Origin of the sequence: Bradyrhizobium sp. SZCCHNGR1005, from assembly GCF_032489995.1 — a bacterium.
In the GTDB taxonomy this organism is placed as follows: domain Bacteria; phylum Pseudomonadota; class Alphaproteobacteria; order Rhizobiales; family Xanthobacteraceae; genus Bradyrhizobium.
Map to the genome: position 1 here is coordinate 1 of NZ_JAUEZC010000010.1, position 57,671 is coordinate 57,671.

Consider the following 57,671-nt stretch of genomic DNA (forward strand, 5'->3'; position numbering starts at 1 on the left):
TCTGCCATCCCCTGTTCGAATCACGGCGGATTCCAACACTCAAGCATAAACTTAACGCCTATGGGGAATGCCGGGTGTTGGCCTCACCCATGGCCCGCCTGCGAAAAAAATGCAGGCGGCAGGTACCACAGGTGCAGCCGGATCAACCCGGCATTCCCTGCGCGATGGTCTGACGGCTTATACGTGGTCTCCCTGGTGCGCCGGGCTTTCTGGTCACCATGTCCGCGCGGAGCGAAGCTCCGTCGCGTCAGCGACAATGCGCCGAGAGCGCGTTGCGCTGGATACCAGCGTCGGGGTATCAGGACATCACGATTTCACCGTGCGCGTCGTGCTGTTCGTCCGCGTGCATGATCACGCTGCAGCCAGATGCGCCCACCGCTCCCCGCACTCAACGTTCGTGACGATCGCGATACGCCCCCTCAATGAGCGCGGGATGCCGAATAAGAACACGATTTCTGGAAAAAAGAGATCTAAAAATTTTGGCCGATCGGCTTGACTGCCACAATCAAATTGATCGGCTTGAATAAATGAGTTTTTCGGCGCGGGAAAAATGAAGCCTCGGCGACGTGTTTACAGGGCGGTTTTACGCGTCGTTCGCAGGAATCCCCAGCATCGATTTGGCCGACGGGCAATCGCAGAACAGGTGTTGTGCCGCGCTTGTTCCTCTCGCTTGTCGGGCGGCAGCAGAACGAGCCCCATGGGGCCGCGACGTATCGTCATAGTACGAACGGCAGCAGCATCTTTGTCCGCTGCATGTAAGCCGGGGGAATTATTCGGACATCAGCGCCTCCTCGCGGCGGGCGCTATAGATGCAATAGGGGGCCGACAGCAACAGTGGCAGCAGCCACACCAGACCGTATCCGATCGCCGAGCCGAGCAGGACCAGGAGAATGCCGGCGTAGATCGGATGCCGGACGATCGCGTAGGGGCCGCCGCTCACCAGTTCGGGATCTTCCTTCCGCGACATCGGCATGCCCCAGTTGCGCCCGATATAGATCCGCGCCGCAATCGCAAAGCCGATGCCAAGTCCGGCCAGCAATGTTCCGATCGCTTGCACCAGCATGCTGCGCGGATATTCGCGCAGTGCCGCCTGAAGGGCATGGCGAATGGTAGGGACCTGGACTGCGATGATGATCAGCGCTGCGGCCGCCAGCCGAACGGCCAAGTGTCGCCACCAGATCGTGCCGCCGACGCTGCGCTTGGCGCCCAAGGCCGCTATCGCCCAATAGACGATGAACACGAGCCAGAGCGCGAGGATGATCCAATGAAAGATCGGCATCAGCACGCGCCTCTCTGCAGGCAATGTTCACGGCCCTCGACGTCGGTACGGAAGGATTCGATGAAGCCGCCCTGGCGCTGACTGACGAACACGGTCTTGCCGTCCTCGCCGCCGAAGGCGAGATTGGTCGGCTCTTTTGCCGTCAAATGAATCTCGCGCAGCGGGTGGCCGTCCGGCGTCAGCACGGCGATGGCGCCCTTGAGGATGCGGGCCACGAACAGACGGCCGCTGAGATCGGTGCGCAGGCCATCGATCGTGTTCGGCTCGAACGTCTTGATCAGCTGCGGGTTGAGCAACGCGTTGCCGGCCAAGGTGTAGGACCAGATCTCGCCGCTGTTGGATTCCCCGACATAGAGCGTGCGTCCGTCCGGACTGAGATCGATGCCGTTGGTCGTGCCCATCGCACGCGGCGCGGTCATGACCATGCCTTGCATGGCGCCGTCTGCATCTCTCGCGATGCGCCAGATCTGGCCGCTACGGCCCTTCCAGTTCGGATCGCTCGCATAGATCGCGCCGTCATGGCCGAGCGTGATGTCGTTGGGTTGGCTCATCTGGTCGGAATGAAACACGACCCGAGGCTCGGTGCTGTCCTTCTCGATCGCAAAGATGTTGTGCTTCTTGTAGTCGGCGATGAACATCGTGCCGCTGCGATCAAACCGGATCGCATTGCCGATGCTGCCCTCGGGCAGCGCGGTGAAGCTCTGCGAGACCGTGGCTCCCGGCGCCAACTTTCCGATCGTGCCGGGCTTGCCGAGATTGACGACGAAGAGATTGCCGTCGCTGTCGACCGCCGGGCCTTCGATGCCGAAGGTGTATTCGCCCGACGGGGTGAGTTGCTTGCTCTCGAACAATTTCGGTGCGGCTGTCGCGGGAATGGCTGCTAGCACGAGGACCATGAGCAACGTAAAGCGCGGGATGCGCAGCGTGGGCAAAGGCGCGATGCGATGCTGCGTTCGCTTGAAGGCGGTGCGTGGATGGCTGTCGCGCATCGGGGCCTCATGGTTCTCCCGGCGATGCGCAGATCGTCCGGATACGCGCGGCTTGGCCGCGCCCTCACCATGAGGCTCTGTCATGTTACCGCAAAACAGGCCCTCGTCCTGAGGAGCTCGCCGGAGGCGAGAGTCTCGGAGGACGGTTGCGGGAGAGATCATTGGCCGAGTTTTTCCCATATGCGAAGGCCCTGTCCGCAAGGGGGAGGGGAGCGCGACGCGCTTGTGGATGGTGCGTGCCTGATGGGATCGCCGAGTCCGTCACAATGGCACCAGAAATTGCTGCTGGATGTAGTAGCCATCGTCGTCCGTGCAGGTGCCGTTCAGGTAAGTGTCGGCCGGCCGGAAGAACCGGCTGAACCCGGGCTTACCGTCAGCGCTTCTTTGTGTCACCACGACGACCTTCCCGAAGGGAATCTCGCCGCACTCCTTGCCGTCGCGCGCGAAGAATTTGCGGTGTGGCGGGCCGCCGGATTTCACCCGCATCCGGACGCCCGGCACCATCGTCGCGATCAGCTCATCGGCGACATCAAGCAGCTTGGTGTAGCCGGGTTCCGTCCTGGGGAGATTTTCGCCACCCGGCGGCATCAGCCGTTCCGCGCCGAGCCCGCGCAGTCGCTGGCGTAGGCGGCCGGCGTCGGGATCGCCAGGATAGATCCAGCCGTCGTGGGCCAGCATGAAGCGCAGCACGGTCTGATCCTTGTCCTGATCGGACTGGCCGGGCTTCAGGCCGAACTCGGAATGGCAGCCCGCACAATGTGTCTCGATCAGGCCCTTGCGGATGGATGTGAGCCGGGCACGGTTTGCCACGTCATCGGCAACGAAGCGCGCAAGCTGATCGATCAGCGCGGCGCTCCTGGTGTCGCAGGGCAGGGCGGGCGGCGGATCATCGCTGGTGCGGTCGATGCGGATCACGGTCTGGTTCTTGTCCTCGACCAGCCAGATCGCGCCGTCATCGGCGACCGTCATGCCGACCGGTGCGCCTTGCGGCCTGATGCCGTTGACACGGTGCCAGCCCGAGATGATCTCGTCGAAGGCGGCCGCAGGGACGAGACCGGAGACGGTCTGGAAGGCGCGTGTCGGCTCGGCGGCGCAGCTGACGTGATAGCGCACTGGGGCTGGGCTCAGTTTCGGAAAGCCGTGGTCATCGACCTCGTAGGCGAGCAGCCGGCTGCCGGTCGGCCGATAGCCGTGGAGGCCGACGAGCAGCCTGCCGTCGAGCTCGGGGAATTTGCCTCCTTTGTAGTACAGCATGCCGAGCGGCGCGCCATGTGGCGGCAGCAGCGAGAAAGGCCGTTTGTACACGGCGCTGGTGCTGCAGAAATTTTTGTAAGGTCCGGCCTGCAGCACGCGCTTGAACTCCGGGCTCGGCGTGGTCAGGTCGTAGCAATAGGGCCAGCCATAGTGCCGGCCGGGCTCTATCGCGTTGATCTCCTCGTTGGGGGCGAAGATGTCCTGCAGGTCGCGGGCGTTCTCCGCTTGCAGAAAGGCGTAGCCGTCGTCGGGAAAGCGCGGATGCAGCGCCAGCGCCATCGAGTTGCGCAAGCCCCGCGCGTAGACCTCGTGCGGCGGATTGGGATCGGTCGGCTTGAGTGCAGGGAAGATGCCGCCCGCGGGCGGTGTGAACATCCAGATCGCGGCGAGTGGCGCGTTACCTTCGGTCACCGCGCAAGGCTGCGTGATCGGTGCCGGCGTGAGGCAATTGTCGCTGTGCGAGCCGACATTGACGAACAGCCGTCCGGTCCTGTCGAACACGAACTGCTTCAACGGGTGCGCGCTCTCCTCGATCTGGGTGCCGTCAGGCAGGGTCAGCCGCCGGCCGGGGAGATCGTGGACGATGGTCTCGATCGTGGTCTTCGGCTGCGCAGCCAGCGGATCGAAGCGGAAGATGCTGGTGTCGGTCGAAGCATAGACCCTCCCGTCCGGCCCGGTCGCCAGGCCGAAGGGGTAGGCGATGCGCGTGATCAGCTCCTTGAGGCGCTGGCCTTCCGCTGCGGTCGGATCGAGCAGCAGCAGACGGCCGTCCTCATGGCCCCAGCCACCCATGTCCGCGACCACGAACAGCTTCTGTCCTGGAACCTGGAGGATGGCGCGCGGGAATTTCAAGCCGTCGTCGCGGCTCGCGACGAGGCCGGCGCAGAAGCCGGCCTTCATATCGAGCTGGAGCCGTGGGAAGGCCAGGGCGGCGCTGCCGCATTGCGCCGGGCCGAGCGCATAGCCGTTCTTGGCCGGCTGTGCAGAGGCGAGACCGCTCGCTGTCGCGAGCAAGGCGAGCGCGCCGCCGAACACCAGCTGCTGCCATGTCCGGCTCATCGGCCATCGCCCTCAATGGATGAGATGGTATTGCAGGATATAGGCGCCGGCGCCCGCGAGATAGCCGAGCAGCGCCAGGGCGCTGATCCGCCTGACGTACCAGAAGAAGTGAATGTTCTCGAGACCCATCGCCGCGACGCCTGCCGCCGAGCCGATGATCAGGATCGAGCCGCCGGTGCCGGCGCAATAGGCGACGAACTCCCAGATGAAGCTGTCGGGCGGATACTGGGCCAGGCTGTACATGCCCATCGAGGCCGCGACCAGCGGCACGTTGTCGATCACGGCGCTGGCCAGGCCCAGCACGATGACGATCAGATCAAGCCGCCCCACGGTCTTGTTGAGCCAGGCCGCGAGGGCCTCGAGGATGCCGGTGTGTTCGAGCGCCGCCACCGCCAGCAGGATGCCGACGAAGAACACGATCGAGGGCATGTCGATCCGGGTCAGCGCATGGGCGAGCGTCAGCCGGTGCTTGTGTTCGTGCGGCTTTTCGCGATGCACGATCTCGCCGACCATCCAGAGGATACCCAGCCCGAACAGAATGCCCATGAAGGGCGGCAGATGGGTGAGCGCCTTGAACAACGGGACCAGGACCAGAATGCCGAGACCGAGGAAGAACATCAGGTTACGCTCGAACAGGGCGATCGGACTGGTCGTCGGCCGCTCCGCGGCGGGCGGAGCGAGATGCTTGCCGCGCAGCGCGAAGCTCACCACCAGGAGCGGGACCAGCAGATTGAACAGCGACGCAATGAACACGCCCTTCATGATCGCCAAGGGCGTGATCTGGCCGCCGATCCACAGCATGGTGGTGGTGACGTCGCCGATCGGTGACCAGGCACCGCCGGCATTGGCCGCGATGACGATGATGGCCGCAAAGAACAGCCTGTCCTCGTCGCGCCCCGACAGCTTCTTCATCAGCGAGATCATCACGATCGCGGTCGCGAGATTGTCCAGCATCGCGCTCAGGAAAAACGTCACGATGCCGATCATCCAGACCAGCGTGACCTGTCTGGAGGTGCTGACCAGCGAGGTCACGACCTCGAAGCCGTTATGGGCGTCGATGACCTCGACGATGGTCATGGCGCCGATCAGGAAGAAGATGACCTGGGCCGTCGCGGCGACGGAGTCGTTGAGCTGACCCGTGACGTCATGCGTATCGCCGCCCAGGACCGCGTAGATCGTCCACATCAGGCCGGCGCCGACCAGCGCCGTGGCGGCCTTGTTGACGTTCAGCGGATGTTCCAGCGCCACCACGGCGTAGGCGAGCACAAAGACGAGGACGACGGCTGCGGTCATGGCCAGGCGGGTTCGAGGGACGCTCGCCGCAGGTATGACCGATCAGGGTGCGAGCAGCAAGCGGCGCAGGGCGTCCTGCGCGTGCCGCTCAGGCTGCCGCAAGCTCGGGCGCGCTGGAAAGGCAGTCCTGGCGCACCGCGCGCAGGCTGCGATGCAGCCAGGTCTTGATGGTGCCGACCGGGACGCCGAAGCGCTGCGACAGCCGGGTCCGGCTTTCGCCTTCGAGATAGGCCGCCGCCAGGAGCTGCCGCCGCTCTTCGGGAAGCCGCAGCAAGGCCTGGTGCGCGATCGGCTCGGCCCGCGCGTAGTCGAAGTCGTCGTCGTTCTCATCCGCAGGATCGGGCACCGACAACGCCTCGTCGAGCTCGGAGGTCGGAACGCCCCCGCTGCGCATCGCATCGATCGCGGTGTTTCGCATGATCGTGCACATCCAGGTGATCGGGGAGGCGCGGGCCGGATCGAAGCTCCTGGCGTGGCGCCAGATCTTCAAATAGCCGTCCTGCAGGACGTCATCGATATCGGCCAAGGCGGGCAGCAATGCGCGTACCGTCTTCCGCATCTTGGTCTTGGTGAGCGCGTGGAGCTCGGCGAAGGCCGCGTCGTCACTGGCCGCTACGGCCTTCAGCAACGCACCCAGATGTGCCACGCCTCCGGGCGGCGCCAACAGCTCCGATCGCATCGTCCGTCTCCCTCATTTCTCGATACGAAACGAGCGGGGCGGCACCGTGGATCACTACGGCGCGGACTGGTCAGAGCCGGACGAAGGGGCTGATCAACCGCCCGAGCAGGCCGTGAATGCGCAAATCGCCGGTCATGGCCACCAGGCACAGACACGGCCCTTCGTCGCCCACGATGGGACGATGATCGACCTCGTCATCGCCATAATCGAAATCACCCGGACCGTAGCGGCGGCCGGTGTGACTGAAGCTGCCCCGCAGCACGCAGGTGAGCTCGGTGCCGGAATGGGTATGGTCGAGCATCCGCGTACCCGGCTCGGCCCGCAGCAGGAAAGCGCGCGAGTTGCCCCCTCCGGAGAGCAGGATCGGCCGCATGCTGAGGCCCGGCGCGACGCGCCTGCGCTTGCCGATCGTGCAGCGCCGAACCAGTTCCGGCAGATCGGCCAGCTCGGGATCGAGGCTCGCGGGCTCGCTGATCCGCGGTGCGGCTTTCGGCGCTTTCGGCCTGTTCTCGATGCGGGCCATGACCGCATCGAATGCGCCGTTTGCCATCGCGACCGGCAGGGCGGCCTCGAGCGAAGCGCCGGCGAGCTGTTCGATGGCGCGCACGAAACGCCGGCATCGCGGACAGCCCGCGACATGGACGCCGACCACGAGCTGCTCGGCTTGGTCGAGCTTGCCGGCCGCGAAGTCGGCGAGCAGGTCTTCCGGCGGGTGATGGCTGATCGTCATGTCGGCTCGTCCAACAGTTCTCTCAGGCGATTCATCGCCAATCTGATCCTCGACTTGACGGTCCCCAGCGGCAGGCCGAGCACCGTTGCAATTTCCGAATGGGGCCGCTCCTCGACGAACGACAGGCGGATCACCGTGGATTGCTCGGTGGACAATCTTTCGATCGCTGCGGCAACGTGCCTCGCGTCTTCAGCCCGCGACATGATCAGATCCGCCGCCAGGGCCGGGTCGGCCTCATCGTCCAACGCTTCTGCGTCGACGAGTCGGCCAGCGCGCGCCGCGCGCCTTGCCGCATCGATCCGCAGGTTGCGGGCGATGGTGAAGATCCAGGCGGATGCCCCGGCGCTCGCCGGATCGAACTGGGCGGCCTTGGTCCAGACCGCGACCATCGCGGACTGCGCAATCTCCTCGGCGTCGTCGGCGTTCGAGCCGGTCTTGATCAAAAACCCTCTGATCCGCGGCGCAAAGTACTCGAACAGGGTTTTGAACGCCTCGCGGTCTCCGCGCGTTGCAACGCGTCCAATCAATTCCGCCCAGTCCACCTTAGCCTTCGGCCTTCTGCTCACGTCGCGCAACCGTGCGCCTAGAGGCGAACGTGGCGCTCTCCGCCGGGGGGATGCGATGTTCCATCCCGCAAGTTTAGCAGCTCGAACTCCGGTGGTCATCGTCCTGGCGCGCCTGGTTCCATCTGCCCAGAACGCGTGAATGCGTGGGTTGGATCACCGAAGCCGGGATTTTGTCGGGCCTCGGTCGGGCACCCAGGCCAGGGGGTCTAGCTGGCCTTGCGGACGTCCTGCGGACCGGACCGGAGGTTCTGGAAGAACTTCTCCACCTCGCGTGCCAGGCTTTCGGCGGTGGCGTCGAGGTCGCCGGACGCGGTCAGTACCGAGACCGCGGCGCTGCTGGTCTCGCCGATCGCATCGCGCAGCGAACCGATATTGACGACGAGGGTCTGGTTTCCTTGCGCGGTCGACTGTGCATTGACCGAAATCTCGCGCGTGGCGGTGTCCTGCTGCGCCACCGCATTGGCGATGTTGGACGTGATCTCGTTGATGCCGCGCACGGCGTGACCGATCTCGCGCACGGCGTCGACGGCGGTCTTGGTCGAGGTCTGGATCTGGCCGATATTGGTGCTGATTTCCTCGGTGGCCTTGGCGGTCTGGCCGGCCAGCGCCTTCACCTCGTGGGCGACGACGGCAAAGCCGCGCCCGGCCTCGCCGGCCCGCGCCGCCTCGATGGTTGCATTCAGCGCCAAGAGATTGGTCTGCTCGGCGATGGTCTGGATCAGGGTCAGGACGCCATCGATGCGCTGGGTCGCGGCGGCGAGCCCCTCGATCTCCGAGATCGACCGCTCGGTGCGCTGGCCGGTCTGCTCGACCGCACTGGCAGACTGCCGGATCTGCCGTCCGATCTCCTCGACCGAGGCCGACAGCTCTTCGGCAGCGCTGGCAACGGCCGAGACGTTGCTGGAGGCTTGCGTGGTGGCGCCAGCGGCCGCCGCCGCGCGCTCATTGGCATTGGTGGTGAGCTGGTTGATGGTCTCGGCGGTGCGGCGCATCGCAGCCGCGTTCTGGTTGACCGTCTGCATCACGGTGCCGATCGCCTGCCTGAACTCCTCCACTGCCTGCTCGATGTGACGGGCACGGGCCTCGCGAATCTTGGCGTCATCGGAGACTTGCGCGTTGAGGTCGCGGTTGTGCGCCATCGCCTCCTGGAACACGCGGATCGCGCGGGCGAGCTCGCCGATCTCGTCGGCGCGCTCGGCGTGCGGCACGACGATGTTCTTTGCCCCGGTTGCAACCTGACGGATCGTGGTGGTGATCACCGACAGCGGCTTGGCAATCGAGCGTGCGATGATGACGACGCCGGCCACGACCAGCAGCATGGCGAGCCCGCCGAGGCCGGTCAGCAGCAGGGAGAATTTCCGATTGGTCTCGGTGTCGTCGGCGATGCGGCGGCCGCGTTCGGCATAGACCTTGGAGAGCGCCTCGAGATCCTTGTTCAGCGCGGAACGCACCGAACGATTGGCGTCGTTGTCGCCCCATTCGCGACCTGCCGCCGGGCTGATCTCGTCGGCACGGCGCACCAGCTCCTTGCGGAACTCCACGAACTGCTCGATGCGCTTCTTGAAGGTGGCGAACTGCTCGGCGTCATCTGTCTGAACGATCGCCTCCCATTTGCCGACGACGTCGAGAATTTCCTTGTTGAACTTCAGCAGACCCTCGCCGTACTTGCGGACCACGGCAGGGTCGGTCGACATGTAGACGCCGCGCGATTCCATCACCACGGCATAGACCAGCGAATTCACGCGCTCGACATTGAGCGCGGCGAGATTGGCGGTCTGGATCGCGTGCGTCAGTTCGCCGGCGCGGCGCGAATTGTAGTCGGACAGCCAGGTGATCGCGGCAGTGAGCAGTGCAAACAAGGCGAAGATCGCATAGAGCTTCACCGCAAGCGAGTGACGGGGCGGGATTGCTGAGGTCGACGGACTGGACATCATGGGCTCGGTCATGCGGGCTCGCTTCCGGGGCCGGGCAAGCTCGGTCGTCAAGACCTTATGCATCGGTGGTCATGGACAAAGCGTTAAGGTGAGTGCTCCACTACCATGCAACCATAAGATCTTTTTGGAAGCAGTTTCAGTCGCTTCGGCGGGGCGCGAAGGCGTAGGGATGAGCCCCGGCCTGGCCTGTTCGGAAAGCCGGCAATGCAGCTTGTGGAGGCCGCCATCGCATCGCATCGCTGCGCTGCGGTCAGGACCAGATGATAGGCTGCGGCCTTGATCCGTCGCGCGACGCCTTTCGAAGATGGATGAGAACCCATGGTCTATCGCCACGTCATCGCCTCCACCGTCCATGTCTTCGACGATCTTCGCGATCTGTTGGCCAAGGCGACGCCGCCGCGTTCCGGCGACCGGCTCGCCGGCGTCGCGGCCGATAGCGCCGAACAGATGATCGCGGCGCGGATGGCGCTGGCAGACTTACCGCTCGCGCAATTTCTGCAGGAGCAGGTGATCCCTTACGAGCGCGACGAAGTGACCCGGCTGATCGTCGATTGTCATGATGCGACGGCGTTCGCGCCGCTGGCGTCGATGACGGTCGGCAGCTTTCGCGACTTCCTGCTCTCGGACGCCGCGACATCGGAGACGCTGGCGCGGCTTGCGCCCGGCATCACGCCGGAAATGGCGGCGGCGGTGTCCAAGTTGATGCGAAACCAGGATCTGATCCTGGCCGCGAAGAAGTGCCGGGTGACCACCGCCTTCCGCAACACCATCGGTCTGGCGGGTCGCATGAGCGTGAGGCTGCAGCCCAACCATCCATTCGACGATGCCAAGGGCATCACGGCCTCGATCGTCGACGGCCTCGTGCTGGGGGCGGGCGACGCCTGCATCGGCATCAATCCGGCCAGCGACGATCCCGCCGTGATCGGCGGTCTGCTGCGCCTGCTGGACGAGATCATCGCGCGCGGCGCGATTCCGACCCAGGCGTGCGTGCTCACGCATGTGACCACGACCTTGCGGCTGATCGAGCAGGGCATGCCTGTCGATCTGGTATTCCAGTCGATCGCCGGCACGGAAGCTGCGAATGCGAGCTTCGGCGTCAGTCTCGCGCTGCTGCGCGAGGGGCTGGATGCGGCGCACGCGCTGCGCCGCGGCACGGTCGGTGACAACGCGATGTATTTCGAGACCGGGCAGGGCTCGGCGCTGTCGGCCAATGGACATCACGGCGTCGACCAGCAGACCTGCGAGGCGCGGGCTTATGCAGTTGCACGCGCCTATCAGCCGCTGCTCGTCAACAGCGTGGTCGGCTTCATCGGGCCGGAATATCTCTATGACGGCAAGGAGATCATCCGCGCGGGGCTGGAGGACCATTTCTGCGGCAAACTGCTCGGCCTGCCGCTCGGCGTCGACATCTGCTACACCAACCATGCTGAGGCCGATCAGGACGACATGGACGTGCTCCTGACCTTGCTCGCGGCCGCTGGCGTCACGTTCATCATGGGGGTTCCCGGCGCCGATGACGTGATGCTGAACTACCAATCGACCTCGTTCCAGGACGCGCTCTATGTGCGCGATTTGTTCGGCCTCAAGCGCGCCCCTGAGTTCGAGGAATGGCTGGTGCGGGTCGGCCTCTGCGACGGCAACGGCCGGCCTGCCGCGGGCAACGGCCTGTTGCCTGATTTCGCCGCGCGCCTGATCGCCTGATCCGCGGGGGGCAGGTCTTAGTTCCGAACGGCAATGAACATAGGCTATTCGTCGTGCGTCAAAGCGTCGCCGAGCCGCTGTCGAATCTCCCGCAATTCAAATCTCAAGGAAGTGGTGGCGCGTCGGGCGTGACGGCCTTATGCTGGCGTTGCTTTGCATGATGTCGCAAGGGACGATCGATGAGATTCGAATGCATCGAGACCGTACGTCGCATTCTTTGCGTGTTCCCGCGCTATACGTCCTCATTCGGCACATTCGAATACGCCTATCCGCTCACCGACGGCGTGCAGGCCTTCATGCCCCCGCAGGGGCTGCTCCTGATCGCGGCCTATCTGCCGAGAGAATGGCAAGTCCGTTTCATCGATGAGAACATCCAGCCCACGAGCAGGGATGATTTCGAATGGGCGGACGTCGTGTTCGTCAGCGGCATGCATATTCAACGGCAGCAGATCAACGATGTCTGCAGCCGTGCCCACGATTTCAATCTGCCGGTCGCGCTCGGCGGGCCCTCGGTGAGCGCCTGTCCGGATTATTATCCCGATTTCGACTATCTGCATGTCGGCGAACTCGGCGACGCGACGGACGAACTGATCAGACTGTTGTCGCACGACGTGTCGCGGCCGGCGCAACAGGTCGTGCTGCAGACCAAAGAGCGCGTGGCCATGACCGATTTCCCGGTCCCTGCCTACGAGCTTGCCGAGGTGACGAAATATTTCCTCGGTAGCATCCAATATTCCAGCGGGTGCCCATACCAGTGCGAGTTCTGCGACATCCCGGGCCTTTACGGCCGCAATCCCCGCATCAAGACGCCGCAACAGATCATCGCCGAGCTCGACAAGCTCAGGGAGTGTGGTGTCACCGGCTCTGTCTATTTCGTCGACGATAATTTCATCGGCAACCGCAAGGCGACGTTGGAGCTGCTGCCGCATCTGATCGAGTGGCAGAAGCGCACGGGTTATGTGATGCGGCTCGCCTGCGAGGCCACGCTCAACATCGCCAAGCGACCCGAGATCCTGGAGAAGATGAAGGAGGCTTATTTCATCACCATCTTCTGCGGCATCGAGACGCCTGATCCCGACGCGCTGACGGCGATGCAGAAGGACCACAACATGATGGTCCCGATCATGGAGGGCATCAAGACCATCAACAGCTACGGCATGGAGGTGGTGTCCGGGATCATCATGGGATTGGACACCGACACGCCGCAAACTACGGACGCGCTGTTGCAGTTCATCGGGCAATCGCAGATCCCGCTGCTCACGATCAACCTCTTGCAGGCGCTGCCGAAGACACCGCTGTGGGACCGCCTGGAGCGTGAAGGCCGTCTGGTTCACGACGACGGCCGCGATTCCAATGTCAAATTCCTGATGCCCTATGAGCAGGTGCTCGACTCCTGGCGCCGCTGCATGGAGGAGGCCTACGAGCCGGAAAAACTGTTCGCACGTTTCCAGTATCAATGCGATCACACCTATGCCAACCGGATCAAAGTCCCGGTCAGCGACGAGATGAAGAGCTGGCCGAACGTCAGGCGCGGCCTCATCATGATCGCAAAGATCGTTTGGAAGGTCGGCGTGCTAGGCGACTATAGGCGGCCGTTCTGGAAGTTCGCTCTCGGCCAGCTCAAGCGCGGCGAGATCGAGAATTTCATCGCGGTGTCGCTGATTTCCCATCATTTGATCATGTTCGCGCGCGCCGCCTCCCGCGGTCACCAGAACGCCTCGAACTACTCGCTTCGGCTACGCGAGGCCGCCGTTCCCGCCGAATGAGCCGCCGGTGAAAGACACACCCGCATCATCGACGTCGGACGGGCCGGAACCGGTCGCCCAGGCCCCTAAGGCAGCATCGGTCAAGCCGCTCTCCTTGGCGGATCTGCGTCACCTGACGCCGGCACGCCTTGCGCTGGGACGCGCCGGCGCCAGCCTGCCGACCCGGCCCTTGCTCGCGTTCACGCTCGATCACGCGCGCGCTCGCGATGCGGTGCATGCGCACTTCGATGCCGCTGCGGTTGCTGAAGATCTGGCGCAGCTCGATCTGACCGCGTTCACCGTTGCAAGCCGTGCCGCGAACCGCAGGGATTATCTCAGCCGCCCTGATCTCGGCCGCCGGCTCGATCCTGCTTCGGCTCAGGCGCTTTCAAGTCAAGCCCTGACCGGGGGACGAGCAGGGGATGTCGTGATCGTGATCGGCGACGGGCTGTCCCCGAAAGCGGTCCAGGGGCACGCCGTCGCCCTGATCCGGGCGCTGGCGCCCCGGCTGGCTGCCGCCAAGCTCACGCTCGGGCCGATCGTGATCGCCACGGGCGCGCGCGTCGCGCTGGGCGATGAAATTGGCGAGCTGCTGGGGGCGCGGTTGGTCGCGATGCTAATCGGCGAGCGGCCGGGCCTGTCGGCGCCGGACAGTCTCGGTGCGTACATCACCTTCGCCCCTCGAATCGGCCGCAGCGACGCCGAGCGGAACTGCGTCTCCAACATCCATCGCGCCGGGCTCAGCTATGACGAGGCTGCAGCCAAGATCGCCTGGCTGATCCGCGAGGGCTGGGCACGCCAGCTGACCGGCATTGCATTGAAGGACGAGAGCGACGGTACGCCGCAACTATCGGCTTAAATCCGCAGTGGCCGAATCGCGACGTAGGCGGAAATTATGGCCTCTCTCCGACTTGTGTCGCGGTGTGCGCTTGCGAGCAGCGCGAGAGACCTGCTAAACGGGCCGAAGAATTTTCGTATGTTTTCAAGGGTTAAGATCGGCTTCGGGCCATAATGCGGCCAATCATTCTGCGCTGAGCGGCCCTATTTTCGCCCTCTCTGCTCAGGCTTGAGCCAGGACCGAGCTTCAACGACTGGACAGGGCATGCTCGAAGTCAGACGCGACAATGAAGTCCATGTCGAAAAGGTCGAGACGCGGCCGCTTGGCAGCATCGCCTTCGGCCTGGAGCGGATTGGCTTGCTCGCGGTCAAGGCGCCGGTCATCTCCTGCATCGTGCTCTTGGTCCTGATCGTCGGCGCCGTGTTCGGCATCCACCGAATCAAGATCGACGATTCGCTCAGCCAGTTGTTCCGGTCCGACACCCAGGAATTCCACCAGTACGAAGAGGTGACGAAGAAATTCCCGGCGGAGGAGTTCGACGTCCTGGTCGTGGTCGAAGGCAAGAACCTGCTGTCGCGCGACAATCTGCAGAAGCTGCGCGACTTCGTCACCGACCTGCAATTGGTCGATGGCACGCGCGGCCTTGTCTCGCTGTTCTCGGCCCGCCAGGCGCCGGCGCCCGGCAAGCTGCCGGCAGCGCTGTTTCCCTCCGACCTTCCTGAAGGGGAGGCCTACGACAAGTTCATCGAGACGGTGAAGTCCAACGAGATCATCCGCGGCAAGCTGCTCTCCGAGGACGGTACGCTCGCGCTGGTCGTGCTGTCGCTCGATCCCAAGGTGGTTGCCAGCAGCGAACTTGGCAAGGTCGTCGGCGACATCCGCAAGCTGATGACGGAGGATCTGGCCGATACCGGCCTCAATGCGGATCTCTCCGGCGTTCCGGTCATGCAGCTGGAAATCCGCAACGCGGTCGAGCGCGACGGGCTCACCTACAACGTGCTCGGGATCCTCGCCGGCTGCATCATCGCGATCATCTTCTTCCGCAAGATTTCCTTCATGATCGTGGCGGCGTTTCCGCCGCTGATCGCGATTCTGCTGGCGCTCGGCGCGCTCGGCTGGGCCGGTTTCAATCTCAACATGTTCCTGAACGTGATGACGCCGCTCATCATGGTGATCAGCTTCTCCGATTCGATGCAGCTGACTTTCGCGGCGCGCGACCGGCTGATCGCGGGGCAGGACAAATATACCGCGTTCAAGAATGCGGTCCTGGTCGTCGGCCCGGCCTGCGTGCTGACCCATGCGACGGCCGGCATTTCCTTCATCGCGCTGCAATTCTCCGATTCCGACCTGATCCGGAAATTCGGCGAGGCGGGGCTCGCCGCGACGATCATCGCGCTGCTCGCGGTGTTGTCGCTGGTGCCGGTGTTCGGCGTGCTGCTGGTCCGCAATGAGCGGATCTTTGCCGTCAAGTTCCAGAGCGCGGACGCCGGCGTGCAGGGGCTGCGCAATTTCTGCTACTGGATCGCGGTCCGCATGGTCGGCCGGCCGGGGCTGTTCAGCTTGATCGCGGTGCTGTTCGTAGGTTCGCTCGCCGTGATCTATGCCAATCTCCAGCCGCGCTATCGGCTGGCCGACCAGGTGCCGGACAAGCGGCAGGCGGTCGCCGCGAGCAACCGGCTCGACGCAAAGCTGACCGGCGCCAATCCCGTCAACGTGCTGATCCAGTTTCCGAAGGGCGCTTCGCTCTATGCGCCGGAGACATTGCAGACGATCGCCGACGTCCACGCCACCGTGGAGAAGGCGGCCGGGGTCGGCAATGTGTGGTCGGTCGAGACGCTGCGACGCTGGCTCGCCGAGAAGGCGGGAAGCGACGACGTCGCGACGCTCAAGGAATATGTCAACCTGATCCCCGAGCATCTGGTACGCCGTTTCATCGACGCCCAGCAGGATGCGGTCGTGGTGGCGGGCCGGGTGCCCGACCTTGACTCCAGTCAGCTCCTGCCCGTGGTCGATAAGCTCGACCATGAGCTCGACGCGGTCAGGAAGAAGCATCCGGGTTACGAGGTCGCAGTCACCGGGCTGGCTGCGATTGCCGCACGCAACTCCGCCAGCATGATCGAGAAGCTCAACCATGGCCTGACCATCGAGTTCGCGCTGGTGGCGATGTTCATCGGGCTTGCCTTCCGCTCCTGGGTGGTGATGCTCGCCTGCATCCTGCCCGGCATCTTCCCGGTGGTGATGTCCGGTACCCTGCTGTGGGCGATGGGGGAGGGCCTGCAGTTCGCCAGCGTCGTGGCCTTGACCGTGTCGTTCGGCCTCGGGCTGTCGGCGACCATCCATTTCCTCAACCGCCTCCGGCTGGAGGGCAGGCCGGATGTCAGCGCGGCGGTCGCGGTCGAACGCGCCACCGTGCTGGTCGGACCCGCGCTGATCCTGACCACGGTGGTGCTGGCCTGCGGCTTGGTCGTGACGGTGTTTTCCGATCTGCCCTCGCTGCGCCTGTTCGGCTGGCTCAGCGCCTTCTCGATGGTGGCGGCACTGTTCGCCGACCTCTTCATCCTGCGCCCGACGGCGATGTTCCTGATCAACATCGCGCAGAAGTTCGGACGCAAGGCAGTGTGATCGCGGCCGCTCGAATGACGGGGCCGATGGGGGATATCGGCGGCGTACGCCCGCGCAGATGTGACAGGTTGAACGAAGCGCTTGGCCGCAGGCGTTGAGCAAACCACCGCTAAAAACGAACGGCCCTGACGAGGTCAGGGCCGTTGGCGAATTCGGATGTGTCGGATCGCGTCCGGGACCATCAGGTCTTCGACATCGTGATATTGACGCCGCGGATTTCGCCCTTCGAGCTGATGCTCACGGTCTGCTTGTTGCCGCTCGTCCGCAGCGACAGGCTGGCGGCAAAGCCGGCGGCCTGCACGAACACCTCGATCTGGCCGCGGCCGGCGGTGCCCTGCAATTCGCCGTTCAAGTTGCGGCTGGCCTCGCTCCAGTTGCCGGAAATGCGGTCGCCCTCGCTGGTCACGTCGCTCGACAGGATGAACTTGTAGCTGTCGCTGGCGCATTGCAGGCTCTGCTTGAGGGTCACGCCGGCCACTCGGTAGTTGGCCTTGCAGCGGATACGCTCGGTGGTCCCATCCGACAGCGCGACCGTCCCGGTGCCCGACCAGTTGCCGTCGAAGCCGGCAAACGGGCCGCCGGATTGGGCGTAGCTTGCGGACACGGACAGCATCAACGCAGCGGACAGACCTGCGGCCTTGATCACGTGTCCAGAGAGACTTGAGCCAAACAGTTTCATATCGAGTTTCCCATCCAAATTGACGCTCTTCCGCAAGACACGTCTCGCCGCATCGACCACTTAGTGTCTCCGCACCCAGTGAGGTTCAAATGACGGACGAGCGGCGCGGTTCGAAGGCTGCGGTTGGCGAAGCCGCAAACCGCTCCTCGTGGTTTCGGCGGCGGCGCATCTAACGGTGTGCGCGGCATGCATGCAACAGCCAAATGCGAAAAACCGCGACTGTAAAATAATGCCCTAGTATCAAAAGCTTGTTTATGCGAAATGATCGACCCCGAGCCGGTTCGGTTCGGAACTTTTGGACGCAAATCTGGCCGCATTTGGCAGCGTTTCGGGCGCTGGGAGGGCGTGCGGCTCTTGCAAACCGAACGGTCGTTTCCTGACGCCATCGGTCGTCGGGAATGTCCGGCTGTCGAATGAAGGAACAAGATGCGTAAGATCTTTCTTGCACTTTCCCTGCTGTCGCTCTCCGTCTCCACCGGTGCTTACGCACAGCAGGCCGCTGGGCGCAGCGGTACTCCCGAGGAACAGGCGGCTTGTACGCGTGACGTGCAGAAATACTGCCGGCCCGTGATGGATCAGGGCGATTTCACCGTCTTGGCCTGCCTGAAGGAGAATCGCACCAAGATCAGCCAGGCTTGCGATCAAGTCCTGAAGACCCACAACCAATAAGCCCTCGTCTTCCGAAGTTGGGTTAACGGCCCGCCCGCACCGTTTGAGGCGCCGGCGGGCCGGATTGTGCAGTTTGCATTGGTTTTGGCTGCATCTTCGCCTATATGAGACCGGCAATCCTTCGCGATCGGCGAGGGACGGGCATTGTTCGCCACTGCGCCTGTCAACCTGATAGTTTGTTTTCCCTATGACCACCGCGAGCGATTTGCGATCCGGCAAGACACACCGGGACGAGAACTTTCCAGTGGCCTCCTGGATCATCCGCCCAGAGCACCGGCCGCTGATCCTCTCCTTTTACAACTTCGTCCGAACCGCAGACGACATCGCCGACCATCCGACGCTCGCGGCCGATGAGAAACTGCGGCTGCTCGATCTGCTCGAGGCCGAACTGACCGGCACGGGCGACACGCAGGACGTCGCGGTCAATTTGCGTCGCGCTTTCGCCGAACGGGCGATGTCGCCGCGCCATGCGCTCGATCTGTTGGCCGCCTTTCGCATGGACGTGACCAAGCTGCGCTACGAAAACTGGGACGAACTCATTCACTACTGCCGTTATTCCGCCATGCCGGTCGGGCGCTTCCTGCTCGATGTCCACGGCGAGAGCACCGCGACCTGGCCGGCCTCGGACGCGATCTGCGCGGGCTTGCAGATCAACAACCATCTTCAGGACTGCGGCAAGGATTACAGGGCGCTCAACCGCGTCTATCTTCCGCAAGACGTGCTGGCCGACCATGGCGCCACCGTCGAGATGCTGGGCGAGCCGAAGGCGCCGGCGCCGCTGCTCGCCTGTCTGCACAAGCTTGCCGAACGCAATGAAGCGCTGCTCGACGAGGGCAGGGATTTGAACAGCGGCGTGAAGGATTTCCGGCTCGGGCTCGAGATCGCCCTGATTCAGGCCTTTGCGGATCGTATCGTGCGCATGTTGAAGGAGCGCGACCCCTTGAGCGAACGCGTCCATCTCAGCCCGCTCGAACTACTTGGCTGCAGCGTCGGCGCCGTCACCGGCGAAATCGGCCGTCGCCTGGCCGGACGTCATCCGGCCTCGAAAACGGCGGCCGGCGCATGACGTTCGAAGCCACCGCCGAGACTCCCGATTACGAGGCTGCCGCGTCCGGCAGCTCGTTCTACGCGGCCATGCGGATCCTGCCGCGCGCGCAGCGCGAGGCGATGCTGCAGATCTACAGCTTCTGCCGCCAGGTCGACGACATCGCCGACTCCGAGGGGCCACGCGACGAGCGGCTCGCCGCCCTGCAGCGCTGGCGGGAGGATATCGACGCATTGTATCAGGGCCATCCGCCGGCGCGGCTGCGCGATTACGTCCGCACGGTCAAGACGTTCGGCCTGAAGCGCGAGGACTTCCTTGCGGTCATCGACGGCATGGAGATGGATGTGCCGCAGGACATCCGCGCGCCCGATTTCGCGACCCTCGATCTCTATTGCGATCGGGTGGCGAGCGCCGTCGGACGCCTCTCTGTTCGTGTGTTCGGCATGCCGGAGCAGGACGGCATTCTGCTTGCGCATCATCTCGGCCGTGCGCTGCAGTTCACCAACATCCTGCGCGATATCGACGAGGACGCGCAGCTCGGAAGGCTTTATCTGCCGCGCGAAGCGCTCCTGCATGCCGGCATCACCGGCGACGATCCGGCCAAGGTGACCGCAGAGCGCGCCTTGCCGAAGGTCTGCAACTCGCTCGCCGTTCACGCCAAGGCACATTTCGAAAAATCCGACGAGATCATGCAGCGCAATCGCCGCCGGGCGGTGCGCGCGCCGCGGATCATGTCCAAATACTATCGTGCCGTGCTCGATCTGCTGCTCGCGCGCGGCTTCAATGCCCCTCGCGAGCCGGTGCATGTGAGCAAGCTCACCAAGCTCGGCATCATCCTCCGTTACGCCTTCATCTGATGCAGAAAACCGCTCACATCATCGGTGCCGGGATCTCCGGTCTTTCGGCCGGCGTGCGGCTCGCCAATGCCGGCTATGTCGTGCATGTCCACGAGGCGACGCAGCAGATCGGCGGTCGCTGCCGCTCCTATTATGATGCCGCGACCGATCTGGTGATCGACAACGGCAATCACCTTTTGCTGTCGGCCAACCATCATGCGCTGGCTTACGCGCGCACCATTGGTTCGGAGGCCGGCCTGGTCGGGCCCAAACAGGCGCAATTCGCCTTCGTCGACATCAGGACGGGTCAGCGCTGGCTGCTCGACCTCGGCGATGGCCGGTTGCCGCTGTGGGTGTTCGATGCGAGCCGGCGCGTGCCGGATACGGCCTTGCGCGACTATCTCGCGCTGTCGCCGCTGATTTGGGCCGGCACGAACAAGACGATCGGCAGCACCATTCCCTGCAAGGGCACTTTATACGATCGCCTGGTTCAGCCGCTGCTGCTGGCGGCGCTGAACTGCGACCCGCCGGAAGGCTCGGCCGGACTTGCCGGCGCGATCGTGCGGGAGACCTTGCTCGCCGGCGGGCAGGCATGCCGGCCGCTGATCGCGCGCGACGGTCTCTCCGGCGTGCTGATCGATCCTGCGGTCAAATTCCTGGAAAGCAGAGGCGGCAGCGTGCGCACCGGGCGCGAGCTGCGCAGCTTGGAAACCTCCGGCGGCCGCGTGTCGGGGCTGGCCTTCGGCGGGGGCGAGACCATCGCAGTGGGTCCGAACGATGTGGTCGTGCTGGCAGTGCCGCCGAGGGCGGCGCAGGCGCTGCTTCCGGGCCTGCCGGCGCCGACCAAATTCCGCGCGATCGTCAATGCGCATTTCCGCGTCGACCCGCCGCGCGACGCCGCGCCCATCCTGGGCGTGGTCGGCGGCCTGGTCGAATGGCTGTTTGCTTTTCCGCAGCGGTTGTCGGTGACGATCAGCAATGGCGACCGCCTGGTCGACCAGCCGCGCGAGGAGCTCGCCGCGGCGATCTGGGCCGATATCCGCAAGGCTGCCGGGATTTCGGCCGACCTGCCGGCGCAATTGCCCCCTTGGCAGATCGTCCGCGAGCGGCGGGCCACCTTCGAGGCGACCCCGGAACAGAACGCGCTCCGGCCGGGCCCGAAGACCGCGTTCCAGAATCTGGCGCTTGCCGGTGATTGGACCGATACCGGGTTGCCAGCCACCATCGAAGGCTCGGTGCGCTCCGGGGACCGCGCGGCGGATCTCATGCTGGCGAGCGGTTGAGCTCGGCTACCTCGGGCCGGTATTGGCGACGCCTGAGTCGATTTTGCGGCTCGGTTCTGCTGGAATGGCATGAATTTTGCTGTATAACGGGCCGGGCGCTGATGAAGGCATGCCCTCCATCGCTTTCGCACAGCACGCAGGACCAAATGGCAACACCGGGCAAAAAACGCATGTCGGACGGCCGCACTGCGGCGTAAACGGGGTTTCCTGACGAATTCTTTCTGCGTAATCGTAGGATTTGTGAATGCTTCTCGCTTCGGGTGTCCCCCGCGGCGGAGAAATTGGGACAAGAGATAGCAGGGTGTCAGGGGTCGGATTGTGAAATTGGGGACGGGGGACAGAACGTCCGCGGATCGCCCGATCGATCCGCGGCCAGTCTTGGTTGTGACTGGCCTGGTACAGGAAGCCCGTATCGCGGCTGGTCCTGGGATGATGGTCATCTGCAGTTCGAGCGATCCGCAGCAATTGCGCTCGCTGCTCACCGTGTTCGACCCGACCTCGATTCGCGGCGTCATCAGCTTCGGCGTGGCTGGCGGACTGGATCCGTCACTGAAGGCCGGCGATATCGTCGTGGCGACGGAGGTCACCGCCGGTGACGCGCGCTGGTTTGCCGGGCTGTCCTTGAGCGAGTCGCATATCGCGCGCGCGGCCCTCGGCCGACGCCGGGTGGTTCGCGGCGTGCTTGCCGGGGCCGAGGAGGTCGTGGTGGCGCAGGCGCGCAAGGCGGCGCTGCGGATGAGCACGGGCGCGGCTGCGGTCGATATGGAGAGCCATATCGCGGCGGCCTATGCCACCGAATACGGCCTGCCTTTCGCGGCGCTGCGCGTGATCTCCGATCCTGCCCACCGCACGCTGCCGTCGCTGGCCAAGGACGCCATCAAGCCGAATGGCGACATCGATCTGCCGCTGATCCTGCGCGGCGTAGCGCGCAATCCCGGCGTGCTGCGGGGCTTGGTCTCGACCGGCATCGAGTTCAATCTTGCTCTGCGGTCGCTGCGCGGTTGCCGCGATTTTCTACTGAACAGCCTCTTGGGGGCTGAGGCATTTGCCGGCACCACGGAGCTTGCTGCCGCCGAGGGCTGAGTTCAGTCCCGGCCTTCGGAGCGGGACGTCAACGCTGGCGCCCGAACTCGACGGCAATGGCGATGGGCATCTCGGCCGGTGCGGGATCGAAAGGCACGCTGGCGCGAATGGTCTTCAGCGCGCTGGTGTCGAGAAGCGGTTGGCCGCTGCTGGCAACGATCTTCAGGGTTTCCGGACGGATATCTCCGCTTGGCAGAACGACGAAGGATACCTTCGCGGTGCCCTGAAGCTTGGCCTTGCGAGCGTCGTCGGGATACACCAAGTGGGCCTGCACTCTCTTCGACAACCGCGCTCCATATTCGCGGCGCAGAGCGATCTCCGCCTTGCGATCGGGCTGGACGGTATGGGCGACCTGACCCTCCTGAGCACCGGCGATGGTGTTGTCGCTGGTGCCGGCTGATTTTGTGTCGGCCTGCGGCTCCGGCTTCTGTTCCGTCGGTCGAGGCGCGGGCGGCGGCATCGCCGCATCCTGGTCATCGATCGGATGTTGTTCGGCGGCTTCCGAAGCGGGCGTTTGCGCGGGCTTCGTCGGTTCTGGCTTATCCTGCTCGACGGAGCCCTTGATCTCCTGCTGCACGATCGCTTCGGTTTGAGTGTCCGCGACGGCGCCTTGCAATTCGACCACCAGGCTCGACGGTTCGTCCGGTGGTGCGGCCCACGTGGACCAGACGTACGAAGCGGCCGGCGCGGCATGGAGCAGCAGCGAGGCTGCAAGACCATGCCAGATCGTGAACCAGGATCTTCGGCTGGTGTTGTCTGCAGGCATGGCGGTCTTCCTTCCCGGAGAACGCCGCTACCGGGACAGAGTCTGGGTCTGCACGGCGGTCTTGCTGAAGTTGAGCCGCTTGAGAAGGTCGGCGACGTCCACGAAGTTCTGGAACGGCGTGGCGCGATCGGCGCGGATCAGGAACGACGTCTCCGGCGGCAGCGCCTTGATCCGGCTTTCCAGCTCGTCCTTCGTCACCAGCGCGCTGTCGAATGCCAGCGCGCCGGTGGCGGAGATCTCGATGATGATGTCCTTGTGCTTTTCGACCTTGGTCTGCGAAGCCTGAGGCAAGGCGAGCGGAATGCGCCCGGTGGCGATGAAGTTCGCTGTCGTCAGCACCATGGTCAGCAGCACCAGCATGATGTCGACGAAGGGAATGACGTTGAGGGTCTCGAATGGTTTCTCATCCATGGGCGATCTCCCACCGCACGAGCAATACCTTGGTCTTGCGCAGCAGCGCGTTGTAGGAGACCACCGACACCAGGGCGACCACGAGGCCGACCGCGGTGGCCTTCAACGCCAGTGCAAGGCCGACCATGATCTTGCTGGCATCCGCCGAGGCATCGAGTCCCATGTTGTAGAACGTCAGCATGATGCCGAGCACGGTGCCGAGCAGGCCGATATAGGGAGCGTTGGAGGCGACGGAGGCGACGACGATGAGGCGCCGGGTCAGTTCCAGTTCAAGCGCCTTGATATTCGTGAAGCTGTCCAGATCCACGGCGCGGAAGAAGAAGATCCGCTCGAGCACGATGGCGACGACGACGACGCTCAGCGCGATCAGAACCCCGATGATGCCGTAGTCGATTGCGGCCGACAGCCATTGCATCTCCATGTGGATCTTCCCGGAGGTTGAGCGGTTTGGTCAGAAGGTCACGCCGATCTGCACCAGGGCCTTGGTGCCGCGGTCGTAAGTTTGCGCGCCGGCATTCGAGCCATAGCTGTGGGCGACCTGGGCCTTGAGCAGCACCAGCCGCCTCGGCGAATATTCGTAATTCGCGTAATAGCCGAGGCCGACGGCATTGAGTTGGGTGTAGCCCTTCTGCAGCGTCGTGAACGCCGGGTTCTCCAGCCAGACCGCACCGACATCGGTGAACAGGCCGACCGAGTGGCGATAACTCTGAATCTCGGGCAGGGCGTATCTCAGCTCTGGCGTGAACAGATAGCCGCTATCGCCGGCCAATCCCTCGTCATAGGACCGCACGCCGTAATAGCCGGTCAGGCCGAGTTGTTCGCTGGAATCCAGATTGCCGCGCAGGGATTTCTGCGCCCGGACGCTGGTCGCAAGCGACAGCCTGTCGGTGAAGGCCAGCACCGCATTGAGGTTCAGATTGATCTTGGCGAACTCGCCCGCAGTGTGGACGCCGGCGAGATTCGCCGCCCGTTGCGCCGGATCGGGAAAATCCACCGTGCCTCCGGAGATGGAAAACATCGCACTGGTGATCAATGGCAGCCCTGCAAGAGCGCCCACGGTGTCGCGGGTGACGCTGAGGAGGCCGACGTCCATGTTGCGATCGGCGATGGACACGCCGAGGACGTTGTCGTTCAGCTTCTTATGGGTGTATCCGCCTGAGATATAGATGCTCTCGTCGCGTCCGCGCAGCACGGGATAAGTCAGGGCGGCGCTGAACGCATCGGCAGTGCCGGTCGCGTTGAGGCTCCGATAGATGCTTCCGAGCGTATAGGTGGTGCGATAGGCTGCGATCTCGCCGCGCAATCCATTATAGCCAAGCGGAGCGGAATAGGCGATCCGCCCGTTCAAGAGATGTTTGTCGTCGGTCACGATCCCGAACGCCGAGAGCCGGTCGCCGAAGCCGAGCGGCGAGTTCAGGTTGATGCCGCCGGTGAGCCGGTCGCGGCCGGTGTAGGGCGAGCCGAAATTGTCAGCGAGCAGGTAGCCGTCGACGCGCCGCGCTTCCGGCACGCCGAACACGAAATCGGAGGTCTCAGGCTGCTGCCCGCGCGCGATCGCAACCCGCGGCATGGCGGCGCCGGGCAGATCGGAGGTCAGCAGCATGGCCCGTTCGAGCTCGTTCTGGTGGATGAACGGCGAGGCGGCCAGCGCCTGATCGATCACGCCGCGCAGGAAATCGTCGCGGACCAGCGACTCGTTCTTCAGGGTGATGGTGCCGTATTTGCCGACGACGATCTTGAACCGCAGCACGCCCTTGCGCGCGTTCTGGGCCGGCACATAGGTCTTGGCGACGAGATAGCCGCTGTTGCGGTAAAGCAGCGTCACCTTGTCGGCGGCCTCGTAGATTTCGGCCAAGGTGAGCCTGCGGTTCTCGTAGGGCGCCAGGATCGCGCGCAACTCGACCTCTCCCGTCAGCTTCGGGCCGTCGACCTGAATCGAGCGGACCAGCAGCTTTTCGTGGTCGTTGAGCGTGAATGGCGGGTCGACCAGCCGCGGCAGCACAGGTTCGGCATTGGTCTGAGGCGACGGCGCATGCTTGCGGGTTTCGTCCGCCTGCCGGACCGCGTCGCCAATGCCTGGTAACGTCTGTGCTTGTGTCTGTGCTTGCGTCGGTTGGGCTGAAATCAGCGTCGTGGAGAGCACGCCACAGCAAACGAGAATTGCGGCTGACTTCATGGACCAACTACCTTTGGAATTTGCTGTGATGAGGACGGCCGGTTCACCAATGGCGGTCATTGGGGCTTCTCAGCCGGCGCGTCTTTCTTGCCGCCGCCCTGCAGGTCGAACCGCTCGCCGTCGACCTCGATGCTGCGGATGGTCGCGCCCAGATCGGAACCGCCATTGCCATTGTTGCCACGGCCGCGGCGTGCAGCTAACGCGCCGGCGACTGCCGCGGTCGTGCGGCGGCGGGCGCGATCGTCGTCGGCCTTGACGCGGTTCCCGATTGTCTTGAGGCTGTCGTCCATCCTCTCGCCGGCCGGAGAGCTCGTTGCCTGCGTGCCGGCCGTGGAAGACGCCGGGTTTGGCGGTGTCGCGGCGGACGTTGCTGCATTGCTCGCCACAGTGTTGGCGGATCGCGAAGCGGCCTGGGCAGTTTGGGCAGCTGCTTCCTTGGCAGCTGCCTCCTTGGCTGCTGCCTCCTTGGCTGCTGCTTCCTTGGCTGCTGCTTCCTTGGCGGCAGCGGCCCTGGCGGCTGCCTCCGCCGCAGCCTGGGCAGCGGCATCTGCTGCGTCCTGCGCTCTGCTGGCAACGGTCGACACGCGCCCAGATCCGGCCGAGTTGGTGACGGTTGTGTTGTCGGACATGCCGACCAGGCTGCCGGTATTTGCACTGTTTGGATCGTTCGACGTGACGTTTCCCGAGGCGTGATCCCCGCTGAACGTGCTACCCTTGCCGCTCGGGAAAGCCACGCCCGTACTTCTGCCAACGAGCCCGCCGACTGCCGATCGCCCGGTAACGTTGCCCGTCGCATACGAATCCACGATGGTGACTCCGCCGGTGTCGCCCACCAGGCCGCCGACGGAACTGCTGTCTGGCGCCGTCACATTGCCGGTCGCGTGCGAGCCCGAGATGGTGCTTCCGCCGCCGAGGATGCCGACAAGGCCGCCGATGCCGCAACGGTTGTTCGGACAAGATCCCGCGGCCGCCCCTGTCACGGTAACGTTGCCGCTCGCATAGGAATCGGAGATGGAGGTGGAGCCCGAACTCGTCCCGACCAGTCCGCCGATCCCTGTGCCACCGGACACTGCGGCGACGACGGTGATGTCGCCGGTCGCGTGCGAGCCTGTGATCGTGCCCGAGTTGTAGCCGACAAGACCTCCGATGTTGAGGCTGTTCGTCGCAGAAATGGCAGTGTCCGCGTAGGAGTTGCTGATCGAACCGGATGCGCCTCCAGCGAGCCCGCCGACGGCATTGCCGCCTGTGACGGTGATTTGCGCCACATCGGAGTGGGAGTTCGAGATCGTACCGACGCTATAACCGACCAGTCCTCCGATCCCTACAACGGTCGAACTGACTGCGTTCACGGTCCCTGTTGCGTAGGTGTTGTCCAAAGTGCCGGCATTGGATCCCGCAAGCCCGCCGATGTACTGTTTGCCAGAAACTGCCGCGCTGGTCGCGTGACTATCCTTGACAGTACTGCGTGCAGACGTGGCCCCGACCAGACCGCCGACGGCAGTCGCGGTCCCGGCCACCGTGACACCATCCGCGTAGCTGCTTTGGATCACGCCGCCCGAATTGTTCCAGCCGACCAAGCCGCCCAGATTGCCGCTCCCGGATATATTCGAGGCCGCGATGTAAGAATTACTGATCGTCCCACTATTTTTTCCGGCGAGACCGCCCACAGTGCCGGCGGACCCCACAATCGTGGCATTTGTGATGCCGATGTCGTGGACTGCCGCGTTCAATCCGACTACGCCGAACAGGCCGACATTGGAGGTCGCCGCGTTGATGGTCAGGCCCCTGATGGTATGGTTGCCGCCGTCGAAAACGCCTGAGAACGCCGTCGTCAAGTTTCCGATCGGCGTGAAGCCGGCACCGCTGTTCCAGCTTGCCGTTCCGCTCGCGTCCACGTCATTGGCCAGCACGACCGAACTCCCCAACAGGGAGGTCGAGCCGATACCCTGCAGGCCGTAGATGTCGGCGATCTGATACGGGTTGGCGCTGCTGCCATCGCCGCCCAACGCACGAATGAATGTCCCGCCGGCTATCCGGAAGTCAGCCGCGCTGAAGCTTGCCAGGGCCGTGCCGACCTGTCGCCATGTGCCGCTCGCCAGCGTGAAGGTGCCGACATTGACGGCGGCGATCGTGCTGATCTGGCCGGTCGCATTCAATGTCAAGCCGCCGCTGGCGGCCGTGATGGCCGAATTGATGTTGATGCCGTTGGTGGCATTCAGCACGAGGTTTGAGTTGGTCGACCAGCTGATCGTGTCGTTGACGTTGATGTTGCCGTCCGTCCCGTTCCCGCTGGTCGAAGCAATAGTCACCGTTCCGTTGGTGGCGAGCAGGGCTGATAGGGCGGCGCCCGTGGTGTCGCCACCGCTCGATGCGATGGTGTAGCCATCCGGATCGATCAGCCACGTTCCGCTCTTGCCGCTCGGAGCCAGAGTGGTGATGACCGCGTCATCCGCGATCTTCACCTTGTTGCCGCTGGTCTCGATCGCTCCGCCGTCGCCGCCTTTCGGCGCCGAGGCGTCGAGCTTGCCCGAGACTGTGGTGGTGCCGCCGTCGGCGATCAGCTTGATCGAACCGGTTTTGGCGGCGCGCGTCTTGCCCGAGCCGCCCGTGAGGGCGGCCATGGTGCGCGCCTGGATGATGCCGGAATTGTTGACCTGCGCCGACAGCACGCCATCTGCCGCCTTGGCGGTCATGATGACTTGCCCGCCGTCGGCGATGATGGCGCGCTTGTTCTCGACCAGCGCATTCAAGGTGCCGCGGTCGATGGTGACGTCGAGCAGCGAGTTGCCGCCGAAATTGAGGGTGATCTGGCTGCCGGCGGCCATGGCGACGGTGCCGAGCCTTGCGGAAATCACGCCGTCGTTCGCAACCGTGTTGCCGAGCAGCGCGACGTAGCCGCCGCCATGGGCGTGGATGCTGCCCTGGTTGACGACGGACGCTGCCGAATTGCCGGAGAAGGTGTACTTGCCCGCCATGAAATTGGCGTTGGAGATATCGAGCGTCGACGCGACCAAGCCGCCGACATTGACCTGGGCGTTCTTGCCGAACAGAACGCCGGCCGAATTGACGATGAAAACCTGTCCATTGGCATTGAGCGCGCCCGAAATGACACTGGTCTCGTTGCCGATCACCCGGTTGAGGGTGACTGACGAACTGCCTGGCTGGTTGAAGTTGACGGTTTCACCCGTGCCGATTGAGAAGCCTTGCCAGTTGATGATCGCTTTATTGGAGGATTGATTGATGTTGGTGGTGCTTCCGGCCTGGGAGATGCCGGCTGAGCCTTCGACCACTGTGCCGCCGAGGGGAGCGGCGAATGTCGCGCGTTGTCCGATCAATAACGCCGTCACCGCAGTCATGGTGGCGAAACAAACGGGAGGCCGGCGACGCTCTGTCCGGCGGATGCGGACAGTCAGGAACTGATCGAACATCACGGAAACTCACTACTAACGACATGCGCTATATATAAGTAAACATATCGTTAAAGGAGCTGCGGTGGGTAAGTCAATACTCAGTCGGCAACACTGCTCGTCAGATACTGCTGATTTTTTCCGCCGACAGCTGTGTTCATCACAAAGGTACGCGCGCGCATGCGATCATGCCATGATGTGCCTCGAAGACGAGCTACAGCGTTGCCGAAGCAGCGCCGTAGCTCGATGCGGACGGCTGTTTGCTATGGAGTGCTGTAGCAATAGTTCGTCAGGGTGGTGATCATCTGCGACGGCGGCAACGTCGTATAATCGGTCAGATAGGCGACAAAAGCGTCAAGTTCGGTGTTCTGGTCCGTCGTGCGGGTACGCGCAATTCTGATGCCGGCTTGCACGATAGGGTTATAGTTGAAGATGACAGGAGATACGCTGGTATCGGTCGGCGGATAGACCAAGGCGCTGCCCGATGTCGGGTAGCTTCCGTTCTGGCAGATTTGCGACAAAGCCACGAAACCGACAGTCGCAGTCTGGTTCTTCACGGCGGCAAGTGTCGTGTCGATGTTGCTGTACTCGCTGACCAACGGATTGGTCGAAAGCGGCGCTGTCAGGCCGTAGCGACCGGTCAGCACCGTGTTGGCCGCGAGGCCATAGGGAGCCGTGCTCGGATTGGCGATCGCCACGTTGTGATAGGTGCTCGAATTATAGCCACAGCTTCCGCCGCTGCTGCAGGTCACGTTCACATTCGGCGTATTGCTCCAGAACACGAGCGTGCCGACGGCGTAGTTGAATGGGCTGCCGACCACCAGTGATGAATAATTGGTCGCGAGATCCTGGGGATGCGCGGTGTCGGCGGCCAGGAAGAGGTCGACGCCGAGCCCATTGCCGCCCGTGATTTGACTTTCGAGCGTGCCGGTCGCCCCGTTTTGGACGACTGTGACCGTGCTTCCAGGGTTGGCGGTCTGGAAGGCGGCGATGAGATCCGCGATCGCGCTGCTGCCGGCCTGGCCCGAATTGTAGAAATTCGATGCAACCGCAATGTTGATATTGGCTGCCTGTGCTCCGAACGACGATGTCGCCAGCAAAGCCGCGGCGAGGCCGCCTTGCATGACACGCCTTATATTATTGCCTCTGTTCAACGTGATTCCCTTTCATTTCTTTCCATGCGCCCAAGGTCAGTATCAATCCTTGGAGCCACCAACGGTAGACTCAACCCCAGGGTCTACCTAATTAGTTACATATACCGCTATAGTTGCGCTTATATGACGGTAAGCAATGCGGGTGCGGGAGATGTCGCTATATCACAGCATATATAATGGGCAGCGCGGTGCCGGCTCGCGTCGTCACGAGCTTGGATAGTGGGTCGGTGAGGCGATGATCGCGTTGGGGGGCGGGCGGCCGTGTTGCTGAGCGCCGGCTACGCTCTGCTGTCGTCGTCAGGGCGATCGAGATGTCCTGGCGGACAGCCTCCTTGGCCTGACGCATTGATGGGGGCGGGCTGAGTTGGCGCGACGGATTTCTGCTGGCACACGAAAAAAGCCGCCGGTTTGCCGAGATCGTCTCGGCAAACCGGCGGCCCGTGTGGCTCGCGGACCGTTGCGTCGTGGCTTTAGGCCGCCGTCGATGCCTTTTTCGGCTGCTGCGCTTCCAGCGCTTCGTCGCGGCGGATCTCGGACAGGCGCTTCTGCACCTCGGCCGAGAACACGTACTGCGCCGGGCGCTGCTTGGAGAGGTCGATCTCCGGTGCCATCGGGCCCGTGGTCTTGATGCCGCGCAGGCTGACCCACATCGCCTTCAGCGGGTTGGTCAGCGCGGCGTTGGCTGCCGTCGCCTCGTAACCGCAATGGGCCATGCAGTCGGCGCACTTCTCGTACTTGCCGGTGCCGTAGGAATCCCAATCGGTGGTTTCCATCAGCTCCTTGAAGGTCTTGGTATAGCCCTCGCCGAGCAGATAGCAGGGCTTCTGCCAGCCAAAGATGTTGCGGGCCGGCATGCCCCAGGGCGTGCACTCGAATTCCTGATTGCCGGCCAGGAAGTCCAGGAACAGGCCGGAGTGCATGAAATTCCACTTCTTGCCCTTGCCGCGCGCGAACACGTCGCGGAACAGCTGCTTGGTCTTGGTGCGGTTCAGGAAGTGCTCCTGGTCCGGCGCGCGCTCGTAGGCATAGCCGGGCGACATGGTGACGCCGACGCCGAGCTCGGTGGTGAAGTCGAGGAACTTGGCGATCTCCTCGGCCGGATGACCGTCGAAGACAGTGGCGTTGACGTTGACGGTGAAGCCGCGCGCCTTCGCCGCCTTGATCGCGGACACCGCGCGATCGAACACGCCCTTCTGCGACACCGCCTTGTCGTGGTGGTCGCGCAGACCGTCGAGATGCACCGAGAAGAAGAGGTAGGGCGAGGGCTCGAACAGGTCGAGCTTCTTCTCCAGGAGCAGGGCGTTGGTGCACAGCGAGACGAACTTCTTGCGCGCCACCAGGCCGCGCACGATCTCGCCGATCTCCTTGTGGATCAGGGGTTCGCCGCCGGGGATCGCCACCATCGGCGCGCCGCATTCGTCGGCGGCGTCCCAGCACTCCTGCGCCGTCATGCGACGGTTCAGGATCGCATCCGGATAATCGATCTTGCCGCAGCCGGCACAGGCGAGGTTGCAGCGGAAGAGGGGCTCCAACATCAAGACCAGCGGGTAGCGTTTGCGGCCGAGAAGCTTCTGCTTCATCAGATAGGCCCCGATGCGCAGTTCCTTATGGAAGGGGATTGCCATTGCGTGTCTTCTTTCTGGACCAAACGGATTGCGATTAGCCCGCGACCAGCTCGGCCGGCAGGCGGAATTCGATGTTTTCTTCCCGTCCCGGGAGCACGGAGACCTCGACCGGTCCGATGCGCCGCAGGGCTTCGATGACGTCGTCGACAAGAACTTCCGGCGCCGAGGCGCCGGCAGTGATGCCGACGGCCTTGGCCTCCTTCAGCCATTCAGGATTGAGCTCGCTCCCGTCTGCGATCAGATAACTCGCGACCCCGGCCTCGGTACCGATCTCGCGCAGCCTGTTCGAGTTGGAGCTGTTGGTGGCGCCGACCACCAAGATCACATCCACCAGCTTAGATAGGTCCCTTACCGCAGATTGGCGGTTCTGTGTCGCATAGCAGATATCCCGGATATCCGGACCTTGAATGTCTGTAAAGCGGGCCTGGAGGGCGGCGATGATATCCTTGGTATCATCGACGCTGAGTGTGGTCTGGGTGATATAGGCCATTGGCGTATCGGCCGGCATCGGCAATTCCGCCACCTCTGCCTCATTCTGGACCAGGTGGACCGGGCCGGGAACCTGGCCCATGGTGCCCTCGACCTCGGGATGCCCGGCGTGGCCGATCAGGACCAGGGTCCGGCCTTTGGACATGTAACGCTTGCCCTGGTTGTGGACCTTGGTTACGAGCGGACAAGTTGCATTGAGCACCGGCAGGCCCCGGACGGCTGCTTCCTCTTCCACCGAGCGGGCCACGCCATGGGCGCTGAACACGGTCACCGCCAGCGGCGGCACTTCGGAGAGGTCCTCGACGAAGATGGCGCCCTTGTTCTTCAGGTTTTCGACGACGTATTTGTTGTGCACGATCTCATGGCGCACATAGACGGGCGGCCCGTATTTCTCCAGCGCGCGCTCCACGATCTCGATCGCGCGCACGACTCCTGCACAAAAACCGCGTGGTTGCGCGAGATAGATCTGCATCGGACGTCCGTTACCCACGTTGCCTCACTGTCATCCGTCACCCCGCGGCCGGATCAACGCTTGACGGGGGTGCAATATCCACACCAGCGATGTGCCCCGGTTTAGGCCAGTTTCCGGCCGTTCAAGCGCAATGGAGGCGCAGGGCTTTGTGTCAAAATTTCCGGGAAGAGGGAAGTCTGTTTGCAAATGGCTCGCATGTGACTGGAAATACACAGTCGGATCAATTGTGGTATTTTAATAAGGATGAATAATATAAGTAATTACAACATATTATAATCTCACCCGTTCGTCACTTTACCGCCGAAGAGCGCCGCTATATCAGCCGCCCCGGGCAGGGCCGTCCGTGTGTGATCCAGCCCGCCTTCCGCAGCAGAACATCATCCTGTTGGGCTAGCCCGGACGATGGAACTCCGATAGGCAGCGGACGTTTCAGCCGAGCTCAAATATGAGAAAGTCAAGAAGTGCTCACAACTATTGTTGTCTCGATCGTCAGGGCCAGTACCCGGTTTGCATGGCCGACCTTGATTGTGGGACTCCTCCTTGCGGTGGGCGCCGGGTTTTATACGGCGCATCATTTCGTCATCAATACTGACATCAATACGCTGATTTCCCCCAATCTGGACTGGCGTCAGCGCGATCAGCAATACGAGCAGGCCTTCGATCGCGATCGCTCCATCCTTGCCGTGGTGGAAGCGCCGACACCGGAGCTGACCGGCGTTGCGGCCAACGCGCTGGTGGAGAAACTCAAGGGCGATACCACGCATTTCTCCTCGGTCGAGCCGCTCGGCACCGGCGAGTTCTTCGCCAAGAACGGCCTGTTGTTCCTGCCGACCGACGAGGTCAAGCAGTTGACCGAGCAGTTCACATCGGCTGCGCCGCTGCTCGAGATCATGGCGGGCGACCCTTCGATTCGCGGGCTGACCGGCGCGCTGGAGACCGGCCTTGCCGGCGTCAAGCGCGGCCAGGTCAAGCTCGACAGCACGGCGCGGCCGTTCGACTACATTTCGGAGACCGTCGAGACCGTGCTGAACACGGGTGACGCCACGTTCTCCTGGCGTCAGCTGATCAGCGACAAGCCGCTTCAGGACAGCGACAAGCGCGCCTTCATCCAGTTCAAGCCGATCCTCGACTACCAGGCCCTGGAGCCTGGCAAAGCGGCCACCGATGCCATCCGCCAGGCGGCGGCCGAGCTCGACTTTGCCGGCAAGTACAAGGCGCGGGTGCGCCTGACCGGGCCGGTCCCGATTGCGAACGAGGAATATGCCACCGTGCAGGAAGGCGCGGTCACCAACGGCATCGGGACCGTCGTGGTGGTGCTGGTCATTCTCTGGCTGGCGCTGCACTCGGCCAAGATCATCTCGGCCGTGTTCGTCAACTTGTTCATCGGCCTGTCGCTCACCACCGCGGTCGGGCTGATGATGGTCGGTTCGCTCAATCTGTTGTCGGTGGCGTTTGCGGTGCTGTTCATCGGGCTGGGCGTCGATTTCGGCATCCAGTTCAGCGTGCGCTACCGCTCCGAGCGCTACAAGAACGACAATCTGCCGGAGGCGCTGGCGGAAGCCGCGCGCCGTTCGGCGGTGCCGCTGTCGCTCGCGGCGATGGCGACTGCGGCCGGCTTTCTGTGCTTCCTGCCGACCGACTACAAGGGCATTTCCGAGCTCGGCGAGATCGCCGGCGCCGGCATGCTGATCGCTTTCATCTCCTCGATCACGGTGCTGCCGGCGTTCTTGAAGATCCTCAATCCGCCCGGCGAAATGGAGCCGGTGGGCTACGCGTTTCTCGCGCCGTTGGACCGCTTTCTGGAGAAGCACCGCGTGCCGATCATCGTCGGCACGCTGGGCATCGTGATCGCAGGCCTGCCGCTGCTCTACTACATGAAGTTCGACTTCAACCCGATGAACCTGCGCAACCCGAAGGCGGAATCGATCGCGACCTATCTCGATCTGCGCAAGGACCCCAACACCGGTGCCAATGCGATCGACGTGCTGACGCGCTCGGAGGCGGAGGCCAAGGCGATCGAAGACAAGCTGTCAAAGCTGCCGGAAGTGGCGCGTGTGACCTCGCTCGACACCTTCGTGCCTGCAGACCAGCCCACCAAGCTGAAGCTGATCGCACAGGGGGCGAAGGTCTTGGGGCCGGCGATCAATCCGGATCAGATCGACGCTCCGCCGACCGACCAGGAGAATGTCGAGGCGCTCAACTCGACGGTCGCCAATCTGCGCAGGACGGCGGGCGAGGATAAGGGACCGGGCGCGGTGGCCTCGCGACGGCTGGCCGACGCGCTGGCCAAGCTTGCATCCTCCAATGAAACGGTGCGCAACAAGGCGCAGGCGGTGTTCGTCGAGCCGCTCCGCATCGTGCTGGAGCAGCTGAACATGGCGCTGCAGGCCCAGCCCGTCAGCCTCAGCAACCTGCCGCACGAACTGGTCTCGCAATGGAAGAGCAAGGATGGCCTGATCCGGGTGGAAGCGGAGCCGAAGGGCGATCCGAACGATAACGACAATCTGCGCCGCTTCGCCAATGCGGTGTTGGCGGCGGAGCCGATGGCGATCGGCGGGCCGGTGTCGATTCTCAAATCCGGCGACACCATCGTAAAGGCGTTCATCCACGCCGGCATCTATGCGCTGGTCGTGATCAGCCTGCTCTTATGGGCGACGCTGCGGCGCTTGACCGATGTGCTCATGACCATCGTGCCGCTGTTGGTGGCGGGGGCTGTCACGCTCGAGATCTGCGTGCTGATCAAGCTCCCGCTCAACTTCGCCAACATCGTTGCTTTGCCGCTGCTGCTCGGCATCGGCGTGGCGTTCAAGATCTATTATGTCGTGGCCTGGCGGTCAGGCAGGACCAACCTGCTGCAGACCAGCCTCACGCGCGCGATCTTCTTCAGCGCGCTGACGACGGCGACGGCGTTCGGCAGCCTGTGGCTGTCGAGCCATCCGGGGACGTCCAGCATGGGCAAGCTGCTGGCGCTGTCGCTGGTGACCACGCTGGCTGCCGTGCTGCTCTTCCAGCCGGCGCTGATGGGCAAGCCGCGCGTGATCAAAGAAAATTAGCGCCGAAGAGCTAACCAAAAAAATGAAAGCGGTCGAGGATCTCGGCCGCTTCCACCTCTTGAGCATCGGCCCGTCTTAGTGGGTGTGCTCGATTTCCGGAAGCAGACAGATATCGCCGATCTGATCGCCCGGTTTTTTGGCTGCCGTCGTCGCCGCGCCAGTGGTTTTCGGCGCCGGAGCGATCGGTTTCTGCGTACCTTTGGCCATGCTGTTGACCGGGCTCGACGGGATCGGCGGACCGACGCGCGTCCAGGTTTCGCCGCCGCACAGGAAGCCGAGCACACATCCCTGGATTTCAAGGTGGTCTTGATCAGTCGGGGTGATTGTAGAGCTGTAGAGCTGGCCGTCCTTGGCGTTGTAGACTTGGCCTTCCCACTGATCCGTGCCTGCCTTTTTCTTCATGTCGATCAGAATCGACATGCCCAGCGTCGGCCGGCTCTGCTTGGCCGGATCGGGGTTGTGGGTATCGCGGCCACCGGGTGTCTTTTCCCAGGCGACCACGCCCCACATGCTGCCATTACATTGTGCGACTCGGATGTTAGCGACGCCATCTGCCACTCGCCAGTCTCCGGTCGGATCGGCGGCCAAAGCGGACGACAGAAAGGAAGAAAATCCTACTGCGAACAGCACACCAGAACATGATATGACTGTGCGCATGAGAGATTTGGGGCGATGCAACATTGGCTGAAACCCGTGCTTGCTTTGATGGTGCGAATGGGGGCAAAACGCCGCATTGCGCGTTTTCAGTTGACGAAGCGTCCATCAACCGAAGTATGTAGCCGATGCTAAAATCCAATCTAGACGTTTCCGAGATGTTTGTGGAGCGCCAAGCGCAGCGCAGTTCCATGCATTCTCGGCATCTGAACGAGCAGTTGGTCCGCGTTCTCAAAACGATCGGATACGATGTCGGTTTCAAAAGAGGGCAGGGGCAGTACCTCTACGACCGCGAGGACGTCCGTTATCTCGATCTTTTGAGTGGATTTGGCGTTTTCGCAATCGGCCGCAATCACCCGACGCTCCGTGATGCGCTCAAGAGCGTGCTCGACAGCGACCTGCCGAACCTGGTGCAACTCGACGTTTCGACCTTGGCCGGCGTGCTCGCCGAGCGCCTGCTCGAACATGTGCCATACCTGGACAAGGTGTTCTTTGCCAATTCCGGCGCCGAGACGGTGGAAGCGGCGATCAAGATCGCGCGTGGCGCGACTGGCCGCCCCGGGATCGTCTATTGCAGCCATTCCTATCACGGTCTGACCTATGGCGCGCTGTCGCTGACGGACGATTCGAACTTCCGCGCGGGTTTTGAGCCGTTGCTGCCGGGCTGCACCGCGATCCCTTTCAACGATCTCGCAGCACTCGAGCAGGCGCTGTCGTCACGCGAGATCGCGGCCTTCATCGTGGAGCCGATCCAGGGCAAGGGCGTCAATATGCCCACCGACGAGTTCCTGCCCGGGGCTGCGGCGCTCTGCAAAAAATACGGCACGATCTTCATCGCCGACGAGATCCAGACCGGCATGGGCCGCACCGGCCGGTTCCTTGCCGTGGAACACTGGAATGTCGAGCCCGATATGGTGCTGCTGTCCAAGGCGCTGTCGGGCGGGCACGTCCCGGTCGGCGCGCTGCTGACGCGCAAGGCGATCTTCGACAAGATCTTCAACCGCATGGATCGCGCCCTCGTGCATGGCTCGACCTTCGCGAAGAACGACCTCGCGATGGCCGCGGGTATCGCCACACTGGAAGTGCTGAAGGCCGAGAAACTGATCGAAGCCGCCGCCAAGCGCGGCGCCGAGCTCCGTCTGGCACTGACCCGCATGGTGCCGGGTTATGAGCTGCTCAAAGAGGTGCGCGGCAAGGGCCTGATGATCGGCGTCGAGTTCGGACCGCCGAAATCGCTGCGGTTGAAGGCGTCCTGGAACGTGCTGGAAAGCGCCAACAAGGGGCTGTTCGTGCAGCTGATCACGGTGCCGCTGTTCAAGGATCACAAGATCCTGACTCAGGTTGCCGGTCACGGTCTGCACACGGTAAAGTTGTTGCCGCCACTCACCATCACCGAAGAGGATTGCGCCTGGATCGAGCGCGCCTTCGACGACGTGATCGCCCAAAGCCACAAGGTGCCCGGCGCGATCTGGTCGCTGGGCAAGACCCTGGTCGACAACGCCATCCGCAAATCGGCGTGAGGCGGATTTGATCGTAGGGTGGGCAAAAGCGCGAAGCGCTGTGCCCACCGCAGAGTCTCCTGAAACGGCGCTGTAACGTAACGGTGGGCACGCTTCGCTTTGCCCACCCTACGAATATGACCAGGATGACTTCGCCCTTGGGATGCGGCGGAGAAGCGATTTTGCTTACCCTGCGTTTTTCACCCCTCCTTATTCCCCCGCATCGCGGTCTCGAATTTCTCGCCGAACTCGTTGAGCTCGTCGGCGCCGATGTCGCTGATCGCCCAGAATTTCAGCCCGCGCTCGCCCCAGCGGCGGATGTTGAAGCCCTGAATGGTATCCATCTTCGCGGCGTGTTGCGCGGTGTCGGCGGTCTGCGCGACGAACAGGTTGATGATGTGCTGCCGACGGCGATAGATCACGGCCCCGATCGGGCGGGCATCGACATAGTCGAGCCGGCCGCCGATCAGGGTGAAGCCGAGCGCGGTCAGGTCGATCACCGGCGGAGCCACGTCGAGCTTGCCGTTGAACCAGGGCTTGACCGTATGCTGGTCGGTCGACAGCACGTCCGCGAGATGGCCGGCCTGCAGCGAGCGCAGATGGGCCGAGACGATCTCGGCCTCGATGCGCTGCTGACCGTCCTGGCGCAGCACGATGGCGACCAGCCCGGTCGCGGCCAGCGCCGACACCGCGGATCCCAGGGCAAAGCCCTTCAGCACCGAGCGGCGGTTCGGCGGCGTGGCTACCGCCGGCAGCGCATCTTCGATGCGACGGCGCAATTGCGGCGGCGCCTTGAAGCCGAGATCGGCGCGAGCGATGGCCTCCTTCATCTCTCTGATGGCCGCTAACTCGGCCGTGCAGCGTGGGCAGCCGGCGACATGGGTTTCCACCTCGCTGGCGTGGCCGGCGTCGAGCTCGCCGTCGGCGAGGGCATGGATCAGGATGTCGGCCTCCTCGCAGGTCATTCCGAAGACTCCTCTTCCGCGAGCCACGCAGTGCGCAGTATCGCGCGGGCGCGGGCAAGCCGCGACATCACCGTGCCGACCGGCACGCCGGCGCTGTCCGCGATCTCGCGATAGGACAGGTTGTTGATCTCGCGCAGCACGAAGGTCTCACGAAATGGTTCGGCGAGCCGGTCGATCAGCTTGCGGATCGCCGAGGCGTCGCGCTCGCGCAGGACGGTGCCTTCCGGCGTCTCCTGGGCTTCGTGCCAGAGCGGCGGCTTGTCCTCGGCTTCCGGCGCGTCGTCGATCGCCTGGATCTTCGCACTGCTGCGGCGGGTGAATTCGGTGTGGCAGACATTGCGCAGGATCGCAAACAGCCAAGGTTTCATCGCCGGGCCGCGATAGGTGTCGAAATGCTTGAAGGCGCGCAGGTAGCATTCCTGCACGGCATCCTCCGCATCCGTCGGATCGCGCAACAAATAGCGCGCCAGCGTATAGACGTCGTCGAGATAGGGCAGCGCCAGCTCGCGGAAGCGCCGGTTACGCGCGGCATCGTCGGTGTTCAGCGGCATCGTCTGCGGACCGGCTTTTGGGGAAGCGGGAGACGCCTGGCCGGAGGCGAGCCTCCGGCCAGGGAATATGCTGATGCCCTGGTTTGGCGCGCTACTCAACCCTGATCAGCCCGGTCATGTGCGGGTGCAGCGAGCAGAAATATTTGTAGTCGCCGGCCGCGGTGAAAGTGAAGGAGAAGCTGTCGTCGCTGTCCAGCGCCTTGGAGCGGAACTTTCCTGCGGATACCACCGTGTGCGGGATGTCGTCATGGTTGGTCCAGGTCACGGTGTCGCCGAGTTTCACGGTCAGCTCGGGCGGATTGAACGTGAAATTGTCGATCACTACCGCAGCCGTCTGGGCGTTCGCCTTGCGGGTTTCCGATGGCAACAAAATAGCGACCGCGGTGAGACGCACGCCGCGGAGGAGAACATCGCGTCGGTTCATGGGAAGGTCCTTCAGCCGTGTTCTTCAGCCCTGCAGCGGCGTGTCGATAATGGCGAGCCGTTCGTCGCCGAGCTTGAAATTGATGCTGGCGATGCCGAGCAGGCTGCGCAGCCTGGCATCCTCCACCTTCATCGGGCCGGGCGAGGGCGCCGTGCCGGGCGCCGGCTGCGGGAAGGCGGTGGAGCGCGCGGTGTGGAAGGTGACGTTGCCTTCGACCTTCTGCATCACTTGGTGAATATGGCCGTTGAGCACGGTGACCGAGCCGAAGCCCTTCAGATAATCGAGCGCCCGCGCGCCGTCCTCGGTGCCCCAGCCCCATTGCGGATAGACGGTCCACAGTGGGATATGCGCGAACACGACGATCGGCGTCGATTTCGAACGGCCCTTCAGATCGCCCTCGAGCCATTCGAGTTGCTCGGCACCGAGATTGCCGAGGCCACCGGCCTTGAGGTCGACGACATTGACGAGACCGATGAAATGAACGCCGCTGGCGTCGAAGGAGTACCAGCCCGCGCCGCGCGTCCCCTTGCCGTAACGTTCCTTGTAGAGCTTGACCTCCTCGTCGAGGAAATCATGCTCGCCCGGCACATAATGCACGTCGAGCCTGGCCTGCGAGATGATGCGGTCGGCGTCGTCGAACTCGGACGCCTTGGACAGATGCGAGATGTCGCCGGTGTGGATCATGAAGGAGGGCTTGACCGGTATCGCGCCGACTTTCTGGATCGCTTCCTCCAGCGTGCCCAGTGCATTCGGATTGGCGGGTTTGTCGAAGCCGACATGGCTGTCGCTGATCTGCAGGAAGGTAAGGGGGGAGGCCTGTTGGGCGGCTTTGGCCGCATCGACCAGTCCAAGCGAGCGCGGCACGCCTCCCGCGATGGTCCAGAGCACGCCGGTACCGGCCCAGGTCATGCATTCCAGCACTTTGCGGCGGTTGACGCCGCTTTCCTCGTCGTGATCGTGATGGCTCATCGCGCTCTCCTTCGGCCCAGCATTGGGCTAGCGGGTGAGGAGATCGGTCGGAGAGCTGCTTTATTCCCGCCCGGCTGCTTTGAGCCGCGGATGACGTGCTTGTGAGGTAACGCGGACCTCAGGTCAAAGGAGGTGGGCCCGCCAGGCACATCTCGTTGACATGCCGATGATGGACGAGGTCTTTTCCCCGATCTTCTCGTCAGTCTGCCGGCTTCCCGCCTGTCGTGCAATTGTCAGCCGATTGTCAGCTCCGTCGGCTAAGCCTCGCGCGTTCGGAGCTCAGTATCGCGTCATGCCGCCCGTGTCGTACGGGCGGCATTGTCGTCTGGTCCAGGCTGCTGCGCTCGTTTGGCGCTGACGGGTCGGTTATCAGGGAAGCCGCGGCGAAGGCACGGTCCCAATCGATCTTCCTTAACGATCAATGAGTTGTTAGCGCTCTTCGATAGTTCGCAAACGGGTTTGCCGCGATAGGATGCGAACCTCGGAATCGGGGGGGCGCTCGTCATGTTTCGCAAATCGATCAGGCAGAAGATCATCGGCATCGCGGCCGGACTGATCATCCTCGCGGTGATCACGTCCATCCTGTCGATGGTGTTGGCCAGCAGGGTCGGCCATCTGCTCGAAGAGCTGACCGGCAGATACATTCCGGCCTACGGCCATCTGGCGCGGGTGAACATCAAGTCGCTCGAACGTTCGGTTGCGCTGCGTCGCATGATGGGCGCGCGGATGATGGAAGCCGCACCGGACCAGGCCTCCTATGCCGAGCAATTGAAGCGATTCCAGGAGCTCGATGCCGATGTTGCCCGTGAGGCCGCGGCGGCGCGTCAGCTCATCAACGCGATCATCGAGGATCCCAGCACGCCATCGGACAACGCCGCGCTGGGGCGGCTGGACGCCCGGATCGAGGCGACCATGAGCGATCTGCGCCGCCGCGTGAACGAGGACAGTGCGCGGGTGATCGAGCGGCTCGACGCGCATGATTTTCCCGAGGCCGCTCGCATGATGGCGGAAGTCGACCAGTTACGGGACGAGTTCAACGGCCGGATCGACGGCATCCGCGCCGACATGCTGGGCCAGGTCGAAGCCAGCGCCGCCACCGTTGTCAGTGAACAGCGGCACGCGATCGCGATTTCGGCCGCGGTGACGGCGATCGCCTCGGTGCTGGGCTTCGTCTTCGCGATGCTGGTCGGCAGCGGCATCACCCAGCCGGTGATGCGGCTGCTCGAAGGGACGCGGGAGGTCGAAGCCGGCCGGCTCGATCAGCCGATCAGCATCACCACCAGGGACGAGATCGGCCAGCTTTCGGCCGCCTTCAACCGCATGATCGAACGTCTCAGGCAGAATCAGCAGATCAGGGAGACCTTCGGCAGGTATATCGACCCGCGGGTCGCCGAAGGATTGCTCGATCAGCCGGCACTTGCGGCAGCCGACGGTCAGCGCCGCACCATGACCGTGATGTTCTGCGACATGAAAGGGTTCACGACGCTCAGTGAAGGCGTGACGCCGCAAGGCCTCGTCAAGATCATGAACCTGTATCTGTCGACGATGTCGGAGCCGATTCACGCCCATCGCGGCATCATCGACAAATATATCGGCGACGCGATCATGGCCTATTGGGGCCCGCCCTTCGTTGAAGAGGCTGAGCAGGCAAACCTCGCCTGTCTTGCGGCGGTTGACATGGTGGGACGCGTCGCCGGCCTGCGCAAGGCGCTACCCGAGCTGCTCGGCGTGCGTACGATTCCGGCCGAGTGCGACCTTCGGATCGGGATCGCGACCGGTGAGGCCCTGGTCGGCAGCATCGGCTCGGCGTTCATGATGAACTACACGGTCATGGGGGCCACCGTGAATCTGGCCTCGCGCCTGGAAGGTGCCAACAAGCTCTACGGCAGCCGCTGCCTGATCTCGGAGGCGACCGCCGAAGCGGGGGAAGCAGTGATCGAGGTCCGGGAGATCGACAGGATCGTCGTGCTCGGCCAGACCCAACCGCAGACCGTGTTCGAGATCATGGGCGCGAAAGGCGGCCTGACGCCGGAGCAGGAACTGTTGCGCGACCATTACGACGAAGGCCTCGCCGCCTACCGGGCGCAGCGCTGGGATGAGGCGCTCGCCGCTTTTACGGCCGCGCTCGAGGTGGCGCCTGGAGATGGTCCCTCGCTGGCTTTGGTCGCGCGCATCGAAGGCCTGAAGCAAAATCCGCCCGGGTCGGACTGGGACGGGGCCTGGAGGCTGGAGCGGAAATAGGGGGCTGGCGGAGCTTTTTGAGATCGTCATTCCGGGGCACGCGCGAAGGGCGGGAGCCCGGCGACTGTCTTAGCTGTCAAGCGATTGCTGGGTATATCGGGTGTTGTTTTTGACCATGGTGTTTGCGGTGACCAACAGCTTTCGGGCGATGGCAATGAGGGCGAGCTTGGCGGGCTTGCCCTGTTCTCGCAGGGCTTGGTAGGCGGCTTTCATTCGGGGATTGTGACGGCTGGCGACGAGGGCGGCCATGTAGAGCGCCGTGCGCACGCAAGGGCGGCCGCCCGAGATGGCGGCACGGGGCGGCGCATTGCCGGACTGGCTGACATGCGGCGCGAGGCCGGCCAGGCTGGCGACAGCCTTGCGATCGACGCGGCCAATCTCAGGCAGTTCGGTGATCAGCACAGTGGCCACGCGCTCGCCGATCCCGGGGATCGAGGTGAGGATCTCGAAGCTGCAGGCAAGCTGCGGATCGGCGGCGATCCGGCGGTCGAGTTCGGTCTCGATCTGGCGGCACTGGGTCGTCAGAACAGAGATGGTGGCACGGTGATTGTCCAATAGGAGTGGCTCGGCGGTTTGTTTCAGCCGTGTCTTCTCCATGGCGATCATTTCCGTGAGCTGGCGACGACGTGTGGTGAGGGCCTTGAGCGTCAGCTGCTCGGCGGATGGCAATGGGCGAATGGCGTCGGTCATGGCGAGAGCGAAGCGCGCAATCAGCCGCGCGTCCAGCCTGTCGGTCTTGGCACGGCGCCCTTCAAACTCACGGAATGCCTTGATGCGGCGCGGATTGACGAGACCGACCTCGAACCCGGCCGCGCCGAGAGCGCTGACGAGTTGCCGGGCATAGGGGCCGATCGCCTCCAGCACGACACGGCCGACGCCGGCCTGGGTCAACCGCTCGACCACGGCGGCGACGCCTTCGGCAGCGTTGGCAACCCGGAAAGTCTTGCCCGAGGGAGCAAGGCCGACATCAAGAAAGCGCTGACCGACATCGATGCCGGCCGCGAGCGCAAGAGACTGAGCTGTCATGGGGATCAGACCTGTATGCGAGCTACCGGAAATCGGCGCTCATGCGACTGTTCGATCAGACAAGGCAAGCGGAGACGCCCAAGCCGGGTTACGGTCGCCGAGGCAACCGGGAATCCAACGAGCTGTCTCTACCCGCCGCCACTATGACAGTGACACCCGGTCAGATACAGGAATCCATTTGGCCTTGCAGACGGTGGTGAAATGGATTCCGGGTCCGCCCTGCGGGCGCCCCGGAATGACGATCGAGAGAGACTACTTCGCATCCTCCAAAATCATTGCCGCGGCTTTCTCCGCGATCATCGCGGTCGGCGTGTTGGTGTTGCCCGAGGTGATGGTCGGCATGATCGAGGCGTCTGCGATCCGAAGCCCCGCGATGCCATGGAAGCGCAGACGTTCGTCGACGACGGCCATGGGATCGTCGCGGGTGCCCATCTTGGCCGTGCCCACGGGGTGGAAGATCGTGGTGCCGATATCGCCGGCCGCCTTCGCCAGCGACGCGTCGTCGTCGCCGACGGCAGGGCCGGGGAGGAATTCGACCGGGTTGAAGCGCGCCAGCGTCTTCTGCTTCATCAGCCTGCGCGTGACGCGGATGGCGTCGGCCGCGACCTGGCGGTCTTCTTCGGTCGCCAGATAGTTCGGCGCGATCGACGGCGCCTCATCCAGCTTGGCCGAGCGGATCCGCACGGTGCCCCGCGAGGTCGGACGCAGATTGCAGGCGCTGACCGTGATCGCGGGGAAGCGGTGCAGGGGATCGCCGAACTTGTCGAGCGAGAGCGGCTGCACGTGAAACTGGATATTGGCGCGGTCGCGCGTCGAGTCCGAGCGGGTGAAGATGCCCAGCTGCGATGGCGCCATGGTGAGCGGGCCGCGGCGGCGGAGGGCGTAGTCCAGCCCCATCAGGCCGCGGCGGAATAGCGAGTAATAGGTCTCATTCAGCGTGCGGACGCCCGTGACCTTGTAGATCGCGCGCTGCTGCAGATGGTCCTGCAGGTTGCGCCCGACGCCAGGCTTGTCGAGCGTCACGTCGATCCCCAGCGGGCTGAGCCACTCCGCCGGCCCGATGCCGGAGCGGTGCAGCACCTGGACCGACCCGATCGCGCCGGCGCTGAGGATGACTTCTCCTCGCGTGCGTGCCTCGATCGTCTCGCCGTTCTGGATGAAGCGCACGCCGACCGCGCGTCCGTTCTCGACGATCAGCTGCTCGACCAGCACATGCGTCTCCAGCCGCAAATTGGGACGGCTCAGTGCCGGCTTGAGGAAGCCCCGTGCTGACGACCAGCGCCGCCCGCGCTTCTGGTTGACATGGAAATAGCTGACGCCCTCGTTGTCGCCGGTATTGAAATCAGGAATCCGGCGGATGCCCATCTCCTCCGCGGCGTCGCCGACCGCGTCAAGGACGGCCCAGGACAGGCGCGGAGCCTCGATCCGCCAGCCGCCGCCGGTGCCATGGTGTTCGCTTTCGCCGAGGAAGTGGTCCTCCAGCCGCCGGAATACCGGCAGTACGTCCTGATAGGACCAGCCGGCCAGGCCGAGCTGGCGCCAATGGTCGTAATCGGCCGCCTGGCCGCGCATGGAGATCATCGCATTGATGGCGGAGCAGCCGCCGATCACCTTGCCGCGGGGATAGGCCAGCGAGCGGCCGTTGAGCCCCGGCTCCGGCTCGGTCCGGAACATCCAATCGGAGCGGGGATTGCCGATCGCAAAGAGGTAGCCGACCGGAATATGGAACCAGATCCAGTTGTCGTTGCCGCCGGCTTCCAGGATCAGGACGCGCTTGGTCGGGTCGGCCGAGAGCCGGTTCGCCAGGATGCAGCCGGCCGTGCCGGCGCCCACGACGATATAGTCGAATTGTCCCTCGAGCTGCCTTGGCATCGGCGTCCTTCCCTGGTCTGCTTGCGGCGGTTTTAGTCAGCGGGATGGCCGGGGGACAAGTCCATCTTCATGCGCATGGCCGCATTGCTCGCGGACGTCTATCGGTTGGGCGGTGTGCATCTTGCATGCTACACAGGCCTCAATGCCAACAGGGATCACGAGAATTTCCTATGCCTATCGTCAATCGCGTCGCCGATCTGCAGCCCGATATCCAGGCCTGGAGGCGGGATATCCATTCTCATCCGGAGCTGCTCTACGACGTGCATCGGACCGCGGCGTTCGTGGCCGAGCGGCTGCGCGAATTCGGCTGCGACGAGGTCGCCACGGGCCTCGGCCAGACCGGCGTGGTCGGCGTGATCAAGGGCAGGAAGCCGGGCAACGGTGAGGTGAAGGTGATCGGCTTGCGCGCCGACATGGACGCGCTGCCGATCGAGGAGGCCACCGGCCTGTCTTATGCCTCCAAGACACCCGGCAAGATGCATGCGTGCGGCCATGACGGCCACACCGCGATGCTGCTGGGCGCGGCCCGCTACCTCGCCGAGACCCGCAATTTCGCCGGCGAGGTCGCCGTGATCTTCCAGCCGGCCGAGGAGGGTGGCGGCGGCGCCCATGCCATGATCAAGGATGGCCTGATGGAGCGCTTCAAGATCGACCAGGTCTATGGAATGCACAACGGCCCCGGCATCCCGGTCGGTGCGTTTGCGATCCGGCCGGGTCCGTTGATGGCCGCGACCGACAACATCGACATCACCATCGAAGGCCATGGCGGCCACGCGGCCAAGCCGCACAACTGCATCGATTCGCTTCTGGTCGGCGCGCAGCTGGTCACGGTGTTGCAGCAGATCGTCTCGCGCAATGTCGACCCGCTGGAGTCGGCGGTGGTCTCGATGTGCGAATTCCACGCCGGCAACGCCCGCAATGTCATTCCGCAGACGGCGACTTTGCGCGGCACGGTGCGAACGCTGACGCCGAAGATCCGCGATCTCGTCGAGAAACGCGTGCGCGAGGTGGTTGCGGGCACGGCCCAGATCACCGGCGCCAAGATCAACCTCACCTATACGCGTGGCTACCCGGTGACGGTCAATCATGCCGAGCAGACCGAGATCGCGTTGCGCGCCGCCAAGGAGGTCGCGGGCGAGACCAATGTACATGAGATGCCGCCGATGATGGGCGCGGAAGATTTCTCCTACATGCTGGAGGCGCGGCCCGGTGCCTTCATCTTCATCGGCAATGGCGACTCGGCCGGGCTGCATCACCCCGCCTACAATTTCAACGACGAGGCGATCGTCTACGGCACGTCCTACTTCATCAAGCTCGTGGAGAACACGCTGGCGGCGTGAGCCGGAGCGGTCTCAAGCTCGCCATCACCTTGCGACGTCCCGTCGGCATCGTAGCGGTGCCGATGGGGTCGATCGCTTTGTCGGTCCGAGGAGTCGCGCACTCACGCCGCGTTCTTGATCTTGTCGTCCAGTTCGCCGCGCTCATGATGATGCACCAGCTGCGAGAGCGACTCCTCGTCGATGCGGTGTAGCACGTCTGCGAGCCTGTCCGAGTCGGCGGCTCCCTTCGCAAAGCCGGGGCCGTAGATCGTGCGCAGCGTGCGGATCAGGGTGTTGCCGTGCTTTCTGCTGATTTCGCCATTCTTGTCACGATGGCGGTGATCCAATCCAGGCTGTCTCATCCGTCTCTCTCCGCTGATTCGCTGCTCATGTGAAAAGGCGCCGAGACTCGCACAGTGGCTCCGCGCGGCCGTCGTGCCCGGATGCTGATGACGCGCTTACTCTGGACTGCTCGTGGCAGATCGCACGGCGGAGCTCCCGGCGAACAGCAGGCGAGCTGCATCGAAGCCAGCCTCGCCCGTGTGCCATTCGCCCTGTCCTGCGGTTCGGAATGATCCGACCCCGCGATCCGAGCACCTTGCAGGCCGTTCGGATCTGAACTGGACGATAGTTCGTGCTGGCGGCGGGGTTTTGACCCAACTCAAAGATAAAGACCGAACAGGACACGGGCCGGCGAGCTCATTCCCGGTATTTGGCTACGAAGATTTTCGACGACTACGCTGCCCGAACCGACCGCTTCATCGCATGCGCAGCGATCTGCAGGTCCTCGACGAAGCGCTGATATTCGCGCGCCTTGGCATCCGCGTCGGGCAATCGCAACAAATAGGAGGGATGGACCGTCACCATCGCCTTGACCCCGTCGGGCAGGTCCACCACATGGCCGCGGCTCTTGTTGACCGGGGTGATCTTGCCGAACACGGATTGCGCGGCGGTCGCGCCGAGCGCGACGACGAGGGCTGGGCGGATCGCGGCAAGCTCGCGCTCATACCATTGCCGGCAGGCCTTGATCTCCGGCGTCGTCGGCTTCTGATGCAGGCGGATCTTGCCGCGGGGCACGAATTTGAAATGCTTCACCGCGTTGGTGACATAGACCTTGGTGCGGTCGATACCGGCTTCGTCCAGCGCGCGGTCGAGCATCTGCCCGGCCGGGCCGACGAACGGCTGGCCCGCGAGGTCTTCCTTGTCGCCGGGCTGCTCGCCGACCAGCATGATCGGGGCGTGCGCCGGCCCTTCCCCGAACACGGTCTGGGTGGCGTTCTTCCACAGTGGGCAGGCGCGGCAAGAGGCAGCTTCTTCACGCAACGTCTCAAGAGCGGCGGCATCGGTCTCGTGCGGCTTGGATGCATGAGCCTTAGTTTCGTGAGCCTTAGTTTGAGCTTTGGGCTTGCGGGCCATCACTGTCTCCTCAACCCGTTTCTGCGCTTTGTGCGCTTCGGTGCCGGGCTCGGCGATCATCGCGCTCGCCCGCTGGGCGGCGGTTTCGATCAGCGGCTTGATCAGGGAGGCCTCGGGCAGGTTGTGCCAATATCGCTTCGGCATCTCCTTCTCCATCGCCTTCACTTTCAGCCGTGCAGGATTGAAAATGCTCGCATAATAGCGCCGCCAGACCTCCTCGAGCCGATCTTCAGACGGCGCCTCAGCTTTGCTCACGCCGGGCGTGAAGCTGACTCGGCTGCCGTCCCAATGCGCGCAGAGGTCGGGGGTGAGGATCGACCAGGGCATGTCGGCGAAGCGGCGCGCGAAGAAGGGGGCGGCGAGCTCGACGATGTGGTGCTCCGGCTCGAACCAGGCGACGTAACGCGTCTCGCGTTCCCGGCCGATCTCGCGGAAGCGGACGAAGGCGTGCATCTTGTGCTCGTCGCGGCGCACCGCCCGCGCCATCGCATTGACCTGGGCGACATCGGGATCGGTGGCGAGGGTCATGAGGTCGTGATTGGCGCGCAGGCGCCACAACAGCCGATAGAGCAGGCCGAAGCGATTGGGATCGCGATGCAGGATGGCGGATTGCGCCAATTCGACGAATGACGCCGGCACCGAGAACGTGCCCTCCGGGACCTCCGGCAGCGTCGTCTCGGCCTGATCGTCGAACAGGTCAGCCGTCGCGCCTCGCACGCGCCAGGTCACCTCCGCCGGCTTGACGTCGTTCGTCGCCAACGCCCGCGCCGCCTTGCGCCAGCCGTCGAAGTCGGTGTTGCTGTCGAGGGTGACGATGTGCATCTGTCTCCTCCCGTCATTCGAGGAGCCGAAGGCGACGAAGCAATCCAGAATCGTTGTCTGGCTCCTGGATTGCTTCGGGGCTTCGTCCCTCGCAATGACGGCTCGGTTAGAATCCAAATCCCAATTGCTGCGGCTTCGGCTGAAGCCTCGTCCGCAGCCCGGCGGCATCAAGCAGCCCGCGAGACGGACGATGGTCTGAGAGAACGATGAACGGCAGCGCCTTGTTCCGGGCCACGTGCAGTCGGGTGAGGTCGGCGAGCCGGATCGAGGTCGCGCGGCGCATGGTGAGAATGCGCTCGACCGTGCGGGTGCCGAAGCCCGGCACGCGCAACAGCTCCTCGCGGCTCGCCGTGTTGATGTCGAGCGGAAAGCGGTCGCGGTGGCGCAGCGCCCAGGCGAGCTTGGGGTCGATGTCGAGCGGCAGCATGCCTTCGCCTTCGTCGACGATTTCCTCGGCGTCGAAGCCGTAGAAGCGCATCAGCCAGTCGGCCTGGTAGAGCCGGTGCTCGCGCGCGAGGGGCGGCGCCTGCAACGGCAGCGCGCGGCTGGCATCCGGGATCGGACTGAAGGCGGAATAGTAGACACGCCTCAGCTTGTAGGCGCCGTAGAGATTGGCCGAGGTCGCCAGGATGGTGCGGTCGTCAGCGCTGTCGGCGCCGACGATCATCTGCGTGCTCTGGCCTGCGGGCGCAAAGCGCGGCGGCCGGGCCTTGCGGATCGCCTTTTTGGCTTCATCCGCTTCGTCGAGCTTGAGCCGGAGCCGCCCCATGGTGCGGCGGATCGCGCGCTGGTTCTTTTCCGGTGCGAGTTTGGCGAGGCTCGTCTCCAGCGGCATCTCGATATTGATGCTGAGCCTGTCGGCATATTTGCCGGCTTCCGCGATCAGCGCTTCGTCCGCTTCGGGAATCGTCTTCAGATGGATGTAGCCGCGGAAACGATGCTCCTCGCGCAATTTGCGCGCGACCGACACCACTTGCTCCATCGTGTAGTCGGGGCTGCGGATGATGCCGGAGGAGAGGAACAGGCCCTCGATGTAGTTGCGGCGATAGAAGTCGATGGTGAGCTTGACGATCTCATCCACCGTGAAGCGTGCGCGAGGGACGTTGGAGGAAGCGCGATTGACGCAATAGAGGCAATCGTAATTGCAGGCATTGGTAAGAAGGATCTTGAGCAGCGAGATGCAGCGGCCGTCGGGCGCATAGGAATGACAGATGCCCATGCCGGGCGCGGTCGAGCCGAGACCCTTGCCGTCGCTGGAATCCCGCATCTCGGTACCGCTGGAGGCGCAGGAGGCATCGTATTTGGCGGCATCGGCCAGGATCTCCAGTTTGCGTAGCAGCTCCATCGGCCTGAATCCCTTTGATTCCGTTGCGTGAATCTCGTCCGGGTCAATCCCGATTGACTCATCGCAAGGCGTTAGCTTTATATTAGAACGTATCATGAACAAAGAGGTTCGTTGCGGGTTCAACCGCAAGGACCTGTAACGGGGCGAGAAGGAGCGGCGACGCATGACCGGCGCACGCATGGACACGCTTGCGCGCCTGCGCAGCGGCATCGCCCGCCTCGAGGCGGGCGAGGGCACGCTGGAGGGGCGCCGTGTCGCGCTCGGCCATGACGAGGTCGACGCGACCTTGCAGGGCGGGCTCGCCACCGGCGCATTGCACGAAGTGTTTGCGCCGAGCGGAACGCAGGCGGCAGCCGCAACCGGCTTTGTCTTTGGGCTTGCGGCGCGCGTCTCGGCGCGGCGGCCGCTGATCTGGATCAGGCAGGATTTTGCCGAACGGGAGAGCGGCGCGCTGTCGCCATGTGGATTGGCCGAACTCGGCCTCGATCCACGCCTGCTGGTGACGGTGCGTGCGCCCGATCTCGAAACGGCGCTGCGCACAGGCGCGGATGCGCTCGCCTGCGATGCGCTCGGCGCCGTGATGATCGAGGTCTGGGGCGAGACCAAGAAGTTCGATCTCGTCGCCAGCCGCAAGCTGACGCTGGCGGCACAAGCGTCCGGCGTCGCCGGGTTGATGTTGCGGATCGCCGCCGAGCCCGTCCCTTCGACCGCCGAAACGCGCTGGATGTTGCGCACCGCGCCGTCTTTGCCCGGGGCGTCTTGGACCGCCTGGGGCGCGCCGCGCTTCGATGCCGAGCTTGTTCGCAACCGTCACGGCCAGACCGGGCGATGGATCATGGAGTGGACCTGCGATGACCAGTGTTTCAGCCAACCGGCGGCGGATCCTCAGCCTGTGGCTGCCGCGCCTGCCGATCGATCGCATCAAGCGAAAGCTGGCATCCACAAGCGCCACGCCTGATGACGGCAAGCCGAACGTCGTCGTCATCAAGGACGGCAACGCGCTTTTGATCCATTCGCTCGACGAGGCGGCGGCCCGCTGGGGCCTGACGCATGGCCTGCCGCTCGCCAATGCCCGCGCCATCTGTCCGGACCTCCTGGTGCACGAAGCCGATACCGCGGCGGATACCAAGACGCTGGAGGACATCGCCGATTGGTGCGACCGCTTCACGCCGCTGGTGGCGCTCGACCCGCCGCATGGTCTGGCGCTCGATGTTACCGGCTGCGCCCATCTGTTCGGCGGTGAGGCCATGCTGATGAAGCTCTTGTGCGACGCGCTGACCGCGCGCGGCTTCACCGTGTCGGCTGCGATCGCGTCGAATGCGATCTGTGCGCGCACCTTGAACCACCATGTCCACGGCCGCATCGTGCTTGACGGTGAGGAGGCGGCTGTCGTCAGTCCGTTGCCGGTGGTGGCACTCGGCGCCGGCGAGGCGATCACGCTGGGGCTGCGCCGCGCGGGGTTGAAGACCATCGGCGATGTCGCATCCCGCGGCCGCCACGAGATCACCGCGCGCTTCGGCGCGGTCTTCACGCGCGTGCTGGCCCAGGCGTTGGGCGAAGCGGATGCGCCGATCAGTCCGCGCAAGCCGCCGCCGGACTACATCGTCGAGAAGCGCTTTGCCGAACCGGTGGCGACCGACACCGTCATCGCCGCGAGCCTGTCGAGCCTCGCATCCATGCTGGTGGCTGCGATGGCGCAGCAAGGCAAGGGCGCGCGGCGGCTGGAGGCTTATTTCTTCCGCACCGACGGTGTGGTGCGCATGATCGCGGTCGATACCGGCCGGCCGGTGACGGAGATGCGCGTGATCGACCGGCTGTTTCGCGAACGGCTGGACGCCTTGAGCGATCCGCTCGATCCCGGCTTCGGCTTCGACCTGATCCGGTTGTGCGCCAGCCGCAGCGAGCTCGTGGTGCAGGAGCAGCGCGATCTCGACGCCCATGTTCATGATAATGACGAGATCGCCGCGCTGATCGATCGTATTGCTGCGCGGATCGGGGGCAAGCGCGTCATCGTGCATCTGCCTGTGGATACCCACATTCCCGAGCGCGCAAGCCTGCCGGCTCCAGCGCAGCAGCAGCTTGTTGCGGCTTCGAAGGCCGACTGGCCCGCGCGCGTCGAGGGCGAGCCGCCGCTGCGGCCCTTGCGGCTTTTTGACTGTCCTGAGGAAATTCAGGTGATCGCGCAGGTGCCGGATGGGCCGCCCGCGCGCTTCGTCTGGCGGCGTGCCGCACATGCGATCGTGCGTGCCGAAGGGCCGGAGCGGATCGCGATGGAATGGTGGCGGCCGGATGGGCAGGGGCTGACGCGCGACTATTTTCGCGTCGAGGACGAGAACGGTTTGCGGTTCTGGCTCTATCGCGACGGCCTCTACGACCGCGAGATCGAGCAGCAGCCGGGCAGAGTCGTGCAGCCCGCCTGGTACATGCACGGTCTATTCGCATGAGCATCGAATATGCCGAGATCGGCATCACCACCAATTTCTCCTTCCTGCGCGGCGGCTCCCATCCGCAGGACTATGTGCAGCAGGCCGCCATCTATGGCTTGAAGGCGATCGGGATCGCCGACCGCAACACGCTCGCCGGTATCGTCCGCGCCTATGCCGAACTCGACAATGACAAGCTCCCTTACCGGCCGAAGCTGCTCTATGGCGCGCGCATCGTCTTCACCTGCGGCACGCCAGACATCCTGGTCTATCCGCGCGATCGCGCCGCCTATGGCCGGCTGTGCCAGCTCCTGACCCGCGGCAAGCGCGGCGACGACACCGACAAGGTCGAGAAGGGCGCCTGTTATCTCGCTTTCGATGATCTCCTGGAGTTTGCCGAAGGCCAGCTCCTGGTGGTGATGCCACCACATCGCTTTGAGGAAGCCGGCTTGCGCAAGGTCCTGGTGCGCCTGCAAGAGAGCCAGGCTGAGGGCGTGTGGTTGGCGGCAAGTTTGCTCTATCGCGGCGATGACCGCCGGCGTTTGGCTCGGCTTGCGCGGCTTGCCGCCTCAGCTCACGTGCCGCTGATCGCGACCAATGACGTGCTCTATCATCATCCCGCGCGACGTCCGCTCCAGGATGTGCTGACGTGCATCCGCGAGAAGACCACGATCGAGGCGGTCGGCCGCAAGCTCGAGGCCAATGCCGAGCGTCATCTCAAGCCGGCGCAGGAGATGGCGCGGCTGTTCCGCGACCACCCGGATGCGATCGCGGAGACCGTCCGTTTTGCCGACCGCATCACCTTTTCGCTGGATCAGTTGAAGTATCAATATCCGGACGAGCCCGTGCCGCCCGGCAAGACCGCGCAGCAGCATCTGGAAGACCTGACCTGGGACGGCGCGGAAAAATATTTCGGTGACGGAATCGACGAGAAGCTGCGCGCCACCTTGAAGAAGGAGCTCGCGCTGATCGCCGAACTCAACTACGCGCATTACTTCCTCACCGTCCACGACATCGTGCGCTACGCGCGCAGCCGTGGCATCCTGTGCCAGGGTCGCGGATCTGCGGCCAATTCCGCGGTCTGCTACGTACTCGGCGTGACCTCGGTCGATCCCACCAAAGTCGATCTGTTGTTCGAGCGCTTCATCTCCAAGGAGCGGCTGGAGCCGCCTGACATCGACGTCGATTTCGAGCATTCCCGGCGCGAGGAGGTGATGCAATATGTCTATCGCCGCTATGGCCGCCACCGCGCCGCGATCATCGCCACCGTGATCCATTATCGCCCACGCAGCGCGATCCGCGATGTCGGCAAGGCGCTGGGCTTGACGGAAGACGTCACATCGCTGCTTGCCGACACCGTGTGGGGCAGCTGGGGCGACGGGCTGTCGGAGATGCAGGTGCGGCAGGCCGGGCTCGATCCCAAAAATCCGATGGTCGGCCTTGCGGTCGAGCTCGCCGCCGAGCTGATCGAATTTCCCCGGCATCTCTCCCAGCATGTCGGCGGCTATGTGCTGACCCAGGACCGGCTCGACAGCTACGTGCCGATCGGCAATGCCGCGATGGAGGACCGCACTTTCATCGAATGGGACAAAGACGATGTCGACGCGCTGAGCATGATGAAGGTCGACGTGCTGGCGCTTGGCATGCTGACCTGCATCCGCAAGAGCTTTGACCTGATCGAGCGGCACAAGGGCGAACGCCACGAGCTTGCGACCGTGCCGCGCGAGTTGCCGGCGGTCTACGACATGCTGTGCAAGGGCGAGTCGCTTGGCGTATTCCAGGTCGAGAGCCGGGCGCAGATGAACATGCTGCCGCGGCTCAAGCCGCGCAAGTTCTACGATCTCGTCATCGAGGTCGCGATCGTGCGCCCCGGGCCGATCCAGGGCGACATGGTGCATCCCTACTTGCGTCGTCGCAACGGTCTCGAAAACGTCAGCTATCCGTCGCCATCACCCGACCGAGGCCCAAAGGACGAGCTCTACAAGGTACTGCACAAGACGCTCGGCGTGCCCTTGTTCCAGGAACAGGCGATGCGGATCGCGATCGAAGCCGCGAAGTTCTCGCCCGAGGAGGCCAACGGCCTGCGCCGCTCGATGGCGACCTTTCGCAATGTCGGCACCATCGGCTCCTATGAGGACAAGATGGTGAACAGCATGATCGCGCGCGGCTACGATCCGGCCTTCGCGAAAAGCTGCTTCGACCAGATCAAGGGCTTCGGCTCTTACGGCTTTCCGGAAAGCCACGCGGCGAGCTTCGCGCAGCTTGTTTACATCTCCTCCTGGCTGAAATGCTTCCATCCCGACGCATTCTGCTGCGCGCTCCTGAACTCGCAGCCGATGGGCTTCTACGCGCCAGCGCAGATCGTCGGCGACGCCCGCAAGAACGGCGTCGAGGTGTGCGACATCGACGTGTCCTACAGTTTCGCGCAGAACACGCTGGAGGAGGGAGACGGCAAATATTGTGCCGTGCGGCTCGGCTTTCGCCAGATCGACGGCTTTTCCTGGATCGACCCGGACGAGGAGGGGGTGAAACGATCGAAGCAGCTCCAGGCATCATTCGGGGATAAGGCTCCCGCTATCTCCACGTCGCCATTCCTGGGCGATGCGCCGCAACAAAATGGCGGAGCTATTTTGCAAGGCGCATCGAACCGGGAAGCTCGAGGTTCCGGGGGCGCACTGCATGCGTCCCGGAACGACGAAGTGAACACAGCGCACAACGACAACCACGATCTCGACGACTGGGGCGAGCGCATCGTCAAGGCACGTGCGCGCCGGCCGTTCACCTCGCTGGAGGATTTCGCCCGCGACACTGGCTTGCCCAAGCGTGCGCTCCTGCTGCTCGCCGATGCCGATGCGTTCCGCTCGCTCGGGTTCGACCGCCGCGCCGCGCTATGGGCTGTCCGCCGGCTGCCGGATGACGTGCCGCTGCCCTTGTTCGAGGCTGCGGTGGCGCGCGAGCAGCCGGACGAGTGCGCAAAGCCGCTGCCGCAGATGCCGCTAGCGGAGCAGGTGGTCGCCGATTATCAGACCATCCGCCTGTCGCTGAAGGGGCATCCGATGGAATTCTTGCGGCAGCGCTTCGCGCGTGAGGGTGTGATCGCCTGTCGCGATGTCAATGATGCCAATGACAGGCGCTTCATGCGCTGCGCCGGCGTGGTGCTGGTGCGCCAGCGGCCCGGCAGCTCCAAGGGCGTCGTATTCATGACCTTGGAGGACGAGACCGGCATCGCCAACATCGTGGTGTGGCCGAAGGTGATGGAGCGCTTCCGGAAAGAAGTGATGGGCGCGCGGCTCGTGCTGGTCGAGGGCCACATCCAGAGCAGCCCCGAAAAGGTCGTACATCTTGTCGCTGAACGGCTGATCGATCGCTCCGCCGATCTGTCATTGCTCTCAGACGATCGCCTCGGCCCACAGGCCGTGCCGCATGGTCCGATGCCGGCCGAACCGCTGCAGGATGATCGCCGGCAGCATCACGACAATCCCGCCCAGAAGGTCGGCCATCCCCGCAACGTTCGCATTCTGCCGCGCTCGCGCGATTTTCATTAGCGGGGGATCGTCTCGATCGCGGCATCGCGGAGAGAAGCATCGCTCCTCCCAGCTTGATATGGGGCGTGCAAGGGGCTTGCTTCAAGCCCCGGCTCATCCCGTAGAACCGCCGCCCCTGCCACAACCCATGGGGTGACGAAATGCGTGCATCATTGTCGACGTCTGCAGCGCGCGCCGCAGAGCGGAGCGACGTGACCAATCATGCGGTGGTGATCGTCGGCGCAGGCCCGACAGGGCTGATGCTGGCGGCCGAACTGGCGCTGGCGAAGGTCGACGTCGTGATCGTCGAACGTCGCGCCAGCCAGGATATTGTTGGCTCCCGCGCAGGCGGTCTGCATGCGCGCACCATCGAGGTGCTCGATCAGCGCGGCATCGCCGATCGTTTCCTGGCACAGGGCCAGATCGCGCAGGTCGCAAGCTTCGCCTGGATCCGGCTGGACATCAGCGACTTTCCCACCCGGCATCCTTACGGGCTCGCGCTGGGGCAAAGCCATATCGAGCGCATCCTGGCCGACCGGGTCGGCGAACTCGGCGTTGAGATCCAGCGCGGACGCGAGGTGACTGCGATCGCGCAGGACGACACCGGCGTCGATATCGCGCTGGATGACGGCCGCTCGCTGCGGGCGGATTATCTTGTCGGCTGCGACGGCGGGCGTAGCCTCATTCGCAAGTCAGCCGGCATCGATTTTCCCGGGTGGGATCCGACCATCAGTTGTCTGATCGCCGAGATCGAAGTGACGAAAGAGCCGGCGTGGGGCTTACG

44 protein-coding genes (1 of these 44 running past the window's edge) are annotated in these 57,671 nt (G+C 63.9%); 17 read left to right on the forward strand and 27 right to left on the reverse strand.

The genetic code is table 11. The features are described 5' to 3' along the window. Positions 1 to 769: 769 nt before the first annotated feature. From QXZ85_RS29565 to QXZ85_RS29600, 8 genes are all read right to left on the reverse strand, one after another. On the reverse strand, positions 770 to 1,279 hold the full coding sequence (locus QXZ85_RS29565) for a methyltransferase family protein (RefSeq protein ID WP_315768751.1): 510 nt from the start codon (positions 1,277 to 1,279) through the stop codon (positions 770 to 772). Beyond that, positions 1,279 to 2,175 (reverse strand): SMP-30/gluconolactonase/LRE family protein, encoded by an 897-nt coding sequence (locus QXZ85_RS29570; protein WP_315768763.1) that lies wholly within the window; start codon positions 2,173 to 2,175, stop codon positions 1,279 to 1,281. Before QXZ85_RS29570 ends, QXZ85_RS29565 begins: the two co-directional genes overlap by 1 nt. 354 nt (positions 2,176 to 2,529) lie before the next feature. Beyond that, the gene (locus tag QXZ85_RS29575; protein WP_315768749.1) at positions 2,530 to 4,581 is read right to left on the reverse strand and encodes a PQQ-dependent sugar dehydrogenase; all 2,052 of its coding nucleotides are present in this window, start codon (positions 4,579 to 4,581) and stop codon (positions 2,530 to 2,532) included. Between the two features lie 12 nt (positions 4,582 to 4,593). Further along, positions 4,594 to 5,874: a sodium:proton antiporter NhaD gene (gene nhaD, locus QXZ85_RS29580; RefSeq protein WP_315706206.1), complete on the reverse strand. Its 1,281-nt coding sequence runs from the start codon at positions 5,872 to 5,874 to the stop codon at positions 4,594 to 4,596. Positions 5,875 to 5,962: 88 nt separating this feature from the next. Next, the gene (locus QXZ85_RS29585; RefSeq protein WP_315768747.1) at positions 5,963 to 6,553 is read right to left on the reverse strand and encodes a sigma-70 family RNA polymerase sigma factor; all 591 of its coding nucleotides are present in this window, start codon (positions 6,551 to 6,553) and stop codon (positions 5,963 to 5,965) included. Positions 6,554 to 6,623: 70 nt separating this feature from the next. Next, entirely contained in the window at positions 6,624 to 7,283 is a 660-nt protein-coding gene (locus tag QXZ85_RS29590) for a ChrR family anti-sigma-E factor (protein WP_315768745.1), read from the reverse strand. Further along, entirely contained in the window at positions 7,280 to 7,825 is a 546-nt protein-coding gene (locus QXZ85_RS29595) for a sigma-70 family RNA polymerase sigma factor (protein ID WP_315706352.1), read from the reverse strand. Before QXZ85_RS29595 ends, QXZ85_RS29590 begins: the two co-directional genes overlap by 4 nt. 230 nt (positions 7,826 to 8,055) lie before the next feature. Continuing rightward, the gene (locus QXZ85_RS29600) at positions 8,056 to 9,783 is read right to left on the reverse strand and encodes a HAMP domain-containing methyl-accepting chemotaxis protein (protein ID WP_315768761.1); all 1,728 of its coding nucleotides are present in this window, start codon (positions 9,781 to 9,783) and stop codon (positions 8,056 to 8,058) included. 318 nt (positions 9,784 to 10,101) lie between these two features. Between QXZ85_RS29600 and QXZ85_RS29605 the strand changes: the two genes are divergently transcribed. The 4 genes from QXZ85_RS29605 to QXZ85_RS29620 all read left to right on the forward strand — a co-directional run bounded on the left by QXZ85_RS29605 (position 10,102) and on the right by QXZ85_RS29620 (position 16,689). Next, a complete protein-coding gene (locus tag QXZ85_RS29605) occupies positions 10,102 to 11,484 on the forward strand; it encodes an ethanolamine ammonia-lyase subunit EutB (protein WP_315706203.1) in 1,383 nt (460 codons plus the stop codon). 179 nt (positions 11,485 to 11,663) lie between these two features. Then, entirely contained in the window at positions 11,664 to 13,250 is a 1,587-nt protein-coding gene (locus QXZ85_RS29610; RefSeq protein ID WP_315706202.1) for a B12-binding domain-containing radical SAM protein, read from the forward strand. A 7-nt stretch (positions 13,251 to 13,257) separates the two neighbouring features. Next, complete coding sequence (eutC, locus tag QXZ85_RS29615; RefSeq protein WP_315768743.1) at positions 13,258 to 14,088, forward strand: ethanolamine ammonia-lyase subunit EutC; 831 nt, start codon at positions 13,258 to 13,260, stop codon at positions 14,086 to 14,088. 243 nt (positions 14,089 to 14,331) lie between these two features. Beyond that, positions 14,332 to 16,689 (forward strand): efflux RND transporter permease subunit, encoded by a 2,358-nt coding sequence (locus QXZ85_RS29620; protein ID WP_315706200.1) that lies wholly within the window; start codon positions 14,332 to 14,334, stop codon positions 16,687 to 16,689. Positions 16,690 to 16,870: 181 nt separating this feature from the next. Here the strand turns inward: QXZ85_RS29620 and QXZ85_RS29625 are convergent, their stop codons facing one another. Continuing rightward, a complete protein-coding gene (locus QXZ85_RS29625) occupies positions 16,871 to 17,368 on the reverse strand; it encodes a hypothetical protein (protein WP_315741498.1) in 498 nt (165 codons plus the stop codon). Between the two features lie 426 nt (positions 17,369 to 17,794). On the opposite strand from QXZ85_RS29625, the gene QXZ85_RS29630 reads away from it, so the two are divergent. The 5 genes from QXZ85_RS29630 to QXZ85_RS29650 all read left to right on the forward strand — a co-directional run bounded on the left by QXZ85_RS29630 (position 17,795) and on the right by QXZ85_RS29650 (position 22,284). Continuing rightward, positions 17,795 to 18,037: a hypothetical protein gene (locus tag QXZ85_RS29630; protein ID WP_315706198.1), complete on the forward strand. Its 243-nt coding sequence runs from the start codon at positions 17,795 to 17,797 to the stop codon at positions 18,035 to 18,037. 187 nt (positions 18,038 to 18,224) lie between these two features. Further along, positions 18,225 to 19,103: a squalene synthase HpnC gene (hpnC, locus tag QXZ85_RS29635; protein WP_315741497.1), complete on the forward strand. Its 879-nt coding sequence runs from the start codon at positions 18,225 to 18,227 to the stop codon at positions 19,101 to 19,103. Next, positions 19,100 to 19,939 carry a presqualene diphosphate synthase HpnD gene (gene hpnD, locus QXZ85_RS29640; protein ID WP_315768742.1) on the forward strand — a complete coding sequence of 280 codons (840 nt, stop codon included), beginning with the start codon at positions 19,100 to 19,102 and terminating at the stop codon, positions 19,937 to 19,939. The genes hpnC and hpnD overlap by 4 nt, the downstream gene beginning before the upstream one ends. Continuing rightward, entirely contained in the window at positions 19,939 to 21,201 is a 1,263-nt protein-coding gene (hpnE, locus tag QXZ85_RS29645; protein ID WP_315706195.1) for a hydroxysqualene dehydroxylase HpnE, read from the forward strand. Before hpnD ends, hpnE begins: the two co-directional genes overlap by 1 nt. Before the next feature lie 318 nt (positions 21,202 to 21,519). Then, positions 21,520 to 22,284: a phosphorylase gene (locus tag QXZ85_RS29650; protein WP_315706194.1), complete on the forward strand. Its 765-nt coding sequence runs from the start codon at positions 21,520 to 21,522 to the stop codon at positions 22,282 to 22,284. Between the two features lie 28 nt (positions 22,285 to 22,312). Here the strand turns inward: QXZ85_RS29650 and QXZ85_RS29655 are convergent, their stop codons facing one another. The 8 genes from QXZ85_RS29655 to ispH all read right to left on the reverse strand — a co-directional run bounded on the left by QXZ85_RS29655 (position 22,313) and on the right by ispH (position 32,784). Beyond that, a complete protein-coding gene (locus QXZ85_RS29655) occupies positions 22,313 to 22,900 on the reverse strand; it encodes a TonB family protein (protein WP_315741496.1) in 588 nt (195 codons plus the stop codon). Positions 22,901 to 23,077: 177 nt separating this feature from the next. Beyond that, positions 23,078 to 23,461 carry a biopolymer transporter ExbD gene (locus QXZ85_RS29660; protein WP_315706192.1) on the reverse strand — a complete coding sequence of 128 codons (384 nt, stop codon included), beginning with the start codon at positions 23,459 to 23,461 and terminating at the stop codon, positions 23,078 to 23,080. Continuing rightward, positions 23,454 to 23,882, reverse strand: a complete 429-nt coding sequence (gene exbB / locus QXZ85_RS29665; protein WP_315706191.1) for a TonB-system energizer ExbB — start codon at positions 23,880 to 23,882, stop codon at positions 23,454 to 23,456. Before exbB ends, QXZ85_RS29660 begins: the two co-directional genes overlap by 8 nt. A gap of 30 nt (positions 23,883 to 23,912) precedes the next feature. Next, positions 23,913 to 25,637: a ShlB/FhaC/HecB family hemolysin secretion/activation protein gene (locus QXZ85_RS29670; protein WP_315741495.1), complete on the reverse strand. Its 1,725-nt coding sequence runs from the start codon at positions 25,635 to 25,637 to the stop codon at positions 23,913 to 23,915. Positions 25,638 to 25,693: 56 nt separating this feature from the next. Then, the gene (locus QXZ85_RS29675) at positions 25,694 to 29,065 is read right to left on the reverse strand and encodes a beta strand repeat-containing protein (RefSeq protein ID WP_315764773.1); all 3,372 of its coding nucleotides are present in this window, start codon (positions 29,063 to 29,065) and stop codon (positions 25,694 to 25,696) included. Positions 29,066 to 29,307: 242 nt separating this feature from the next. Beyond that, entirely contained in the window at positions 29,308 to 30,168 is an 861-nt protein-coding gene (modA, locus tag QXZ85_RS29680) for a molybdate ABC transporter substrate-binding protein (RefSeq protein WP_315706188.1), read from the reverse strand. Between the two features lie 500 nt (positions 30,169 to 30,668). Continuing rightward, a complete protein-coding gene (hpnH, locus tag QXZ85_RS29685) occupies positions 30,669 to 31,823 on the reverse strand; it encodes an adenosyl-hopene transferase HpnH (protein WP_315706187.1) in 1,155 nt (384 codons plus the stop codon). A gap of 34 nt (positions 31,824 to 31,857) precedes the next feature. Beyond that, entirely contained in the window at positions 31,858 to 32,784 is a 927-nt protein-coding gene (gene ispH, locus QXZ85_RS29690) for a 4-hydroxy-3-methylbut-2-enyl diphosphate reductase (RefSeq protein WP_315768759.1), read from the reverse strand. Between the two features lie 461 nt (positions 32,785 to 33,245). Here ispH and QXZ85_RS29695 point away from each other — a divergent pair, with 461 nt between their 5' ends. Further along, positions 33,246 to 35,837 carry an MMPL family transporter gene (locus tag QXZ85_RS29695; RefSeq protein ID WP_315706186.1) on the forward strand — a complete coding sequence of 864 codons (2,592 nt, stop codon included), beginning with the start codon at positions 33,246 to 33,248 and terminating at the stop codon, positions 35,835 to 35,837. Between the two features lie 75 nt (positions 35,838 to 35,912). On the opposite strand, the gene QXZ85_RS29700 is transcribed toward QXZ85_RS29695, so the two are convergent. Next, positions 35,913 to 36,518 (reverse strand): DUF2147 domain-containing protein, encoded by a 606-nt coding sequence (locus tag QXZ85_RS29700; RefSeq protein WP_316175402.1) that lies wholly within the window; start codon positions 36,516 to 36,518, stop codon positions 35,913 to 35,915. A 101-nt stretch (positions 36,519 to 36,619) separates the two neighbouring features. On the opposite strand from QXZ85_RS29700, the gene hpnO reads away from it, so the two are divergent. Continuing rightward, positions 36,620 to 38,011 carry an aminobacteriohopanetriol synthase HpnO gene (hpnO, locus tag QXZ85_RS29705; protein WP_315706184.1) on the forward strand — a complete coding sequence of 464 codons (1,392 nt, stop codon included), beginning with the start codon at positions 36,620 to 36,622 and terminating at the stop codon, positions 38,009 to 38,011. Positions 38,012 to 38,190: 179 nt separating this feature from the next. Here hpnO and QXZ85_RS29710 read toward each other — a convergent pair whose 3' ends face one another. The 4 genes from QXZ85_RS29710 to QXZ85_RS29725 form a co-directional block, all read right to left on the reverse strand. Then, a complete protein-coding gene (locus QXZ85_RS29710) occupies positions 38,191 to 38,955 on the reverse strand; it encodes an anti-sigma factor (RefSeq protein WP_315706183.1) in 765 nt (254 codons plus the stop codon). Continuing rightward, positions 38,952 to 39,506, reverse strand: coding sequence for a sigma-70 family RNA polymerase sigma factor (locus QXZ85_RS29715; protein WP_315768739.1), 555 nt, complete (start codon positions 39,504 to 39,506; stop codon positions 38,952 to 38,954). Before QXZ85_RS29715 ends, QXZ85_RS29710 begins: the two co-directional genes overlap by 4 nt. Positions 39,507 to 39,597: 91 nt before the next feature. Continuing rightward, a complete protein-coding gene (locus QXZ85_RS29720; RefSeq protein WP_315706181.1) occupies positions 39,598 to 39,930 on the reverse strand; it encodes a cupredoxin family copper-binding protein in 333 nt (110 codons plus the stop codon). Between the two features lie 24 nt (positions 39,931 to 39,954). Further along, entirely contained in the window at positions 39,955 to 40,899 is a 945-nt protein-coding gene (locus QXZ85_RS29725; protein ID WP_315706180.1) for a metallophosphoesterase family protein, read from the reverse strand. Positions 40,900 to 41,403: 504 nt separating this feature from the next. Between QXZ85_RS29725 and QXZ85_RS29730 the strand changes: the two genes are divergently transcribed. After that, a complete protein-coding gene (locus QXZ85_RS29730) occupies positions 41,404 to 43,140 on the forward strand; it encodes an adenylate/guanylate cyclase domain-containing protein (protein ID WP_315768737.1) in 1,737 nt (578 codons plus the stop codon). 69 nt (positions 43,141 to 43,209) lie between these two features. Here the strand turns inward: QXZ85_RS29730 and QXZ85_RS29735 are convergent, their stop codons facing one another. Both QXZ85_RS29735 and QXZ85_RS29740 read right to left on the reverse strand, forming a co-directional pair. Further along, on the reverse strand, positions 43,210 to 44,166 hold the full coding sequence (locus QXZ85_RS29735; RefSeq protein WP_315701447.1) for an IS110 family transposase: 957 nt from the start codon (positions 44,164 to 44,166) through the stop codon (positions 43,210 to 43,212). 252 nt (positions 44,167 to 44,418) lie between these two features. Beyond that, positions 44,419 to 46,038, reverse strand: a complete 1,620-nt coding sequence (locus tag QXZ85_RS29740; protein ID WP_315706178.1) for a GMC family oxidoreductase — start codon at positions 46,036 to 46,038, stop codon at positions 44,419 to 44,421. Between the two features lie 170 nt (positions 46,039 to 46,208). On the opposite strand from QXZ85_RS29740, the gene QXZ85_RS29745 reads away from it, so the two are divergent. Next, the gene (locus QXZ85_RS29745; RefSeq protein ID WP_315706177.1) at positions 46,209 to 47,378 is read left to right on the forward strand and encodes a M20 aminoacylase family protein; all 1,170 of its coding nucleotides are present in this window, start codon (positions 46,209 to 46,211) and stop codon (positions 47,376 to 47,378) included. A gap of 101 nt (positions 47,379 to 47,479) precedes the next feature. Here QXZ85_RS29745 and QXZ85_RS29750 read toward each other — a convergent pair whose 3' ends face one another. The 3 genes from QXZ85_RS29750 to QXZ85_RS29760 form a co-directional block, all read right to left on the reverse strand. Beyond that, on the reverse strand, positions 47,480 to 47,719 hold the full coding sequence (locus QXZ85_RS29750; protein WP_315706176.1) for a hypothetical protein: 240 nt from the start codon (positions 47,717 to 47,719) through the stop codon (positions 47,480 to 47,482). A gap of 373 nt (positions 47,720 to 48,092) precedes the next feature. Next, positions 48,093 to 49,595 carry a UdgX family uracil-DNA binding protein gene (locus QXZ85_RS29755; RefSeq protein ID WP_315762162.1) on the reverse strand — a complete coding sequence of 501 codons (1,503 nt, stop codon included), beginning with the start codon at positions 49,593 to 49,595 and terminating at the stop codon, positions 48,093 to 48,095. A gap of 106 nt (positions 49,596 to 49,701) precedes the next feature. Next, the gene (locus tag QXZ85_RS29760; RefSeq protein WP_315762160.1) at positions 49,702 to 50,940 is read right to left on the reverse strand and encodes a putative DNA modification/repair radical SAM protein; all 1,239 of its coding nucleotides are present in this window, start codon (positions 50,938 to 50,940) and stop codon (positions 49,702 to 49,704) included. A gap of 163 nt (positions 50,941 to 51,103) precedes the next feature. On the opposite strand from QXZ85_RS29760, the gene QXZ85_RS29765 reads away from it, so the two are divergent. The 4 genes from QXZ85_RS29765 to QXZ85_RS29780 all read left to right on the forward strand — a co-directional run. After that, positions 51,104 to 51,898, forward strand: a complete 795-nt coding sequence (locus tag QXZ85_RS29765) for a DNA repair protein (RefSeq protein WP_315706173.1) — start codon at positions 51,104 to 51,106, stop codon at positions 51,896 to 51,898. Further along, entirely contained in the window at positions 51,792 to 53,384 is a 1,593-nt protein-coding gene (locus QXZ85_RS29770) for a DNA polymerase Y family protein (RefSeq protein ID WP_315706172.1), read from the forward strand. The genes QXZ85_RS29765 and QXZ85_RS29770 overlap by 107 nt, the downstream gene beginning before the upstream one ends. Next, positions 53,381 to 56,908 carry an error-prone DNA polymerase gene (locus tag QXZ85_RS29775; protein ID WP_315762158.1) on the forward strand — a complete coding sequence of 1,176 codons (3,528 nt, stop codon included), beginning with the start codon at positions 53,381 to 53,383 and terminating at the stop codon, positions 56,906 to 56,908. The genes QXZ85_RS29770 and QXZ85_RS29775 overlap by 4 nt, the downstream gene beginning before the upstream one ends. A 191-nt stretch (positions 56,909 to 57,099) precedes the next feature. Continuing rightward, positions 57,100 to 57,671, forward strand: partial view of an FAD-dependent monooxygenase gene (locus QXZ85_RS29780; protein WP_316224572.1) — the start only. 904 nt of this gene lie beyond the right edge of the window; the window shows 572 of its 1,476 coding nt (coding positions 1-572); it begins with the start codon at positions 57,100 to 57,102; its stop codon lies beyond the right edge, outside the window.

What these genes read in the sequence shown, in the direction of transcription:
- QXZ85_RS29565 (WP_315768751.1), bottom strand. Translation starts at nt 1,279, where the DNA reads ATGCCGATCTTTCATTGGATCATCCTCGCGCTCTGGCTCGTGTTCATC.
- QXZ85_RS29570 (WP_315768763.1), bottom strand. Translation starts at nt 2,175, where the DNA reads ATGGTCCTCGTGCTAGCAGCCATTCCCGCGACAGCCGCACCGAAATTG.
- QXZ85_RS29575 (WP_315768749.1), bottom strand. Translation starts at nt 4,581, where the DNA reads ATGAGCCGGACATGGCAGCAGCTGGTGTTCGGCGGCGCGCTCGCCTTG.
- nhaD (WP_315706206.1), bottom strand. Translation starts at nt 5,874, where the DNA reads ATGACCGCAGCCGTCGTCCTCGTCTTTGTGCTCGCCTACGCCGTGGTG.
- QXZ85_RS29585 (WP_315768747.1), bottom strand. Translation starts at nt 6,553, where the DNA reads ATGCGATCGGAGCTGTTGGCGCCGCCCGGAGGCGTGGCACATCTGGGT.
- QXZ85_RS29590 (WP_315768745.1), bottom strand. Translation starts at nt 7,283, where the DNA reads ATGACGATCAGCCATCACCCGCCGGAAGACCTGCTCGCCGACTTCGCG.
- QXZ85_RS29600 (WP_315768761.1), bottom strand. Translation starts at nt 9,783, where the DNA reads ATGATGTCCAGTCCGTCGACCTCAGCAATCCCGCCCCGTCACTCGCTT.
- QXZ85_RS29605 (WP_315706203.1), top strand. Translation starts at nt 10,102, where the DNA reads ATGGTCTATCGCCACGTCATCGCCTCCACCGTCCATGTCTTCGACGAT.
- QXZ85_RS29610 (WP_315706202.1), top strand. Translation starts at nt 11,664, where the DNA reads ATGAGATTCGAATGCATCGAGACCGTACGTCGCATTCTTTGCGTGTTC.
- QXZ85_RS29620 (WP_315706200.1), top strand. Translation starts at nt 14,332, where the DNA reads ATGCTCGAAGTCAGACGCGACAATGAAGTCCATGTCGAAAAGGTCGAG.
- QXZ85_RS29625 (WP_315741498.1), bottom strand. Translation starts at nt 17,368, where the DNA reads ATGAAACTGTTTGGCTCAAGTCTCTCTGGACACGTGATCAAGGCCGCA.
- QXZ85_RS29630 (WP_315706198.1), top strand. Translation starts at nt 17,795, where the DNA reads ATGCGTAAGATCTTTCTTGCACTTTCCCTGCTGTCGCTCTCCGTCTCC.
- hpnC (WP_315741497.1), top strand. Translation starts at nt 18,225, where the DNA reads ATGACCACCGCGAGCGATTTGCGATCCGGCAAGACACACCGGGACGAG.
- hpnD (WP_315768742.1), top strand. Translation starts at nt 19,100, where the DNA reads ATGACGTTCGAAGCCACCGCCGAGACTCCCGATTACGAGGCTGCCGCG.
- hpnE (WP_315706195.1), top strand. Translation starts at nt 19,939, where the DNA reads ATGCAGAAAACCGCTCACATCATCGGTGCCGGGATCTCCGGTCTTTCG.
- QXZ85_RS29660 (WP_315706192.1), bottom strand. Translation starts at nt 23,461, where the DNA reads ATGGATGAGAAACCATTCGAGACCCTCAACGTCATTCCCTTCGTCGAC.
- exbB (WP_315706191.1), bottom strand. Translation starts at nt 23,882, where the DNA reads ATGGAGATGCAATGGCTGTCGGCCGCAATCGACTACGGCATCATCGGG.
- QXZ85_RS29670 (WP_315741495.1), bottom strand. Translation starts at nt 25,637, where the DNA reads ATGAAGTCAGCCGCAATTCTCGTTTGCTGTGGCGTGCTCTCCACGACG.
- QXZ85_RS29675 (WP_315764773.1), bottom strand. Translation starts at nt 29,065, where the DNA reads ATGTTCGATCAGTTCCTGACTGTCCGCATCCGCCGGACAGAGCGTCGC.
- modA (WP_315706188.1), bottom strand. Translation starts at nt 30,168, where the DNA reads ATGCAAGGCGGCCTCGCCGCGGCTTTGCTGGCGACATCGTCGTTCGGA.
- hpnH (WP_315706187.1), bottom strand. Translation starts at nt 31,823, where the DNA reads ATGGCAATCCCCTTCCATAAGGAACTGCGCATCGGGGCCTATCTGATG.
- ispH (WP_315768759.1), bottom strand. Translation starts at nt 32,784, where the DNA reads ATGCAGATCTATCTCGCGCAACCACGCGGTTTTTGTGCAGGAGTCGTG.
- QXZ85_RS29700 (WP_316175402.1), bottom strand. Translation starts at nt 36,518, where the DNA reads ATGTTGCATCGCCCCAAATCTCTCATGCGCACAGTCATATCATGTTCT.
- hpnO (WP_315706184.1), top strand. Translation starts at nt 36,620, where the DNA reads ATGCTAAAATCCAATCTAGACGTTTCCGAGATGTTTGTGGAGCGCCAA.
- QXZ85_RS29710 (WP_315706183.1), bottom strand. Translation starts at nt 38,955, where the DNA reads ATGACCTGCGAGGAGGCCGACATCCTGATCCATGCCCTCGCCGACGGC.
- QXZ85_RS29715 (WP_315768739.1), bottom strand. Translation starts at nt 39,506, where the DNA reads ATGCCGCTGAACACCGACGATGCCGCGCGTAACCGGCGCTTCCGCGAG.
- QXZ85_RS29720 (WP_315706181.1), bottom strand. Translation starts at nt 39,930, where the DNA reads ATGAACCGACGCGATGTTCTCCTCCGCGGCGTGCGTCTCACCGCGGTC.
- QXZ85_RS29725 (WP_315706180.1), bottom strand. Translation starts at nt 40,899, where the DNA reads ATGAGCCATCACGATCACGACGAGGAAAGCGGCGTCAACCGCCGCAAA.
- QXZ85_RS29730 (WP_315768737.1), top strand. Translation starts at nt 41,404, where the DNA reads ATGTTTCGCAAATCGATCAGGCAGAAGATCATCGGCATCGCGGCCGGA.
- QXZ85_RS29735 (WP_315701447.1), bottom strand. Translation starts at nt 44,166, where the DNA reads ATGACAGCTCAGTCTCTTGCGCTCGCGGCCGGCATCGATGTCGGTCAG.
- QXZ85_RS29740 (WP_315706178.1), bottom strand. Translation starts at nt 46,038, where the DNA reads ATGCCAAGGCAGCTCGAGGGACAATTCGACTATATCGTCGTGGGCGCC.
- QXZ85_RS29745 (WP_315706177.1), top strand. Translation starts at nt 46,209, where the DNA reads ATGCCTATCGTCAATCGCGTCGCCGATCTGCAGCCCGATATCCAGGCC.
- QXZ85_RS29750 (WP_315706176.1), bottom strand. Translation starts at nt 47,719, where the DNA reads ATGAGACAGCCTGGATTGGATCACCGCCATCGTGACAAGAATGGCGAA.
- QXZ85_RS29755 (WP_315762162.1), bottom strand. Translation starts at nt 49,595, where the DNA reads ATGCACATCGTCACCCTCGACAGCAACACCGACTTCGACGGCTGGCGC.
- QXZ85_RS29760 (WP_315762160.1), bottom strand. Translation starts at nt 50,940, where the DNA reads ATGGAGCTGCTACGCAAACTGGAGATCCTGGCCGATGCCGCCAAATAC.
- QXZ85_RS29765 (WP_315706173.1), top strand. Translation starts at nt 51,104, where the DNA reads ATGACCGGCGCACGCATGGACACGCTTGCGCGCCTGCGCAGCGGCATC.
- QXZ85_RS29770 (WP_315706172.1), top strand. Translation starts at nt 51,792, where the DNA reads ATGACCAGTGTTTCAGCCAACCGGCGGCGGATCCTCAGCCTGTGGCTG.
- QXZ85_RS29775 (WP_315762158.1), top strand. Translation starts at nt 53,381, where the DNA reads ATGAGCATCGAATATGCCGAGATCGGCATCACCACCAATTTCTCCTTC.